Genomic DNA, 57,671 nt, shown 5'->3' on the forward strand with positions numbered 1-57,671 from the left:
AACGGCCTGCCGCCGATCGTCTGATATCACCGGTCGCACCTATCAACGCTGATCGAGTCGCAGTGCGACCCACGACTACCACGTCACGCGGGTGAGCTGGTCAGAGATTCGCCACAGACGCTTGGCCTCGGTCTGCTCTTCGGGCAGCTGCAGCCCCGTCACCCGGACTGGATAGCCTGAGTGATCGGCAGCGACTGCAGGTGCGAACAGCTCGCCGCCATTGCCATGATCGTCGATGACCAGCTGGGCAGCCGCCTCGCCGGCGATCTGGTCGAGCGATGGACCGAAGCGGCGCAGCGGATGCGTCAGTCGGTTCGCGAGCAACGGCTCACGCTGCAGCGCCACCGACCGAACCCCATGCGGATACTGTCGCGCGCGAGTGCTGCGGCATCGACGATCAAGCTCACGGGCGAAGAGCAGTTGTGCTCGCTTGCTCTGCGCGAAGGCTCGCGAACCCTTGTAGCCGTTGTCGAAGCGCAGATCATGGAAGCGGATGCTGGTCGAACGGTAGCGTGCCGACGTGAGTGAGACGACCTTGGCCTGCTGAGCCGCTCCGGGCAGCAGCAGACCGGTCAGAGCGAAATGGCCGAGGAAGTTCACGCCGAAGTTCCATTCGAAGCCGTCTTCGGTCAGCACGCGCCGGCCAATTCCGGAGACCTCGGCGAGATTCAGCAGTGCGCTCCAGGGGTCGTGGCTGACCAGATACTCTGCGGCCGCCTCTTTGATCTCGCTGATCGAGGCCAGATCGAACTCGAGCACATCGATTTGGGCGTTGGGCTTCTGCTCGCGGATCTCGTCGGCGACGCGGTCTAGTCGTGTCTTCGACCGGCCCGCGAGGGTCACCGCGAGGCCTGCTTCGGCGAGTGCCGCTGCAGCGCTGCGCCCCACGCCTGCGTCAGCACCGGTGATGAGTGCTGTGGCAGGCTGGGCGGTCTTCGAGGTCACGTCGTCGATTGTACCCACGACCTGCGACGCGACGCCCCGATCGCACCCCGGTTTCGAATCACGAAAGCATCACGATTCTCTTCGAGCGGCCCGACCTTCAGTCGGGAATAGCGGCACTGGGCGCAATGTTGTACACAATCGGCGGGGATACATGCCTGCTGGCCAACCCGTGTGATAATGGGTTGTTCGAGTGCGCGTTGATCAGGAAGGTTCGAAGCCAGTGGCTGAGAAGAAGAGTGCGTCCACGGCCCCAGCGGCCGACGAGAAACAGACGACGGCCAAGAAGGCCGCTGCCAGAAAGACGAGCACTGCTTCAGCGTCTGCGGCCACCGGAGCGAAACGCTCCACAGCGAAGAAGACGACACGGGCGAAGGCCTCCACGACGAAGGCTGCGACAGCCAAGACCGGCAGCAGCAAGTCCCGCAGCACGAAGGCCGAGGCCAGCCGAGCGTCGGCCGCCAAGACCGGCACCGCGAAGACGACGGCGAAGAAGACCACCGCAAAGGCTGCCGCGACAGAGCCCGCAGCAAAGACCTCCGCACGACAGACGGCGGCCAAGAAGAAGGCCCCAAGCAGGGCCAAGGCCGATGCGGCCAAGGCGACCGCAGCATCCGCCGACGCTGTGACGACGGCCGGGCAGACGAGCGTCGACGCGAAGCCTGCGGCCGGCGGCGTCGCAGCCGATCACGAGGCAGCCCCAGCCAAGTCGAAGCCCTCGAACCTGCCGAGCGGGGGCTACGTGCTCTCGATGAAAGAAGAGGAAGAAGTCCCCTCGATCTCGACCGCGATCACCGGCGCGACCGTCGACCCGGTCAAGGACTACCTCAAGCAGATCGGCAAAGTCGCGCTGCTCAACGCCGTGCAAGAGGTTCAACTGGCCAAGCGCATTGAGGCTGGCCTCTACGCACAGGAGCTTCTGCGCCGCGACGAGGCCGGCGAGCTCAAGAAGCACTACACCCCGGCAGAACGCCGCGAGCTCAAATGGGTGTCACGCGATGGCACCAAGGCGAAGAACCACCTGTTGGGCGCCAACCTGCGCCTGGTCGTCAGCCTCGCAAAACGCTACACCGGGCGCGGCATGCAGTTCCTCGATCTCATCCAGGAGGGCAACCTCGGCCTGATCCGCGCCGTCGAGAAGTTCGACTTCACCAAGGGCTTCAAGTTCTCGACCTACGCCACTTGGTGGATTCGTCAGGCCATCACTCGCGCCATGGCCGACCAGGCACGAACGATCCGCATTCCCGTGCACATGGTCGAGGTCATCAACAAGCTCGCCCGCGTGCAGCGCCAGATGCTGCAGGATCTCGGCCGCGAGCCCACGCCCGAAGAGCTCGCCGAAGAGCTCGACATGACGCCTGAGAAGGTGGTCGAGGTACAGAAGTACGGCCGTGAGCCCATCTCGCTGCACACCCCCCTGGGCGAAGACGGCGACTCTGAGTTTGGCGACCTGATCGAAGACACCGACGCCGTCGTGCCGGCTGACGCCGTGGGCTTCACAATGCTGCAACAGCAGCTCGAGAGCCTGCTCGACTCGCTGAGCGAGCGCGAGGCGGGCGTCATCCGCATGCGCTTCGGCCTGGGCGACGGGATGCCCAAGACTCTCGACCAGATCGGCGACACCTTCGGCGTCACCCGCGAGCGCATTCGCCAGATCGAGTCGAAGACCATGGCCAAGCTGCGCCACCCGTCGCGTTCGCAGGCCCTGCGCGACTACTTGGAGTAAAGCGGTGGCGGCGGCAGACTACTCGGCCAGTCAGCTCTCAGTTCTCGAAGGTCTCGAGGCCGTGCGCAAGCGGCCCGGCATGTACATCGGCTCGACCGATTCACGCGGGCTCATGCACTGCCTCTGGGAGATCATCGACAATTCGGTCGACGAGGCGCTCGGCGGGTTCGGCGAGTCGATCGAGATCGTCGTCCACGACGACGAGAGCATCGAGGTTCGCGACCACGGTCGCGGCATCCCAGTCGACATCGAGCCCAAGACCGGGCTCAGCGGCGTCGAGGTCGTGCTCACGAAGCTGCATGCCGGCGGCAAGTTCGGCGGTGGGTCATACGCCAGCTCCGGGGGGCTGCATGGCGTGGGAGCCTCGGTGGTCAACGCGCTGAGCGAACGTCTCGATGTGCAGGTCGATCGCGACGGCAAGACCTGGCAGCTCTCGTTTCATCGGGGCACGCCCGGCTTCTTCGACGATGCTCAGGGCATCGGCCCGAAGTCGCCGTTCACGCCGTTGGCGGATGCCGCATCGGCTGATCGGCTGCGTGTCGTCGGCAAGGTGCGCAAGGCCGTCACCGGCACGCGAATTCGGTATTGGGCAGACCCGCAGATCTTCACGAAGGGGTCGCGATTCAGTCTCGCAGACCTCGAGGATCGGGCCCGGCAGACGGCGTTTCTGGTGCCCGGACTCGAACTGGCGCTGAACGACGAACGCAGTGAGGAGGTCGCCGAGGAGCGCTTCCGCTTCGACGGCGGCATCAGCGAGTTCGTCGACTACCTCGGTGCCGACACGGCGGTGACCGACACCTGGCGCATCGAGGGCGACGGCGACTTCACCGAAACGGTTCCTGTGCTCGGCGACGGCGGAGAGATGATCGACACCGAAGTCGAGCGCACCTGTCACGTCGATGTGGCTCTGCGGTGGGGAACCGGCTACGACACGACGGTCAAGTCGTTCGTGAACATCATCGCGACGCCCAAGGGGGGCACCCACCAGACCGGCTTCGAGCAGGCGCTGCTGAAGACGCTGCGCGCACAGGTCGCCACGAACTCGCGCCGTCTCAAAGCGGGCACTGACAAGGTCGAGAAAGACGACGTACTCGCGGGGCTGACCGCAGTGGTGACCGTGCGGGTTCCGGAGCCTCAGTTCGAGGGTCAGACCAAAGAGGTGCTGGGCACTCCTGCCGTACGCCAGATCGTCAGCCGCATCGTCTCGAAGGGGCTGACCGAGCGGTTCACCTCGAAGAAGCGTGATGACAAGGCGCAGTCCTACCTGCTGCTCGAAAAGGTCGTCGCAGAGATGAAGTCGCGCGTCTCGGCGCGCACCCACAAAGAGACGCTGCGCCGCAAGAACGCGTTGGAGTCGTCGAGTCTGCCGGCCAAGCTGGTCGACTGCCGATCGAACGAGTCGAATCAGACCGAGCTCTTCATCGTCGAGGGCGACTCGGCGCTGGGCACTGCGAAGATGGCACGCAACAGCGAGTTCCAGGCACTGCTGCCGATCAGAGGCAAGATCCTGAACGTGCAGAAGGCCAGCGTCGCCGAGATGCTGAACAACGCCGAGTGCGCCAACATCATCCAGGTGGTCGGCGCAGGTTCCGGACGCACCTTCGACCCGCAGCAGGCTCGCTACGAACGCATCATCATGATGAGCGACGCCGACGTGGACGGCGCACACATCCGCACCCTGCTGCTCACGCTCTTCTTCCGCTACATGCGCCCGATGGTCGAAGCGGGACGCGTCTTCGCCGCGGTGCCGCCTCTGCATCGCCTCGTGGTGCCGCGCAGGGGTAAGCGACCGGCCGAGACGATCTACACATATTCCGAAGACGAGCTGCACGAGAAGATCGCGATGCTGCGCAAGCAGGGTCGCACCTACAAAGAGCCCATTCAGCGGTACAAAGGCCTGGGCGAGATGGACGCCGATCAGCTCGCCGAGACGACGATGGACCCACAGCATCGCCTGCTGCGGCGCGTCAAGCTGAGCGACCTGCATGCCGCCGAGGGCGTCTTCAACGTGCTGATGGGCTCAGAGGTGAATCCTCGCCGCGAATTCATCATGGATGCCAGCGGCGAGATCGATCGCGCGAGCATCGACGCCTGAGTCGGCACCGGTCAGCAGTGCCCGCCGACGGTGAGCACCGGAGCGGTCAGCACTTCGCCCGACGCATCTCTGCGAACGAGAGTGAGGGGCAGCTCGACGGCGGCACCTTTCGCACCTGAGGCCAGAGGAACGCCGGCCCCCACCCAGGCACGTGCGAGCTGGTCTTCGCCTTTGAGCATCCGCTGTGCCCGCACCCCGCCGGTGCCACGCCCTTTGGCCGGGAACTCGCTGAACGGCGAGATCTTGGCCGACCCGGGCACGATGTCGGCGAATGCGGTCGAATCGTTGGCGATGGTCAGCACAGTGGCCTGCCCGGCAGTGATCACCGCCTTCGGAACGACGCCGAACCACAGAATCTCATCGTCGGCGCCCAGTCGCATGCCGGCCATTCCCTGTGCACTGCGCCCCTGAGGGCGCACGCTGCTCGCGACGAAGTGCAGCAGCTGAGCCTGACGCGAGACGAAGACGAGTTCGTCATCGTCAGCGGCCGGTGCCGCACCGACGATGCGGTCGCCCTTCTTGAGTGCGATGACCTCCCAGTCGGGTTTGTCAGGCACGTCTCGTTGCACACGCTTGACCACACCGGAGGCGGTGCCGACGGCCAGCGGGCGCGGATCGTCGAGAGACACCACCGTCACGACGCGTTCGCCCTTCTCGAGGGTCACGAGCGTCTCTGGGCGCACACCGCCGGAGAACTGCACGAGGCCAGGAGCACCGGCGGGGATGCCCAGCACCGACGCTCGAAGCATGCGGCCTCGGTCGGTGACGACGCCGAGCTCGGATCGTGTGGTGGTCTCAAGTCGTGCCGCCAGGCCGTCTGATCTGCGCCGGCTGCCGCCGTCGAGCTGGTCTCCGACCTGGAGTGCGGGCTCGGCCACGATCTCGGGCTCAGCCGTCGTCTGAGTCTCGGCAGCAGCGTCGTCGCCTTGCTCGTCTGCGAGCGCTTGGCGCACCAGCTTGCCATTCGCGCCCAGCAGCACCGCACAGGGCTCGTCAGGAATCTCAAGAGGCACGTCGGCAGCCACTGTGCGGGCGTCTTCGGTCAGCAGCACGGTGCGGCGCGGCTGGGCGAGCACCTTGGCGACCTCGTCGAGTTCCCGAGCCACTTGGTCGCGCAGACGACGTTCGCTGCCCAGCAGCTCGCTGAGCTTCTCGATGCGTCGCAGCAGGTCGTCTCGCTCGGCCTCGAGCTCGATCTGGCTGAACTTCGTCAGGCGGCGCAGCCGCAGTTCGAGGATGTAATCGGCCTGAGGCTGGCTGAGGTCGAAGACGCTCATCAGTCGGGCTCGGGCCGTCTCGGTATCGTCACTGGAGCGGATCAGCGCGATGACCTCGTCGATGTCGACGATCGCGATCAGCAGGCCTTCGACGAGATGCAGACGTTCCTGCGCCCGGTCGAGACGATGCTGGCTGCGCCGTCGCACGACCTCGATGCGGTGCGCGTTGTAGACGCCGAGCATCTCGACGAGCCCGACGGTGCGTGGTCGACCGTCGATCAGCACGACGTTGTTGATGCCGAAGTTCGTCTCAAGCGGCGTGTGCCGGTAGAGCGACGAGAGCACGGCCTCGGGGGAGAACCCGGTCTTGACGTCGATGATCAGACGCAGGCCGTTGTTGCGATCGGTGAGATCGTGCACGTTCGAGATGCCCTGCAGCTTCTTCGCCGTCACACCGTCTTTGATCTTCTGAATGACCGACTCGGGGCCGACCATGTATGGCAGCTCGGTGATGACGATGCCCTGCCGACGCGCACTCACCCGCTCGATCGACGCCTTGGCGCGCATGGTGAAGATGCCGCGGCCGCGTTCGTATGCGTCGTGCACGCCGTCGAGGCCGACGATGCTGCCGCCGCTGGGCAGATCGGGGCCGGGCAGCAGACGCATGAGGTCGTCGACGGTGGCATGCGGATGCCGAAGCAGGTGCACAGCCGCCGCGATCGCCTCACGGGGGTTGTGCGGTGCCATATTCGTCGCCATGCCGACTGCGATGCCGCTCGTGCCGTTGATCAGCAGGTTCGGGAAGGGCGCAGGGAGCACACTCGGCTGCTGCAGCTGGTTGTCGTAGTTGGGTACGAAGTCGACGACGTTCTCGTCGAGGCTGTCGGTCATCAGCATCGCGGCGGCCGTCAGGCGCGCCTCGGTGTAGCGTGACGCCGCAGGGCCGTCGTCCAACGAGCCGAAGTTGCCGTGACCGTCGACCAGCGGCACCTCCATCGCGAAGTCACGCGAGAGTCGCACGAGCGCGTCGTAGATCGCAGAGTCGCCGTGAGGATGCAGCTTGCCCATCACCTCACCGACCACACGAGCCGACTTCACATGGCCTTTGTCGGGGGAGAGCCCCATCTCGCGCATCATGTAGAGGATGCGTCGTTGCACGGGCTTCAACCCGTCGCGAGCATCTGGCAGTGCACGCGAGTGAATCACCGACATCGCGTACTCGACGTAGCTGCGCTGCATCTCGGTCGTGACGTCGATGTCTTCGATGCGCTGCTTCGGCTGATCGGTCGCGGTGCTGCTCATGGTCTCCAGTCTGCCTGCTCGGTCTGCACCGGCCTGGGGTCGTGCGCCTGCTGTGCGAGACTGTACCGGTGAATCGGATTCTACCCGCACCCACCGACAACACCGCGTTCATCGAAGACGTGGCGCGAGAAGGCCTCGAGGCCGTCTCGGGTCGGCACACCCGCTCGACGCTCGACCTGCCCGCCTGTGATCACTTCGCCGTCGTGCTCGTCGACGGGTTGGGCAGCCACAACCTTCACGCCCGCTCCGGGTACGCGCGCCACCTGCTGCAGGCCGACCGTCAGCATCCCCATCGCCCGCTCAGCGCCCGGCTGCCCACCACGACAGCTGCGTCGCTCACCTCGTTGGCGACCGGCCTCGCCCCGGCGCAGCACGGCATCGTCGGCTACAGCGTCTACGATCGCGACGCCAGGACCGTGCGCAATCAGCTGAACGGCTGGGGCCCTGAGATGCCTCCCGAGAGCTGGCAGCCGCACTCGACTCTGTTCGAGCAGGCAAGCGGCGTCGACGTCGAGGCCTTCGCCATCGGCCCAGCCGACTATGAGCACAGCGGCTTCAGCGCAGCGACCCTGCGTGGCGCGCGTTACGTCGCGGCCGACGATCTCGAAGACCGGTTCGCTGCCCTCGCCGACATTCGCCGACATGCGAAGCGGTCGCTCGTCCAGGTCTACGTGCCAGAGCTCGACAAGATCGGCCACCGCAGGGGCTGGGGGTCACCTCGTTGGTCAGAGATGCTCGAGCAGATCGACGCGGTGACGGCAGACGCCCGTCTCGAGCGCCGCGGCTGGAGCACCGTGCTCACCGGCGACCACGGAATGCTCGACATCGACGGGGCCGACCACGTGCTGCTCACCGAATGGTCGGGATCCGAATCCATTCTGGCGACGGCAGGGGAGCCGCGCTGCGTGCAGCTGGTGCTGACGGACGAAGCGGACCATCCCGCCGCAGCGCTCGACCTGCAGCGCCATCTGGACGACGTGGCCGGCACCGGAGAGTTCGTCACGTGCACGCGTGCCGAACTGTGCGACAGCGGGCTGCTCGGCCCGTCGGTGGATGCGACGGCTCGGCACCGACTCGGAGACGTCGCAGCGATCGCGCTGGGAGACCACGCGGCGATCTATCGTGGGCTGCCGGCCGATGAGGCGTCACGGCGCATGGTCGGCCAGCACGGCGGCTTCAGCAGGTGGGAGCGCGAGGTGCCTCTGATCCGCTGGTGAGCGAAGCGACGCGTCTGCGGCGCCCGAGACTACTTCTCGTCGTGCGGCTTGGTGCCGAACACGATCTCGTCCCAGCTCGGCAGACTCGGCCGGCCCTTGCGCGGGGCGCCTGCGTCGGGAGCGGCAGCGGTGTGATCAGCCTGATCGTCGGACGACGCGGAGGGCTCGGGCAACTGCTCTGGAACGACGTGCAGACGCGTCTGCGACGACGGACGCAGCCCAGCCGTCTCTTCGGCCTCGGGCTTCTTGTCGGCGTCGTGGCGACGCCGCAGCGCCTGCAGCAGGTCTTCGGTCTCACTGTGCACTTTCGGGCGTTCGCCGCGAAGTCCGTCAGCAGCATTACGCCCGACGTGATCCGTCGGTGCCACACGCTCCGACCGACCAAGTCGATCACTGCGTCCCTCTCGGCCGAGTCGAGCCTGCGCGTCGCTCGTGGAGTCATGCGCAGACGCTGAGTCGTCTGCCTCGGAGCGATCTTCATGCTGACCGTGGCGGTTGCGTATGGCGTTCTCCCACAGTCGAGCTCCGTCAGCTCGTGCCGTGGTCGGGTCAGGGATCTGAGCCGATGCAGGCGCCGCAGCGGCGGCGTCCTCCTCATCGGCGCTCTCGAGCGGAAAGGTGTCGACAGTCGTCGCCGCATCGACCAGGCGCAGCCGCACCGGTTTCACCGGCTCGAGATCCTGTGCGCTTGAGAGCTGGTCGGCCTCTTCGTTCGCCGGGGTCAGCTGGCGACGGCGAGGATCGAAGAACCAGCGTGCGGCTCGATCGGCGTCGTCAGCGGTGTACGCGACCTGAACGGTCCATCGGCCGTCGTCTTCGCGCCAGCTCGACCACATGGTGTGCTCTGCACCGCGGTTGACCAATCGGTGGGCGATGATGTGGCCGAAGGTCGACGTCTCTGCGCCCTCTTCGTTGAAGTGCAGCGGAACCTCTTGAGCCATGTCGACCATGTGTTCCAGCTCGGCGATCACAGGAGCCTCGAACTTGGCGATGTACTCTGCCTCGACGCCGAAGTGATCGGCGACCTGCTCACTGGTGAGCCCGGAGCGCAGCAGCTGCTGCACATCTCGAGGCGCCGGCAGCGCGCTGCGTGGCGCCGCAGAGGGAAGGGCGCGTCGCACCCGAATCGCCTGTCTCAGCTCGGGCGTCACCGGCACGGCGAACTGCTCGCCCTGGGGATCGACCAGCAGCAGCCGATCGTCCTCGGTTCCGACGAATTTCAGCTCGCGCACCATGGCCTCCTCGCGGTCTCTCATCACTGTCCCTGACATCTTGCCACCTGCGCAGGCCGGAGGTCTGCAGGCTTGCCGTGTTTTCTGCGGCGTCGTGCCGGAGCCAAATCGAATCGCACGGTTTGCGAAACGTCAGACAATGATGCATGCTATCTGCGCCACAGCAAGCAGAACGGACACAGACATGGCCACAGACTACGACGCGCCTCGGCGCCAAGAGGACGAATCCGACTCGCTCGACGCGCTGAAGCAGAGCATCCCGTCGAAGCCGAAGACGACTGCCGATGACGAGAACGACACCAGCGAGTACGCGCTTGCCGACGGACCCGATCTGTCAGACGCCGAGCTCGACGTCGTCGTGCTGCCTCCTCAGGAGAACGAGTTCACGTGTGTGGAGTGCTTTCTGGTGAAGCACCGCACGCAGTTCGATCACGAGAGCTCGCTCGGGCCGGTCTGCAAGGACTGCGCGGCCTGAGCCAGTCGGATCTCGGCGGCCAGCTCATCCGCATGCCGTGATCCGATCAGCCAGTACGGTGTCGGATCCTCGGGGTCGATCACTGGAATCCGGATGAGGTCCACCCCGCCTCTGAAGGCTACGAACGCGCGCATGTCGAGCTGCCCGCGAATCTGTTCGAGGGCTGCGTCGCCTCTGCGGTAGACCACGGGATCGCCCAGAGCCGCGACCGGGATGCTCGCGCGACCGACCGTCAGGCGGTCGGAGGCCAGCGTGATCAGGGGAGAGGCCAGCCAGCTGATGGCGGCGAAGAGCACGAAGAGCACCGGGCCGACGATGAACCCGGTCACGGGGCTCACCTTGTAGAAGACCGTCGCGAAGGCGGGGATTATCAGCAGCAGCGCGATATAGGCCCCACCATGAGGTCGCAGACGTTCTCGATAAATCATCAGTCACCGGTTCTTCATACGCTGACCCACACGCACACGGGCATGTAGGCTGGACACCGTGAATTCTAACGTCCAGGTGCTCTTCGCCGGAGCAGCCGCGCCCGTTTACGCACGTCCCGGAGACGCAGGAGCAGACCTCTGCGCCAACGAATCGGCGACCGTGCCGGCCAGACAGAGGGCAGTCATCGGCACCGGCCTGTCGATCGCCCTGCCCGAGGGCTGCGTCGGGCTGGTGCATCCCCGCAGCGGCCTCGCCCTGCACAGCGGAATCACAGTGCTCAACGCACCAGGCACCATCGATGCGGGCTATCGTGGCGAGATCAAAGTCATTCTGCTCAACACGTCAGACCAGGACTTCGACGTCAGACCGGGTGATCGCATCGCTCAGCTCGTCGTGCAGCGTTTCGAGCGTGTGGAGTTCGTCGAGGTCGAGCGTCTGCCCGGCAGCGCGAGAGCCTCACAGGGTTTCGGCTCGACCGGGGTCTGAGCACCCGTTTCACCTCGTAGGCCATTTGAACTGAAAGGATCCGAACGTGTTCGGAAGAAAGTCACGTGCCGATCGGCACGACGACCAGCAGAACGCAGACGCAGTCGACACAGAGGATGCCGTGCGTGAGTCTGATGAAGACCAGAGCGCGGATGTGGCCGACGAGTCGTCAGACGTGTCAGACGCTGACGAGCTCGCCGAACCGAAAGAGCTGCTCGAAGGTCGTGACGAGCAGGGTCCGTTCGACTTCGGCGAGTTCACCGCGTCTCAGCCGCTGATCGACTTCGGATCGATTCTGCTGCCGCCCAGACCAGGACTCACCATCCGCGTCGAGGTGGAAGAGCCCTCCAAGCGACCGGTGGCCGTCACATTCGAAGACGAGGGCACCCAGCTGCAGGTGCAGGCGTTCGCCGCGCCGCGCAGCGAAGGTCTGTGGCACGAAGTGCGCGAGCAGATCACCCAGCAGCTCGGTGCGCAGAAGGCCGCCCACCGTGAGTTCCAGGGAGAGCTCGGCCTCGAGGTGCACGCCGCGGTGCAGACGCCGGAGGGCACTCAGGTCGTGCGTTTTCTCGGCGTCGACGGTCCGCGCTGGTTCCTGCGCGGCGTCGTCTCCGGCACAGGTCTCGACAACGAAGAGACCGCCGAACGCGTGAACGCGCTCTTCCGCTCCATCGTGGTGCGCCGCGGCTCCGAACCTCGTGCACCGCGCGAGCTGCTGCCGCTGAGTCTGCCGCAGCAGAACGCCGCAGACTCCGTGCCTGCGAATGCGTGAGCTGCTCGATCAGGACACACTCGACGCGAAGACCGTTTGGGCGTCGCTCGGCGGCGTGCGTGGCCTGGCCGAGTCGGTGCTGCCCGGCGTCGTCTTCATCCTGATTCAGACGATCACCCGACAGCTGGCCTGGGCGGTCGGCGCCAGCCTCGTGCTGGTGGCGGTCTTCGTGATCTGGCGCCTGGCCCGCCACGAGTCGCTGCAGTCGGCGCTCTCCGGTCTCTTCGGCGTGGCGCTGGGGGCGGTGTTCGCTCTGGTCACCGGCCGCGCCTCAGAGAACTATCTTCCCGGGCTGATCATCAATGCGGTCAGCGCGTTGGCCCTGCTCGTCTCGCTGTTGGTGCGCCGGCCGCTGGTCGGTCTCGCCGTCGGTGCGCTGCGCGGGGATGTTTCGCTGGCGCACGAGAATCGGCTGCTGCTGCGAGCGGGCGCGCTGGCGACCGGCGTCTGGGCCGCCATCGCCGTGCTGCGTCTTGCCGTTCAGCTGCCGCTCTATCTGCAGTCGCGCGCCGACGACGACATCGTCGCGCTGGGCGTCGTGAAGCTCGCCATGGGGCTGCCACTGCTCGCGGTCGGAGCACTGCTGACCTGGCTGCTGCTGCGGCCGGTCATCGTCGCCCTCGACGAGATCGCGGATGGCGATGGCGCGCCTGTCAACACGAATTCCGACGCACAACAGTGATCATCGACAATAAGTGAGGGCATCCTTACTGGAATTCGCACTGTGAATCGGATCATTCTAAAGAAGAATTTCAATGATGAGAGGGGCAGCATGTCCGTAAACAGTTTCGGTGCTCGCGACACACTGACCGTCGGCGGCCAGGACTACGAGATTTACCGGTTGGACACAGTCCCCGGCCATGAGGTGCTGCCGTACAGCCTGAAGGTGTTGCTCGAAAACCTGCTGCGCACCGAAGACGGTGCCAACATCACTGCCGAACACATCAAGGCGCTCGGCAGCTGGGATCCCAATGCTCAGCCTGACACCGAGATCCAGTTCACCCCGGCTCGCGTGGTCATGCAGGACTTCACCGGTGTTCCCTGCATCGTCGATCTGACGACGATGCGTGAGGCCATGAAGAACCTGGGCGGCGATCCGACCAAGATCAACCCGCTTGCTCCCGCAGAGCTCGTGATCGACCACTCCGTCATCGTCGACGTCTTCGGTCAGTCAGACGCCGTGCAGCGCAACGTCGAGATCGAGTACGAGCGCAACGGCGAACGCTATCAGTTCCTGCGCTGGGGGCAGCAGGCATTCGACAACTTCAAGGTGGTTCCGCCGGGCACCGGCATCATCCACCAGGTGAACATCGAGTACCTCGCCCGCGTGGTCTTCGACAAGCATCTCGAAGACGGCACTGTTCAGGCCTACCCTGACACCTGCGTCGGCACCGACTCGCACACCACCATGGTGAACGGCATCGGCGTGCTGGGCTGGGGCGTCGGCGGCATCGAAGCCGAGGCGGCCATGCTGGGGCAGCCGGTCTCCATGCTCATTCCGCGCGTGGTCGGCTTCAAGCTGAGCGGCGAGATCCCCGCCGGCGTGACGGCGACCGACGTCGTGCTCACCATCACTGAGATGCTCCGCGAACACGGTGTGGTCGGCAAGTTCGTCGAATTCTACGGCGAGGGAGTGGCCAGTGTGCCGCTCGCGAACCGCGCCACCATCGGCAACATGAGCCCCGAGTTCGGCTCGACTGCGGCGATCTTCCCGATCGACGACGTGACGCTCGACTATCTGCGCCTGACCGGTCGCAGCGATGAGCGCGTCGCCCTCGTCGAGGCCTACGCCAAAGAGCAGGGCCTCTGGCATGATCCGAAGCACGAGCCGCACTTCTCGGAGTACATGGAGCTCGACCTGTCGACCGTCGTGCCCTCGATCGCCGGCCCGAAGCGCCCTCAGGACCGCATCAAGCTGAGCGAGTCGAAGCAGTCGTTCGAGAAGACGCTGCCGACCTACGCTGGCGAGACGAGCGAGGCTCCGGTCGAGTACGCGGGTCAGAACTTCGATCTGAAGAACGGCGCCGTCGCGGTCGCCGCCATCACTTCGTGCACGAACACTTCGAACCCCTCGGTCATGATCGCCGCAGGCCTGGTCGCCAAGAAGGCGGTGGAGAAGGGCCTCGAGCAGAAGCCCTGGGTCAAGACCTCTCTGGCCCCCGGCTCGAAGGTCGTCACCGACTACTACGACAAGTCGGGTCTCACCCCGTACCTCGAGGGCGTCGGCTTCTACACCACCGGATATGGCTGCACGGTCTGCATCGGCAACACCGGCCCGCTGCCCGAACCGATCAGCGAGGCGATCAACGAGAACGATCTGGCTGTGACCGCCGTGCTCTCAGGCAACCGCAACTTCGAGGGCCGCATCAGCCCCGACGTCAAGATGAACTACCTCGCCAGCCCGCCGCTGGTGATCGCCTACGCACTGGCCGGCACGATGGACTTCGACTTCGAGACACAGCCGCTCGGCCAGGACGCCGACGGCAACGATGTGTACCTCAAAGACATCTGGCCGACGGCCGAAGAGGTGCAGCAGACGATCGATTCGTCGATCGACCGCGACATGTTCACATCGAAGTACGCTTCGGTCTTCGAGGGCGACGAGAAGTGGCGCGGTCTGCCCACTCCCGAAGGAAAGCTCTTCGAGTGGGACGACGACTCGACCTATGTGCGCAACCCTCCGTACTTCGACGGCATGTCGAAAGACCCGGAGCCGGTGGCGGACATCACGGGTGCTCGTGTGCTGGCGAAGCTCGGTGACTCGGTCACCACCGACCACATCTCGCCCGCAGGTTCGATCAAGGCAGACACCCCGGCCGGCAAGTACCTGCTGAGCAAGGGCGTCGACCGCCGCAGCTTCAACTCGCTGGGCTCGCGTCGAGGCAACCACGAGGTGATGATCCGCGGCACGTTCGCGAACATCCGTCTCAAGAACCTGCTGCTCGACGGAGTCGAGGGTGGGTACACTCGCGACTTCACGCAGGAGGGCGGCCCGCAGTCGTTCATCTACGATGCCGCAGAGAACTATCAGAAGGCCCAGACCCCGCTGGTCGTGCTTGCCGGCAAGGAGTACGGCACGGGCTCCAGCCGTGACTGGGCTGCGAAGGGCACGCGCCTGCTGGGCGTCAAGGCGGTCATCGCTGAGAGCTTCGAACGCATCCACCGTTCGAACCTGATCGGCATGGGCGTCATCCCGCTGCAGTTCCCGGCAGGGGAGTCGTACGAGTCACTCGGCATCGACGGCACTGAGATCTTCTCTTTCTCGGGCATCGAACGCCTCAACGACGGTGAGACGCCGGCGACGGTCACGGTGACAGCGGCTCCCAGCGAGTTCTCTGCTGCGGGCAAAGAACCGGTGACATTCGAGGCCGTCGTTCGCATCGACACCCCCGGTGAGGCGAACTACTACCGCAACGGAGGCATCCTGCAGTACGTGCTGCGTCAGCTCGCTGCGTAGCCTGAACTGCCACTGAGGCCCTGAACGTCACCGTCGAGGTGACACAGAGGGCTGCGGAGATTCCGACGAAAGGGCTCGCGCCACTCCAACCGAGTGGCGCGAGCCCTTTCGCACAGTCGCAGCACGTAGCATGAGTCAAAGCACTGAGAGGTCACCATCGGCATGGCAGAGCACAGCGACATCGAACGATCATCCTCGACCCCGGCTCACGAGGCGGGGCCGGACGCCTCCGCCGGTCTGCTCGCCGGCATCCACGGGCCGAGCGACCTCGACCGGCTGTCGGCCGCACAGCTGCGCGATCTCGCCGACGAGATCCGTGCGTTTCTGATCACTTCCGTCGCACGCACCGGAGGTCATCTCGGGCCGAACCTCGGCGTCGTCGAGATCACCATCGCGCTGCACCGGGTCTTCGACTCGCCGCATGATCCCATCGTCTTCGACACCGGACATCAGTCGTATGTGCACAAACTCCTCACCGGTCGCCACGACTTCGCCCATCTTCGCCAACGGGGCGGTCTCGCGGGCTACCCGCAGCGTTCCGAGAGCCCGCACGACATCGTGGAGAGCTCGCACGCTTCGTCATCGCTGTCATGGGCAGACGGCATCTCACGCGCGCTCACGCTGCGCGGCGAGACGGATCGCACCGTGGTGGCAGTGATCGGCGACGGCGCTCTGACCGGCGGCATGGTCTGGGAGGCCATCAACAACATCTCAGATCAGAACGACCGCCATCTGGTGATCGTGGTCAACGACAACGGACGTTCGTATGCTCCGACGATCGGCGGCATGGCTCGCTACATGAACGAGCTGCGCACACATGGCGGCTACGACCGCGCCTACAAGGCCAGCCGTCGGTTCTTCTATCGCCTCGGACGCCCCGGCCGTTTTCTCTTCAACAGCGTGCGCGGCGGTCTCTACGGCCTGTTGCGGGCGCAGAGCGGCGAGGACTACGCCCTCTTCTCGAACCTGGACATCAAGTACATCGGCCCGGTCGACGGTCACGACATCGAGGCGATGGAGGTCGCCCTGCGTCAGGCGAAGCGCTTCGGCCACCCGGTGATCGTGCATGCGGTCACACAGAAGGGGCACGGCTACGAGCCTGCACGCGCTGACAAGGCCGACCAGTTCCATGCGGTCGGTCGCATCGACCCCGACACCGGTCAGCCGATCTCGACGGTGAAGTCGATCACCTGGACGGCCGTCTTCTCGGACGAGATGCTCGAGCAGGCGCGCCGACGTCCCGAGGTCGTGGGCATCACCGCAGCGATGCGGCTGCCGGTCGGTCTCGACGCGATGTCGCAGGCCTTCCCCGATCGGGTCATCGACGTGGGCATCGCCGAAGAGCACGCGGTGGCCTCAGCCGCCGGCCTGGCGTTCGGCGGCGCGCACCCGGTCGTCGCGCTCTACGCGACCTTCCTCAATCGCGCCTTCGATCAGGTGCTCATGGACGTCGCACTGCACCGCGCCGGCGTCACCTTCGTCCTCGACCGGGCAGGCGTGACCGGCCCCGACGGCGCCAGCCACAACGGGCAGTGGGATCTCTCGACGCTGCAGCTGGTGCCCGGCATCCGCATCGCCGCGCCTCGCGACGCCGCGACGCTGCGCGAAGAGCTCGGAGAGGCCCTCGACGTCTCAGACGCTCCGACTGTGCTGCGATACCCGAAGGGCACTGTGAACGAACCGCTGCCCGCTCTCAGCCGCTCGACAGACGGCGTCGACGTGCTCTTTCGATCGACGAGCCGCGATGTGCTCATCGTCTCGATCGGCGCGATGGCACCCGTCGCCCTCGACGTCGCGCGTCGGCTGCACGAACAGGGCATCGGCACGACCGTGATCGATCCTCGGTGGGTCGTGCCGGTGCCGCACACGGTGCTCACGCGGGCGGCCAGACACCGACTGGTCGTCACCATCGAAGACGGCCTGCGCACCGGAGGCATCGGCACCCGCATCCGTCAGGACATGCGTGATGCCGGCATCGACACGGGACTCACTGAGTTCGGCCTGCCTGATGAGTTCTTCCCGCACGCGACCCGCGACCAGCTGCTGCACGACTCGGGGCTCGACGCGGCGGCTATCACCGAGCAGGTCATCCAGATGGTGCTCGGCACGCGTGTGCCCAACGCTCGCGGAGCCCGCCATGACGGCTTTCCAGATGCCACCGACTTCGACGTCACCGATCACCGTGCGGCCTCCGACGGGCTCTGAGCCCGACTGAGGCGATGTCGCGGCTACGCTGAGGCGGCCTCGCGGAAAGCCTCTGCGATCGGTGCCGCGGTGAGCTCGGTCTGCCAGGGCCGGGCACCGAGTTCTGCAAGCCGTGCGGCGACTTCGGCAGCGTCGATCGGCTCCGAGGTCTCCCAAGCGAGTTCACGAAGCACTCGGGGCTGCAGCAGGTTCTCGACCGGCAGATCGTGAGCCTGGGCGATCTCGATCAGGGCCGACCTGGCTGTGCGCAGACGCTGATCGGCCTCCGGGTGCTGCCGACCCCAGGAGCGATGATGGGGCACGCCCTCATGCGGCACGCGCACGCTGATGGGCTCTTGGCTGGCTCGCGCGCGCTGCACGGCCGCCCACCAGTGTCTCAGCTCGGAATGGGCGCCGCGCCCGTTGAACTCGCGCAGAGCCAGCAGCTCATGCTCGTTGCGCACTGCGTTGGTCGCCGCGGCCATGATGGCGCGATCGGGGATGAGCCGGTGCGGCGAGAGATCGCGCTGCCGAGCCAGCGCATCGCGTTCGTTCCAGAGCTCGCGCACGATGCGCAGCTGCCGCGGCGTGCGCGCAGCTGTGATCCCGCTGGTGCGACGCCAGGGCTCGCCCGGCTTCTGCCGCGGTTCGAAGTCCATCTCGGCGGCGAATTCCTGCCGAGCGATCTCGAGCTTGCCCTGATCGGTCAGAAGACGTTCGACCTCGTCTCTCAGCTCGACGAGATACTCGACGTCGAGGGCGGCGTAGGCGAGCCATTCCTCAGGCAGTGGGCGTCGTGACCAGTCGGCTGCCGAGTGCTCCTTCTTCAGATGGATGCCGAAGAGGTCGTCGAGCAGACCGCCGAGTCCGACATGCGGCAGATTCAGCAGTCTCGCACCCAGCTCGGTGTCGAAGAGCGCGGCGGGAGAGAGCCCGAGCTCATGCAGCGAAGGCAGGTCTTGGGTCGCCGCGTGCAGCACCCACTCCTGTCGCCCGATGACGCTCTGCAGCTCGGCCATGGCCTCGCCGTCGAAGGCGACCGGGTCGAGCAGCACCGCGGGCTCGTCGCCGCGACGCATCTGCACCAGATAGGCGTTGTCGTGATAGCGGAAGCCGCTCGCGCGTTCGGTGTCGAGTGCAAGCGGACCGTCAGCTCCCTCGAGTCGGCGCATCGCCTGCTCAAGCCCTCTGGGCGTCGCCACAACCGGTGGAATGCCGTCTGCCGGCTGCACGACGAGATGTGAGGGATGGTCTTCGACGTTCACAGTGTGGAAAAGCCTTTCGCCTACGAGTGCGTGTCAGTGAGAGTGGGAAGAAGCACCGAGATCTCGCCCGGCACCGGAGGCAGGCTCGCCGCTTCGCTGATCAGATCGATCCAGGCGAGCAGGTGGGGAGTCACCGGCTGATCGACCTCAGCCGACCATGAGGCCCGCAGTTCGATCTCTGTTCCGTCGGTCTCGGTGCTCAGCGCGCCGAAACCGGAGTTGATCGTCTTGGTAACCGTGCCCGAGATGCTGTGATAGCGCGCCTGCTGCTGATGGAGTCCGTCTTCGAGCCAGGACCAGACCACGCCCGCAACGAACGGATCGAGGCCGAGATCGGCCTCGAGCGGCGCCTTGAGATAGGAGATCACGCGCAGTGTCGACCCCCAGCCCTCTGGCGGCTCTGGGTTGTGCAGCAGCACGAAGCGTGCGCTGGCGCGCGAGTGCACGAAGGTCGACTTGGCGTCGACCTCGACGGCGAAGGCGACGGCCTCGGGTGCGATGTGCGACGGAGCGTCGATGCGTTCGAGCACGATGTCAGAGCGGTGGCGCACAGCCGAGAGCTCGCGCAGGAGGTTTGCGAACTCCGGGCTCATCTCATCGTCTCTGCGCACTTCGGTCACGCAAGCAGACTAAAATGACCGAAGGCAGACTGGCGTCAGACTCGCCGCGCTGGAGAGGATCACATGCCCGAGCACAGAGACAACCGTTCAGAGGCCCCGCAGCGCTCCGGCAGGGGGCTCTCGCTGCTGGGTGTGGTGGCCGGTGTGACCGGTGCGGCGGCAGCCGTGATGGCTGCCGGAGCCGCCGCGAGCGCGCATGTCGCCCGCGAAGTGGTGATGCCGCCGAGGCGTCGCACCGAAGACGTCAGCGTCCAAGCGGTCTGGTCGGATGCGGACGGTCTCTTGATCACCCTCAAGTCGACTCGGGACTCCAGGCTGGCCGGCGTGCCGGGCGAGTACAGCTTCTGGTTCGACGAAGGTCGCGGGCATGCCGTCATCGGCGAGATCGTCGATCAGACGTGGGACAGCATCACGCGGCGCGTGCTGCGCGTCGACTTCGGTGTGCTCGACGGTCGCGTGCGTCGCGGACGTGTCAACGGGTGGGTCTGGCTGACGCCGGAGTCGGCCGGTTTCGATGCCCAGAACGTGCTCATCGACGGCCCACTCGGCCCGAACCCCGCCTGGCTGGTCTCGCATGAGCCCAGCGGCCGCCCGGTCTACGCCGTCGACCGGCCTGACGACGTCGACGAAGCTGCATCGGCACATCCGGCCGAAGCGAGCGAACCGCCGACGGAGACCGCCGAATCCGGTGCCGACCGATCACAGACATGGGTCATCCATGTGCACGGGCGTGCCTCGGCTCGACCAGAGGTCGTCCGCGGTCTCGGCGCGGTGCAGCAGCTCGGCCTGACGTCGCTGGTCGTGAGCTATCGCAACGACGGCGAGGCGACGCCCAGCGCAGACAACCGCTATGCCCTCGGCGAGACTGAGTGGGAGGACGTCGAGGCGGCGATCGACTATGCGCTCTCGCACGGTGCGAAGAAGGTCTTTCTCTTCGGCTGGTCGATGGGAGGAGCCATCGTGCTCCAGACTCTGGCCAGAACCCGGCACGCCCGACGCATCGGGGGAGTGCTCCTCGACTCACCGGTCGTCGACTGGGGCGACGCCCTGGCATATCAGGCGGATGCGTCCAGCGTGCCGGCCCCGGTGCGCGAGTTCGCACTGACCCTTTTGGGCCGACGCTGGGCCACGCCTGCGACAGGGCTGCAGAGCCCCATCGACCTCGACGCGCTGAACTGGGTCGCACGGGCGGGAGAGCTGCGCAAACCGGTGCTGCTCATGCACAGCGACGACGACGGGTTCGTGCCGAGCGGCCCGTCACGGGAGCTGGCCGCAGCACGCCCAGATCTGGTGACCTTCGTGCCGTTCAAGACGGCTCGACACTGCAAACTGTGGAACCACGATCGCGAACTGTGGGAGACCAGCGTGACGGACTGGCTGACCGAGCGTCTGGCCCCGACCGCGGCTGGCACGCCGCGTGCCCGGCGCCGCTGAGCGTCGTCAGGCGTCTCGCTCAGCGATCCGGCGCCGAACCTGGGCCTTGATGCGCTCAAGGATTCCGGTCATGCCGCGCAGACGCAGCGGTGACACCGCTCGAGCGAGACCGAGTTCGAACGGGTAGTCGCTGGGTACGTCGAGTACCTGCTGCACGCTCTCACCGTCGAGGCCGTGGACCAGAATCGAGGCGAATCCGCGGGTGGTCGGTGCCTCGCGTGGAGCCGTGACGTGTGGGTGCACCGTGTCTCCGTCGACGTCGACCTTCAGAAAGACGGGAGACTGGCACTCGGGCACGGGCTCAAGCAGATCAGGATCGTCGCGGTAGCGTTCGGGCAGCTCGGGCAGCTCGTCGGCAAACTCCAGCAGCAGCTGCAGCCGGTCTCGCTCACCGAGGGCGTTGAAATCCTCGGCCGTCTCGATGAGCCGGGGCGGCAGATGCTGCGCATCGAGCTCATGGGGTGCGTCAAACAGGTGTGACGAGGGGGAGTCGGAGGTGCTCATGGACGACGAGTCTACGCTGCGGCGGGCGTCGTGCCCCGGGCCGGAGGATCTGCCGCAGCCCATGACCGACTCTCTGCTCTGCAGACGGTTCAGCGGCTGACGGGAGCGGTGCCGGGTTCTGCTCCGGTCACCACCGGCACGCGCACCGCTGAGCCCCATTCAGTCCACGAGCCGTCGTAGTTGCGCACGTTCTCGAAGCCGAGCAGATACTTCAGCACGAACCAGGTGTGGCTCGACCGTTCGCCGATGCGGCAGTACACGATCACGTCATCGCCCTCGTGCAGACCGGCGCCACCCGTCTCGTAGATTGCACGCAGCTCGTCGGCAGTCTTGAAGGTGCCGTCATCGTCGACGGCCTTCGCCCAGGGCACGCTCTGCGCGGTGGGAATGTGGCCGGCCCGAAGCGCCCCTTCTTCGGGGTAGTCCGGAGCTGTGGTGCGCTCACCGAGGTATTCGGGTGTCGAGCGCACGTCGATCAGGTGCTCGACGCCGATCGCGGCAAGCACGTCGTCACGATACGCACGGATTGGCGCATCTTCCCGTGGGACCACCGGATAGGCGGTCGGGGTGCGCGGGCGAACCTCGCGAGTCAGATCGCGTCCCTCGGCGATCCATTTCGAGCGGCTGCCGTTGAGCAGACGCACATCTTCGTGGCCGAAGAGCGTGAACACCCAGAGTGCATAGGCCGCCCACCAGTTGTTCTTGTCACCGTAGATCACGACCGTGTCATCGCGGTCGATGCCCTTCTCGCTGAGCAGCTTCGCGAAGCCCTCGCCGTCGACGTAGTCGCGCACGACCGGGTCGTTGAGATCGGTGTGCCAGTCGATCTTGACCGCACCGGGGATGTGCCCGGTCTCGTAGAGCAGCACGTCTTCGTCGCTCTCGACGACGACGAGTCCCGGTTCGCCCAGATGTTCGGCGAGCCACTCGGTGGTGACCAGGCGCTCAGGATGCGCGTAGCCTGCGGTCTTCGGATCTGACGAGTCGACGGCGACAGTCATGATGTTCTCCTTCGTTGCCTCGACTCGTTCGAGTCTCGGTGATGTCGATCACGATACTGCACCCGACTCGCCTGCGGCAGCGTTCCGCAACAGCAGGTCATGTGGCGGCAAGTGCACACCGTCGTCGCTCATGTCTGCACGAGCCGCCCCACGAACCCGCTACAGTGAACAGGGTGCCGCGCTGGATCTCATGCACGCGCATCCGCATCACGACGCTCACTCGGAATTGACCCGGGTCGCCGCGATTCGGCCACCGCCACACACGCGTGCACTGCCGCCGCCAGAGAGGAACGCATGATCTCGCATATCGTCGATGTGCACCCGAATCTCGATCCCGACGAGCTCGTCGCGAACCTCGTGCCGCCACCGCTCTTCCAGACCGCGTCGTTCGAGAGCTACCAGCCCAGTGCCGACTATCCGTCGCAGCTGGAGGCCGTCGAGGCCCTTCGCGCGTTCTCCGATCGTTGGGGTGCGGTGAAGCGCCGCAGCCTCTTCGGCAGGAGCAAGAAGGCGGCGAAGCAGGCCAGCGGCATCTATCTCGACGGCGGCTTCGGCGTCGGCAAGTCCCACCTGCTGGCAGCACTGTGGAACACCGCTCCCCAGCCCAAGGCCTATGGCACCTTCTTGGAGTACACGTCGCTGGTCGGCGCACTCGGATTCGAGAACGCCGTCGCCAAGCTACGCGGCTACTCTCTGCTGTGCATCGACGAGTTCGAACTCGACGACCCCGGCGACACGATGATCATGACCCGGCTGCTGAAAGAGCTCGCGGCGACCGGCACCTCGATCGTGGCCACATCGAACACGCCGCCGAACGCCCTCGGCGAGGGCAGATTCGCCGCCTCAGACTTCATGCGCGAGATACAGTCGCTCGCCTCGATCTTCCAGGCGCTGCGCATCGACGGTCAGGACTACCGACGGCGCGACGTGAACAGCGAGGCCATCCCGTGGGAGCCCGCACAGATCGATCAGCTCGTCGCCCAGCATCAGTCCGACGACCTGCGCGTGTCGCAGGATGCCTTCGCCGACGTCATCGATCACATCTCGACGCTGCATCCAGTGCAGTACTTCGCCCTTGCGCGCTCTGCCGACGCATTCGTCTGGTCGGGAGTCGGACGTCTCACGAGACAGGACGACGCGCTGCGTCTCGTGGCGCTGATCGACCGTCTGTACGACGCACAGAAGCCGATCGTGGCAGCAGGCCTGCCGCTGACCGAGGTCTTCAGCCAGGAGATGATCGACGGCGGATACCGCAAGAAGTATCTGCGCTGCGTCTCGCGACTCGACGCGCTCACCACACTCGCTCACGAGACCTACGACGTGGCCAAGGCCTGACTCTTCTCGAAACACTGCCGTAACAGCGACCTCCGACGCGTAACAGCGCCGTAACCCTTGCGCATATCATGCGAAATCTCTGCACCCGAGACTGAACTCAGTTCGTGAAAGTCGTCGCATTATGATGCGCGGTCGCGATCCCATGATCAGTTCGAGAGAGGTTTCACCATGACAGAGACAGTCACGACCGGCACCATATGGTTGCTGGTGTCGACCGCGCTGGTGTTGTTCATGACGCCCGGCGTCGCCTTCTTCTATGGCGGCCTTGTACGGGCGAAGTCCGTCGTCAGCATGCTCATGCTCAGCTTCGGGTCCATGGGACTCATCGGGCTGCTCTGGGTGCTCTACGGGGCGAACATGACGAGCATCGCCGAAGACGCCAGCCCGTGGTCGTTCGCCGGCAACCCGTTCTCGGCCTTCGGGCTCAGCGGAGTCAGCGGCGAGGATCTCGTCTCGACCGTCTACGGATCGACCTTCGCCATCATCACCGTGGCACTGATCTCAGGAGCCATCGCCGATCGCGCGAAGTTCGGCTCGTGGATGATCTTCGCCGCACTCTGGGCGACTCTCTCGTACTTTCCGGTCGCGGCCTGGGTCTGGGGCGGCGGCTGGATCGGCACCGTGGTGCCTGAGTGGTTCGGCGTCGACGGCGTGCTCGACTTCGCCGGCGGCACGGTCGTGCACATCAACTCCGGTGCCGCGGCTCTGGCCCTCGCCATCGTTCTCGGCCGCCGCATTGGCTTCGACAAGGGCATCGCGAAGCCGCACAACGTGCCGCTGGTTCTGATCGGTGCATCAGTGCTGTGGTTCGGCTGGTTCGGCTTCAACGGAGGCGCAGCGACAGATGACGCGACCGCCGGTCTCATCTACCTGAACACCATGGTGACGCCTGCAGCTGCGATTCTGGCCTGGCTCGTCGTCGAGAAGCTGAAGACGGGCAAGGCGACCGCGGTCGGTGCCGGCACGGGTGCCGTGGCAGGTCTGGTCGGCATCACCCCGGCGTGCGATCAGCTCACTCCTGGTGCGGCCATCCTGCTCGGCCTCATCGTCGGCGGCGTCTGCGCACTCGCCGTCAACGCGAAATGGGTGCTCGGCTACGACGACTCGCTCGACGTGGTCGGCGTGCACCTCGTCGGCGGACTCATCGGCTGCGTGTACCTGGGCTTCTTCGCCAACGACTCGGGACTCTTCTACGGGTACGGCTGGGGACAGCTCGGCGCTCAGATCGTCGGTTCGGTGCCAGTGGCGATCTACTCGTTCATCGTCGCCTTCATCATCGGCAAGGTCATCGACAAGACCATCGGCTTCCGCGTCAAGAACGAAGACGAAGTGGCCGGCATCGACCTGCGCGTGCATGGCGAGTCGGGATACGCTCTGCAGAACTGAGGTTCCGTACTGAAGGCCGCACCTGAGCGGCCCGAATGACCGAAGCAGCGCTTCATACGTGAAGAGGGCGCGGCAGCCGTCACAGGCTCCGTACCCTCTTCACGTATGCGCCCCAGCAACGACCCTGTGTGCCGTGGCACGGGCTGCAGTGATCGACAGGAATCTGACTTGAGGACACCTGGTCCGCAGTCGCCTGCCTGATGCCTGAAGCGCCGTTCTTGGCCCTGGTGCGACCTGGGTGGAGGCTGAGAGTCAGGCAGCAGACGTGCGACACGCCCGCGTTGCCAGGTTCGATTCACCTCGATTTTGCATTCGGGCAGAGTTACGGTACATTATTCAAGTCGCCGGAACACGGGGACAACGTTGAGAAGCTTCAAGCTGATCAACATGCGGATGTGGCTCAGTTGGTAGAGCACCACCTTGCCATGGTGGGGGTCGCGAGTTCGAATCTCGTCATCCGCTCGGAGGGTTCTTTCACTTGTGAAAGACCTGCCACAGGCTCCGCTTCACAGGGGCCGCTTCACAGGTACTGCTTCGTTGAGAACCTGTGCGGTCTGGCATGGTGGAGTGGCCGAGTGGCGAGGCAGCGGCCTGCAAAGCCGTATACGCGGGTTCGACTCCCGTCTCCACCTCCAACCGGCTTCGGCCGGAGTCGACGCAAGTCGGCATACGCACTCGACGGTTCGAGTACGGGCGATTGGCGCAGTCTGGTAGCGCGCTTCCCTGACACGGAAGAGGTCAGCAGTTCAAGTCTGCTATCGCCCACCACGGGATAGGCCCGGAATCACGCGGAGGACGCGGGGTTCCGGGCCTTCTTTCATTTGACCTGGCATTGCGCCGGTCGGGCCGTCTGGCGGGGGAGGGCTGTCCGGCTGGGGAGGGCTGTCTGGCTGGTGAGGTCTCTCTGGCGGGGGAGGCAGTGCGGCCGAACGACCGCACGAAGCAGCTCTGAGGCACGAGACACGTCTTCAAGGGGTGCGCGTGGTCAAGATCGCAGTGTGTGCTATCACTGAGGCTGTAACCCCCATTGCCTATTGTGAATCGAGTACCCGAATGACCACACTTGCGCTCGCACTGTCCGACCTCCTCAACGACCACCAAACAGCTCTCGATGAGCTGTTGGACCGTCACTTCAATGCCGACTACCGCCAGCGCACCAACGGCGACTGGAGCACGCGTGAACAGTTCGCTGAGCACATCGCACACCTTCGCGCCATCACCAGTGCCGCCGAGGTCAAAGTGCTGGATGAACTCACCGATGGTAGCCACTATGCAGAGAGACACCGCGTCGTGGTGACAAAACGAGACCGGACCACAGTCGAACAAGAGGTATACGTGTTCGCACAGCTGGACTCTGACGGGAAGTTCCTCTCGCTCGAGGAAGTGACTCTCATGGTGGAAGGAGCTGAACAGGATCGAAATATCGGCAGTGCACGTTGACGAGATCGTGTGCTGGACGCAGAGCCGGCTTGTGACCTGAGGATCCATTGTGCTCAGCCTGCGCCTGAAGCGTACGCCTCATGGCATATGCGATCACCCCGCACGTGTAGGCACCGGCAGTGCTGGTTCGGCTCGATCAACCGCACGAATGACTCTGACGCTGAGTGCTTGCCCACAAGGCGTCACAGGCGCAGATGAGGGGCTCCCGCCGCCCCCTCCGCGGCAGGAACCCCTCGTGTGAGCACTTGCATCGCTGCTGTCGTCCACCTCTATAGATTAGATGACCCCGCTGACATGCCTCAACGGTGATAGCTCAGGACGCCATCGGTGCATTGGGCCCAGCACGTTCCGGCCGGCGTATGAGCTCCCTGCGAAGCGTCAGTCGGTGAGCACCTGGCCCATATGCTCGTCGAGCAGCAGGGCCGACAGCGCCGCAAGCACGAAGGCCACACCGAAGATGCTGAAGAGCACTCCAGTGCCGCCCCAGGCCGCAGCGAGCACGACGGGCACTAACAGCGGAGCGATGATGGACGCCACACGACCGAACCCCGCCGACCAACCAGTGCCGGTGCCACGCAGCGCGGTCGGAAAGACTTCGGGGGAGATGGCGTAGAGCGCGCCCCATGCGCCCAGATTGAAGAAGCTCAGCAGACATCCGCTGACCAGAATCGCCGTCACCGACCCGGCTGTGCCGAAGAACACTGCCGAGACGGCTGAGCCGATCAGGAACGACGCCAGCGTCCAGCGACGCCCCCAATGCTCGATCAGCCACGCGGCGACCGCATAGCCGGGCAGCTGCGCCAACGTGATGATCAAGGTGTACCCGAAGCTCTTCACCAGATCGTGTCCCTGTGCTGCGAGAATCGAGGGAATCCAGATGAAGGCCCCGTAGTAGGAGAAGTTCACTAGGAACCAGACCACACTCAGCGCGACGGTGTTGCGAACCTGCCCAGGCCGCCAGAGCCCGCCGAACCCACTGGTGGCAGTTCTGCTCTCGGCTGAGTCTGCGCCTTCAGCGGAGGTCGAGGGGCGTGTGGCCGCCGCACCCGCGGCCTGCACCCGGAACATCACTGGCGACTTCTCGAAGCGGCGCACGATCTGCTCAGCCTCATCATGGCGGCCGTGCGCCTCGAGAAAGCGGATCGACTCCGGCAGCCCGAACCGGACGAACGCCGCGTAGAGCGCCGGCACCGCCCCGATCAGCATGGCGATGCGCCAGCCCCAATCGCCATGTGGCACCAGCAGGTAGCCGAGCAGCGCTGCAAGCAGCCAGCCGATGGCCCAGAAGGCCTCAAGCACGACGATGATGCGACCGCGGATGCTCGGGGGTGCGAACTCGCTCACGTATGTGCTGGCGACAGGCAGCTCAGCGCCCAGCCCCAGACCCACTATGAAGCGCATGACGAGGAAGAACGCGAGGACCGGTGCGAACGCGCTCAGCGCTGCGCCAAGGCCGAAGATCAGCAGAGTCAGCGCGAACACCGTGCGCCGCCCGAAACGATCGGCGAGCCTGCCACCCAGCATCGCTCCCAGTGCCATGCCGATGAACCCGAGCGAGACGATCCAGCTCTGCTCGGTCGAAGAGAGGCTCCATTCGCTCTTCAACACCACGATCACGTACGAGATGAGCGCCACGTCGAGTGCATCGAGCGCCCAGCCGATCCCCGAAGAGGTGACCACGTGGGCATGAGCCCGAGTGAAGGCGAGTCTGTCCAGACGCTGGGTCAGCGTCGAAGCCGCTGCGGAGGCCGCCGACGGCGGCACGTCACTGTTGGTTGTGTCTGTCATAGAAGACAGTATTGCACAGGTCTGAACAGGTATGGTCAGTTGTGGGAAGAGACTCGGTGTGCTCGTCTGCAGACCTCTGGCGGGGGAGTCGGCGGCTGACGGCGCAGAGGGACGGATACTGCCCAGCCCCGTACCACCTACGCCCATGGAGACGCGAAAAGGGCCTCGCCACAATGGCGAGGCCCTTTTCGACTGTTCAGCAGACCGGGAAGGTGCGCCGAACACGAGTGCAGAGCATCAGTGGTGCTCGTGCTGTGCCGCAGCAAGCTCTTCTGGAGTGACCGGCTTGACCCGGCTCTCGAAGAAGAAGCGGCTGAACCACGAACGACGACGATCCTTGTTGTAGATCTTGCCGTCGGAGCGAGGGCGAACCGGCACCGGAACGTTCTCATCGAACGAGACGAGACGCCAGCGCTCGTACTCGTCGAGCGGACGGTGCAGCTCCTGGAACTCCCCATGCGGATACCGGATGACATGACCGGTCTCGACACCGTGCAGAACCAGATCGCGATCCTTTCGCTGCAGTGCGAAGGCAACGCGGCGAGTGATGATGAAGGCGATGATCGGCCCAAGGATCAGCGATGCCTGCAGCACGTGAGTGACCAGGAAGACATTCCAGTGGAAGAACACGCTCATCACGTCAGACGAAGCCGCCGCCCACATGGTGGCGTAGAAGGCGATGCCTGCAGCGCCGATCGCCGTGCGGGTCGGCGCGTTGCGCGGGCGATCCAGAACGTTGTGGTTGCGGTCGTCTCCGGTGATCCACTTCTCGATGAAGGGGTAGGCCACCAGCACGGCGATGAAGCCGCCGAGCAGCACCACAGGAGCCATGATGTTCCACGAGAACGTGAAGCCGAAGATCACCGATTCCCAGTGCGGCGGGATCAATCGCAGTGCGCCGTCTGCCCAGCCGATGTACCAGTCGGGCTGCGTACCTGCCGAGACCGGCGACGGGTCGTACGGCCCGTAGTTCCAGATCGGGTTGATCGTGAACGTAGCAGCAATCACCGTGAGCAGACCGTAGACGATGAAGAAGAAGCCGCCGGCCTTGGCTGCGTACACGGGGAGCACCGGGTAGCCGACGACGTTCGTCTCACGGGCACCGGGGTTCGGGTAATGCGTGTGCTTGTGCAGAACCACCATCAGCAGATGCACGGCGATCAACAGGATGATCAGTGCAGGGATCAACATGATGTGCAGCATGTACAGACGGTTGATCAGGTCGGTGCCGGGGAACTCGTTGCCGAAGAACAGGAACGAGAGCCAGGTGCCGATGAGGGGGAGCCCCTTCATCAAACCGTCGATGATGCGCAGACCGTTGCCCGAAAGCAGATCGTCAGGAAGTGAGTAGCCCGTGAACCCGGCTCCCATGCCGAGCACCCAGAGCAGCACACCGACGATCCAGTTCAGTTCACGCGGCTTGCGGAACGCACCCGTGAAGAAGATGCGAGCCATGTGCAGTGTAGCTGCCGCGACGAACATCAGTGCCGACCAGTGGTGCAGCTGACGCATGAGCAGCCCGCCGCGGATGTCGAACGAGAGATCCAGAGTCGAGGCATAGGCCGCCGACATGTGGATGCCCTTGAGCGGGATGTAGGAGCCGTCGTACGTGGTCTCGACCATTGACGCCTGGAAGAACAGAGTCAGAAAGGTTCCGGAGATCAGCAGTGCGACGAAGCTGTACAGCGCCACCTCGCCGAGCATGAACGACCAGTGGTCGGGAAAGATCTTGCGCCCGAACTCTTTGACGACCCCTGCGACGCCGAGGCGTTCGTCGAGATAGTCAGCGGTACGACCCGCCTTGGTCGTGGGTTTTGTCGTCACTGTCGTGGTCACTTTTCAATCTCCCAGAAGCTCGGTCCGACTGGTGCGCGGAAGTCACCCTTCGACACCAGATAGCCTTCGCTGTCAACCGTGATAGGCAGCTGGGGCAGCGGACGGTTCGCCGGGCCGAAGACGACCTTGGCGCCGTCTGCGATGTCGAACGTCGACTGGTGGCACGGGCAGAGCAGATGATGCGTGTGCTGCTCGACCAGAGCGACAGGGCATCCCACGTGCGTGCAGATCTTTGAGTATGCGAGGATGCCGTGATATCCGTCTTCGGCGCCCGACTTGATCTCGTTCTCGGGCAGACGGACGAGCAGCACGGCCGCCTTGGCCTTTTCGATGATGCGCTGCGAATGATTCTCGATTTCGAGCAGGTTCTCGGGGATCACGTGGAAGGCCGAGCCGAGCTGAACATCTGAGGCCTTGATCGGGCGACCGTTCGGATCCCGAACGAGCTTCAGGCTGTCCTGATCGCCCCAGATGGTGTGGCGCAGTTTCTCAGCCGGATTGACCAGCCCCTGGCTGACCGGAGCGAGGTCACGCAGCATGACGATGCCCGGCAGGGGAGCGACGACCGCCGCACCGATCAGTGAGCGACGAAGCACCGTACGACGGCTGATTCCGCTCTCTTTGTCTGCCGTCTGCAGAATCTCGATGGCTTCAGCACGAGTCTCGTCCGAGGAGCGAAGCGTGTGCCGCTCCTCTTCCATCTCGTGCGCCGGCATGAGCTGCTTCGCGAAGTGCACGGCACCGATGCCGATCGCCAGGAATGCGAAGCCGATCGACAGACCGAGCCACAGGTTGTTCGGATGGACCGTCGACATGTCGTCGGCCTTGATCGGCACGGCGATGTAGACGATGATCGCGATGACGCTCGCCACCGCCGAGGCGATGAACCACGCGGTGACCTGACGCTCGGCGCGCTTGGCGGCCTTCGGGTCGCGGTCAGTGACGCGCTCTGGTGAGTGGGGCTCGATGCCCGGGTTCTCGAACCCATGTTCGAGCACTACCGTCGTGCTCTGTGGCTCGTGTTCTGACACAGGAGTCTCTTCCTTGTTCTTTGCCATAGTGTTCTCTCCGCTCAGTCAGCCCGTGCACCAAGCCAGATGGTGAATGCGACAATCGCACCGATGCCGAAGATCCAGATGAACAGCCCCTCAGACACCGGACCGAGCGATCCGAGATCGACGCCACCGGGAGACTGATTCTTCTCGACGTACTTCAGGTACGAGATGATCCCGGCCTTCTCTTCAGGCGAGAGGTTGGTGTCGTTGAACACCGGCATGTTCTGCGGGCCGGTGATCATGGCTTCGTAGATGTGCGTCTCAGAGACCCCCATCAGCGAGGGTGCGTACTTGCCCTCGGTCAGCGCACCGCCGGCGCCGGCGACGTTATGGCACATCGCGCAGTTAATGCGGAAGAGCTCGGCACCCGATGCGACCTTCTCGGAGTCAGTCGTGTCGACCTGCTTCGCGATGTCACTCGGGATGGCCGGGCCGGAGCCGACCGATGCCACGTAGGCCGCGAGAGCCTTGATCTGTTCGTCGGTGAACTGCGGAGCTTTGACCTGCGCCTGCGGGCCCTGCATCTGCATCGGCATACGGCCGGTGCCGACCTGGAAGTCGACCGATGCGGCCCCGACGCCGACCAGCGACGGGCCGGCGTCCGAACCCTGAAGATTGAGTCCGTGGCACGTGGCGCAGTTTGCCTGGAAGAGCTTCTGGCCCTCGTCGACCTGCTCCTGGGTGTTGGCCACCTTCTCGATGTCGGTCGACGACGAGCTGGCCTGTGCCACAGCAGCGTAGCCTCCACCGGTCACAGCGAGACCGATGGCGAGCAGACCGATGGTGGCGAGCGGTCCGCGACGCTTGGAGCGGCGGCTCACCTTGGACTTATGGTTCTTGCGAATCTTCATTCCTGCTAACTCCAGTCTCAACCGATGAGCGGAAGGATGTAGACGGCCGTGAACAGAATCAGCCAGACGACATCGACAAAGTGCCAGTAGTACGACACCACGATGGCGCTCTGCGCCTCACGGTGGCCGAACTTGCGCGACGCGTACGTGCGGCCGATGATCACGAGGAACGCGATCAGGCCACCGATGACGTGCAGCGCGTGGAACCCGGTGCCGACGAAGAACGCAGACCAGAAGGTGTCGGTCGACATGGCCACACCCTCGTGGTACAGCGTCGCGTACTCGAACACCTGACCGGTCACGAAGATGGCACCCAGAGCGAAGCTCAGGAAGAACCACTCGGCGACGCCCCAGTTCTTGATGCCCTTGCCGGTCTTGCGCGGCTGCAGACGCTCTGCCGCGAAGACGCCGAACTGACACGTGACTGACGAAAGCACCAGGATCACGGTGTTGACCGCAGCGAAGGGAATGTTCAGAACGGCGATGCCGTCTTGCCATTGACCCGTCGAGGTCGTCCACAAGGTGAAGTAGACGGCGAAGATGGCCGCAAAGAACATGACCTCGCTGGCAAGCCAGACGATGGTACCTACGGCTGTGGCGCTCGGCCTGTTGACACTCGCCTGCGCAGACTTATTCGTTAATGCTGTACTGGACACGTTTCTATTATGACCTATGAATCACCCATGTCTTGACCAAACGGAGCGGTTCGAGAGAATTCCCTCATCTAGAGTCGGAGTGCGTCCGGTGTGTTCCCACCGGAATCCAGCACAGTGTCGGTCGGGCCAATGGTCTTGCGGAGTACAATCTTGAGTCATGTCATCCCAAATCTCATGGCCGATCCTGCTCACCAGACTCATCGACGACCTCGACCTCGAAACGGTGCAGGCCAGGTGGGCCATGGACCAGATCATGACCGGGACGGCAGACCCCGCTGCGATCGGAGGCTTCCTCATCGCGCTGAAGCAGAAGGGGGAGTCTCTCGAAGAGGTCTCTGCCTTCGTCTCCTCGATCCTGACGCACGCGGTTCCGCTGGACATCTCGCGAGACGCGCTCGACATCGTCGGCACCGGGGGAGACCGCTCGGGAACAGTCAACATCTCGTCGATGGCCGCCCTCGTGATCGCCGGAGCCGGCGTTCCGGTGATCAAACACGGCAACCGTGCGGTCAGCTCTCGCTCCGGATCCTCCGACTTCTTCGAGGCCTTGGGGGTGAACATCAGCGCGACCCCAGAGGAGACCGCATCGGCCTTCGCGCAGGCGGGCATCGGCTTCGCCTTCGCGCAGAGATACCATCAGGGCTTCCGGCACGCCGGTCCTGTTCGCAAAGCCCTCGGCGTACCCACGGTGTTCAACTTTCTCGGCCCACTGTGCAACCCGGCGCGCCCGCGAATCAATGCTCTTGGTGTCGCCGATCGCGGTCGGGTCGATCTCGTCGCCGCACTGCTGAGCTCTCGTGGTGACGTCGGTCTCGTGTTTCGCGGCGAGGACGGCCTTGACGAGCTGACCACGACGGGCCCGAGTCGCATCTGCCAGGTCGACGAACAAGGCGGAATCACAGAATTCGCGCTCGACCCGGCACAGCTCGGCATCAGGCCAGCCGTGCTCGAAGACTTGGTCGGGGGAGACGCCGAAGAGAATGCCGAGATCGGCCGGGCTCTGCTCGCCGGCGAGACCGGTTCGGTGCGCGACATCGTGCTGCTCAACGCAGCAGCCGGTCTGGTCGCCGCAGATCTGCTCTTTCACCCTGCGACGGCGAAGACGTCGATGCTCGAACGCTTCTCGGCAAAGCTCGAAGTCGCGACCGAGTCGATCGAATCGGGTGCGGCAGCACGGGTTCTGGATCACTGGATCGAGGCACTGCCAGCACACGAAGCTCAGTCGAAGAACTGATCGGGCGCGAAGTAGTCATCTACCGTCGGCGGATCGCCGATCGTCGTCAGATCGTCTGGCAGCTGCGGTTCGACGCGCCCGGCGGCAGTCGGCCCGATCCCGACACGGATGCGCGGCGGCGGCCCGTCGCGCATCTGGCGGCGTGCAGCTGAGCTGAGCTCAGGAGCGATGCGCGCCTGATCTGGCTCAAGCGGCCGGTCGTCATTCGTTTTGATGCGCGGGGGCGGAATCGCTCGGCGGTTCGGAGTCGTCACTCTGGTCTGTCTCATCTGGCCAGACTGGCATGCGACCGAAGAATCTTCACCGCCGACATGAAGCCAGTGCATGACATCAATGTGTTGGCTGCGCTGTGCAGAAAGCACGACAGTGTCATTCGCCGGCTCGGAAGAGGAGAACCCCTCTCCGAGAATCCACGATATATGACATAACATACATTATCGGATTACCGGAGAGGGGTCACCATCACGTCTCTCGACGCCCGAGACGAGCGTCGAGGTTCACACTCACTTGCCGGTGAAGAACGAGATGTCTCCGACGTACTTCGTGTTATCCACCGGGATCGGCTCGAGCACGGCGTCGCGAATCTGCTCGGCGAACTCCTCGACGGTGTACAGCTTGCCGACCTGCTCGGTGCGCTCGTCAAGCACACCCGGGTTGATGCGGTTCAGCAGCGTTGCGGTGATCGTGCCGACGATCATGTCGCCTGAGACCACCACGAAGCCGACACCGCGTTTCGCGAGCTCCGGGATGCGCTCACGCAGCGCATCCTCACCGGCGCGCTTCGACTCGGCGACCGGACGGTACTCCGGCAGCGTCGGCGTGGTGCGGATGAAGTGCGCCTGATGGCTGGTGATGAAGACGACGCGCGAGCCCTCTTTCAGCAGCGGCTCGGCCAGCGTCAGCGCACGCACCTGCGCGTCACGGTTGAGCTGCAGCGCGTAGTCGTCGGCCATGTTCTTCTCCATGCCTCCCGAGGCATTGAGAATCAGCACGTCTATGCGGCCGAAGGCCTCGCCGACGCGGTCGAACAGCGCCGTCACCGATGCCTCGTCCGTGAGATCGCCCTGGACGACCAGAGCGTCTCCGCCGGCGGCACGCACCTTGTCAGCCACCTGCTCGGCTCGACGAACCTTCGATCGGTAGTTGATCACCACGGTCGCACCCAGCGCGCCGAGAAGTTCGGCCGTCGCCGCACCGATGCCGCGCGACGAACCGGTGATCAGCGCAACTTTGCCTGCAAGTGGCTTCTGCTGATCGCCCGTCGTCTGTTCCGTCGTCTGATCGCTCACGTGCTCACCTTTCGATCGAATGGCACGTCGCGCGACGTGCTCACAGCAGGCAAAACTGTATCAGTCCAGAACGCTTCGACGACCGCTGCCCCGCCGTCGGGAACAAATCTCGGCCCACAGCCGTTGTGCTGATCGGCTACAATGAACGGTCGGCGTATCTTCTGCCGGCAGACGAGACGAAGGCATCGAATGGCAACCAAAGCAACTTCTTCGAAGACCACAGCGAAGACCGCTTCGAAGTCGACGACGAAGACCGCGTCCAAGTCGAAGGCCAAGACCAAGACCACGGGCAAGAAGAAGGGCGAGCCCGCCTCACAGCGCACCCCATGGGACATGCTCCTGGAGCGCCGCAGCGAGACGGAGCTCAAAGAGATTCTCGACGAGCGTCTCGACTACCTGCACGATCGCCGCAAGCGCGCGCTTGAGCTCTCTCGTATCAAATCAGACCCGAACGAGCAGTGACCTGCTGACGCAGCCGCCGGTCTCGGCGGCGCGTCACCATCTCGCCGGCCGACAGCAGCACGGTGGCGGCGACACTCCCCCATGTGATCACCGGCCCGGCGAAGAAGCTCGGCGCCAGTGAGCGCTGCAGCGGAACGTTCTGCACCATGGCGCCCGCTTCGAAGTCGGGCAGCCGATCCAGGAATCGTCCGTCCGGCCCGATCACCGCACTCGACGAGACGGTCGAGATGTTCACCAGCGAGCGCGCGGATGCGACGGCGTTGGCTCTCGCGATCGCCATCTGCTGCGCCGACTCCGGGGTGCGGCCGAAATCCGCGTTGTTCGTCGGTGCCAGAAGCAGCTGCGCTCCCCCAGCGACGGCCGAGTGAATCAGGTCGGTGTCGCCGGTCTCGAAGCAGATCAGCACCCCGGCGTTGATGGCGTCCTCACCCGTCGGGATCTGGAAGTTGCCGGTGCGCTGCCCGAACGTGTATCCGCGTGGCACCAGGTCAACGAGATCTGGGGCGATCGGATGGAACAGCCAGCGATCGGGCATGTACTCCGCGAACGGCACCGGATGCTTCTTGTCGTAGATCTGCACCGGCCCGCCTGACGTCGTGGTCGGGTCGACACCGGGCACCACCGAGTCGGCAGCCGTGTCGACTCCCCCATCCGTCAGGCCCGTCGGCGCCGACATGCCCTTCGGCAGCCAGAGCACGACACTGTTGAAGAAGTCGTCGCCGCGCTTCGTCACGCTGCCAAACACGAGCGGGCGGCCCATCTCATTGACGAAGGCCTCGATCTCGGCGTGGGCCTGACGACTGCGCAGCACGTCGAGGTCGACCGCGTTCTCAGGCCAGACCATCACATCGAAGTCGTCGTGCATGATCTCTCTGGCGGCTGCGAGATGGTTCGCCAGTATCTCACCAGGCTGCGCGTTCGAGAAGAGACCGGCATTCGCATTGCCCTGAACGGCTGCTATGCGCACTGATCCCTGCGACGGCACGATCGCTCCCCAAGCCGGCACCAGCATCCCCAGCACCAGCAGAGCCATGCCGACGACCAGCGGCCGACGCACCGGCCGACGCGAGAGCATCCACGTCACGGGCAGCGTCGAGACGAAGACCAGCGCGAGGCTCAGGCCGGCCAGACCGATCCACGACGAGAGTCCGATCGTCGGCGCGTTCGACTGGCTGTGCGCCGCCTCTCCCCATGCGAACCCGCCATACGGCATCCGCGAGAACACCGCTTCGCGCGCCGTCCAGACGACCGCCCAGATCAGAGCGATCAGCGCCGGATGCGTCTGCCGCACCAGTCGACGCCGGGTCAGGTATGCTCCGACCGCACAGCCGAATGCGCAGAAGAACGTCATAGCGCCGCTCAGAGCGATCCAGGGCACCGCCCCCAGGTATTCGGTCAGCCACATGATGTGGCCCGACCAGAACCCTGCGCCGAACAATGCCCCGCACAGTGCCCCGAACCAGAATCCGCGACCGAGCACAGCCCAGGCGACCAGCGCCATCGCAGGCAGCGTCAGCGGCCAGATCAGATACGGGGCGAACGCGTACTGGTAAAGCAGACCCGCAGCAAGGGCGACGACTGCCCGAACGATCGCATCTGCGCGGTGCTGGTGCCGCATCACCCGACGCTCGAGTACTCGACGATGCCGCGCAGCAGCAGATCCTTGGCGCTGCGAGCCACAGCCCCGACACCGTCTGGCTGCGCGGCGCCGATCTGGTCGAGCAGGTCGATGACCATCTTCATGAGACGGACGAAGTCGCCTGCGGGCAGCTCTGCCTCTTCGAGCACGTGATCGAGCGTGGCGCCCCGGCTCCATCGCAGCACCGCCGTGCACACCAGAGCGTTCGGCTCGGGGAACCGCGGCAGATCGCGGCGCTGCTCTTGGTCGTCGATCTCATGCCAGACTGACAGCGTGTCGGCATAGGCCTTCTGCAGGGCGCCTCGAGGCAGCCACACCTCTTCGTCGCCGCGGTCACGCCGCGGCTCGTAGACCAAAGCCGTGACGATCGCGGCGAGCTGATCCGGTTCGAGCCCCTTCCACACCTCTCGGCGCAGACACTCGGCGACGACCAGATCGCGTTCTCCATAGATCTTGTCGAGGAGCCCGGCCTGATCGGTGACCGCGACCTCGGCCAGATCTGCATCGGCAGAGAGATAGCCGAAGTGCACCAGCACCCGCACGACGCGTTCGAAGGTCAGCGCGATATTGCTCACTCTGTGCTCGATCTCGCGTTGGAGGTCTTCTGTCTGACGCTGCAGACGCCACCAGCGCTCGGCCCACCGGGCCCGATCCTCGACATCGTCGATGCGAGCGGCAGGATGCTGCCGCAGCTGGGCCTTCAGGTCACGAGCGTGAGCGATGAGGTCTTCGCGTCGACTGCCGCTGCGGCGCTCTTTCTTCGAGATGTGCTGGATGCTGCGGTCGGTCTCTGAGAGTTCGTGACGCAGGTCGAAGAAGTCGCGCAGCAGCGGATCGTCCAGCCCGGCCGCCTCGGCGTAGCCGTCGAGCGAGGTGCGCTGCTCTTTGAGCTTTCGAGCCAGGCCGACGACCGACCGGTCGGCCTGGAACTGGGCGAACGACGACTCCAGGATCTCTCTCGTCGCGCTGAGGCCGAACTGCCCGATCAGGTTCACCGCCATGTTGTAGGTGGGGCGGAACGCCGACTTCAGCGGGTAGGTGCGGCGGCTGGCCAGCGAAGCGACCCGTTCGAGGTCGACACCGGGCTGCCACACCACGACCGAATGCCCCTGGTCGTCGATGCCACGACGGCCCGCACGCCCGGTCAGCTGGGTGTACTCCCCCGCTGTGATCGGCACACGAGCGACGCCGTTGTACTTCTCAAGGCTCTCGATGACCACCGTACGCGCCGGCATGTTGATGCCGAGCGCCAGCGTCTCGGTCGCGAAGACCGCCCGAACGAGTCGACGCTGATAGAGCTCTTCGACGGTCTCTTTGAATGCGGGCAGCAGCCCGGCGTGGTGCGCGCCGACACCGCGCAGCAGGGCGCCCTTCCAGTGTTTGAAACCGAGCACTTCGCGATCCTGGTACGGGATGTCACGGCAGTGGCGGTCGATGATCCGTTTGATCTGGTCGCGCTCCTGCTTGGTCGTCAGCGAGATGCCGGCCAGCATGCACTGGCGCACCGCGGCATCGCAGCCGACGCGGCTGAAGATGAAGCCGATCATCGGCAGCAGGTCGGCACGCTCGAGCGTCTTCACCAGCGCTGCCCGGTCGACGCGCTGCTGTCGGTGATGACCTCCGCGCCGTCGTTCCCGGTTCGATCGCGGCCCGTCAAGACCAGAGAGCCGGTGCAGGTGCCGGTTGAGCTGGCCGGGACGGCCGGGTTCGAAGAGGTCGTCGAGATCACCGCGCACCAGCACATGCTGGTTGAGCGGCACTGGACGAAACTCCGAGACGATGACGTCGGTGTGTCCGCGCACCTCCTGCAGCCACGCTCCGAACTCCTCGGCGTTCGAGACCGTCGCACTCAGCGAGATGAGTCGAACGTGCTCGGGCAGCTGGATGATGACCTCTTCCCAGACCGGCCCGCGCATGCGGTCGGCGAGATAGTGCACTTCGTCCATCACCACGAAAGAGAGCGAGCCCAGCAGATCGCTGCGCTCGTAAATCATGTTGCGCAGCACCTCGGTGGTCATGACCACGATCGGCGCGGTCGCGTTGATGTTGTTGTCACCGGTCAGCAGACCGACGTTCGACTCGCCGTAGCGCTCCTGCAGCTCGTGGAACTTCTGATTGCTCAGCGCCTTGATCGGGGTCGTGTAGAAGATCTTCTCATCGGCCGCCGACTCCATCGTCAGGTAGACGGCGAAGTCGGCGACGATCGTCTTGCCTGCGCCGGTCGGTGCGGCGACGAGCACTCCCCGACCATGCACGATGCTGCGCGCGGCCTGCACCTGAAAGTCGTCGAGCGCGAATCCGACCGTGCGCTGAAAGGCCACCACTTCGTCGGGCAGTGGGGTGTGCTCCGTCTGCTCCGTCTTCACGGTCTCAGCAGAGTCGTCGCTCGGCATCGCGTTCTCAGTCGTCATCGCTTCTCAATCGTCGTCATTGCGTCCGGAGCGTGCGCTCCGGGTCACTTCGTCGTCCCGCCCGCATCGGATGCACCGGAGGTCTCGGACAGGTCTGCGGTGCCGAGGATGTCCGGGTCGGGCAGTGCGTCGTCTTCGAACAGCTCCTGTGCCCGTTTCGCCGCGCGTCGGTCGTGCAGCCAGGAGATGAGGCAGGCGATCAGGTAGAGCCCGAGCATGGGACTGGAGAGCAGGAACATGCTGAGGATGTCGGTCGGCGGGGTGATGAACGCCGCGAAGATCAGTGCCACCACGATGGCCACGCGCCAGCCCTTGATGATGGTCTTCGCGCTCATCACGCCGACGAAGTTCAGCAGCACGAGCAGCAGCGGCAGCACGAATCCGAGCCCCATGAAGAGCATCAGGTTCATCACGAATCGCAGGTAGGTGTCTGCGCTGATCAGCTGCACGTCGTCTGCCGACGCGAAGCTCGACATGAACGACACCAAATTCGGAAAAGCCCACCAGCCGAACAGGCAGCCGCCGAGAAACAGCGGGATGGCTGTGCCGACGAACCCGACGGCGGTGAGCTTCTCTTTGCGCAGCATGCCCGGTGCGAGAAACCGCCAGAGCTCATACAGCCAGATCGGAGCCGCGATGATGATGCCGAGCACCATCGTGATGTGCATGCGCACATTGAGCGGACTCGATACATCCGAGTAGTTGATCTGGGTCTGTCGACCGGTCTTCTGCATGACCGTCAGCAGAGGCTCTCGCAGTGCATCGAGCACGAATGGCGCGATGAACCACGCACCGATCGCGGCGGCCACGATCGCGATCGCGCAGATGATGATGCGCTTCTGCAGCTCCACCAAGTGCTGCGCGATCGACATCGTGCCGTCGCGGCTCTTCTTCGTCTGAGACACCGCCGTGCCGGTTTTAGGAGTTCTTCTGCGCGTCGCCCTCAGCAGGCTGTGTGGGCGCCGGCTGAACCGGCTGCTGCTGCACGGGGGCTGGCTGCTGCACGGGGGTCTGCGCCGGTGCCTGACCTGACGTCATTGGCGACGACTGCTCACCCTGTTGGTTCGGCCGAGTCCATTCCTGATCGGCGGCCTTGTCTGCTTCGAGCCCCTTCACCTCTTTGCGGAAGATGCGCATTGACTGCCCCAGGCTCTTCGCCAGAGCGGGCAGCTTCGGCGCGCCGAAGAGCAGCAGGATGACGAGGACGATGATGATGATCTGCCAAGGTTTCATTGCGGTCGCTCCAAGAGTGTGGGGAATCGTGATCAGTATAGCGGTGCGTATGGTGTCAACGAGCGCATGCCGTTGGCTGTGCGAGTGTCAGGATCGAGTACGTCGCACACGACGGTACTTCGCCCGAGCCGCACGCGCAGCCATGACTCGACGTCGCTGTGCCTCTTCGATCTCACTCGACGTCAGAGCGAGGCTCTCGTCGTCAAGGCTGATGCTGGTGCCAGGGCGCAGCCGCTGCTGAAGGAGGCCGATCTGAGCGGTCAGCGGGCCCAGCGACTTCGGAATCTCGTCGACGGAGGCCATCAGCTGACGTGCCGACCGACGATACCGCGGTACGCAGACGCAGACCACGACGGCCAGCGCCAAAAGCGCCAGCACGACCACGCCCAGAGAGATCCAGAAGAACATGATCACGATCCTACTCGGCAGGTGACTCGTCAGAGGATGCATTCTCGGCATCCGCAGAGACCGCCAGCGCGCGACGAGCGTGGTCGGCCACAGCCTCGCGCACCGATGCCGGAGCGAGGATGCGAACGCGCCCGGGCAGCGAACTCACGTGTCTGACGAGTGCAGGCACCGAGGCGACTCGCACCAGGCGGCGCACCGGCCAGCTCACATCGTCGGTCAGACGCTCTCCGAACGCCATGAGCACGCCGGCGGCCTCGGCCTGCACCTCGAGGGTGACGGTGATGGGCTCGGCCTCGTCGTCTCCGCTCACGGTGGCGACGGATGCCGGGGTCGCCTGGTCGTGTTCGGCTGCGATCGGCGATCGTTCGCTGCGGGCGACCGCCGCCATGCGATCGAGCCGGAAGGTGCGTCGGCGCGGCAGGCCCGCGCCGTCGACGCCGTCGACTCCCGAGAGGTACCAGATGCCCTGGGTCATGCGCACGCGTTCGACAGTGACCGTGCGGTGCGATCGGTGCCCGGAGGCCGAGGTGTAGTCGAACTCCACCGCGCCCCGGTCGGCGCCGCAGGCCCGCAGCAGCGCAATCGTCTCGGCGAAGCGTCCCTCGCTGCGAGCCGTGACCGTACCGCCGCCCAGTCGAGCGGCGAGTCGGGTGGCCGCAGCGCGTGGCTCGTCGGGCAGCAGTGCGGCCAGATAGTTCAGCGCCGCAGAGAGCCCTGCGAGCTCGGCTGTCGAGAAGCGCTGCACATGGTTCAGACCCACGGAGTTCGTGATCGTCACCCGGTCGTTGAGCTCGAAGTCGTCATAGTCGATGTCGAAGAGGTTGCCGGGGTCATAGGCGGCTGAGTCACCGGGCACACCCACAAGGGGCAGCATGCGCACGGTGTCTCGTACCTGCTCGGCGGGTACGCCGAACCATTCGGCGATCGATTCGACGGTCGCTCCGGGGTTGGCCACCACCCACGGCACCAGCACCAAGGCGAATCCGAGGCGCTGCATGGCTGCGTTCGACTGGTCGCTCATCGCTCGCCCTCTCCGGTGTGGTCGGCCAGCAGACGGCGCAGCTTGGCCTCGACACGGGTGCGCAGACTCTCAGGTGAGATCACTGTCACTTCGTCGCCGTACCCGGTGATCTCGTCGGCGAGCAGGTCGTAGTCCGTCGTCAGCACGTCGAACGTCGTCTCCGACGTCGCCGCACCGCTGACGGCATGCAGTCGATCGCCGAGGCGCACCGCAGCCTCGCTGCCTGGTCGCACCTGCAGCCGGGCGCTCTGTTCCTGGCGCAGTCGCTCGAGATCGGCGACGACCGACCCTGCCCACTCCTCGCGGCTGCGCTCGGCGGCGATCGTCTGCGCGTCGCGCACCCGGCCGCTCTGCAGCTCGCGCTCCTCGACGGATCGGACGACTCCGCGGATGCGCTGCAGCAGAAAGGTGCGCCGCAGCTGGGGGTCGTCAAGTCGCTCCGCACGCGTCGGCAGACGGTCGAGGTCGACGCCGTGCACATGCCAGCGGCCGTCGACCAGCACGACCGCCAATGGCAGCAGCGTGCGCCGGGTGGTGCACTGATGATCCTGCGTGTGGTAGTCGAAGCGCACGATGCGGCCTTCGAGCACAGCAGACTGGAGCGGCCGCAGGTTCGGTTCGTAGACCATGAGATCGAGCAGTCCGCCGACCACCAGCTCAGGCGAACGCTCCTGCGCAGCGTCGGGCGCACCATCTCGGTCAGCTGCGTCGTCGTGCGGCGCGCCAAGGGCCCTGGCTCGTTCTGCGACCCTTCGGCCTTCCGGTGCGTCAAGCCGCGAGAGCAGCAGAGCCGCAGCGGTGAGCAGACCGAGATCGGCGCCGCTGAGCTCGAGGTCTTCTGGCAGCGCATACGCCTGCTCGTCGATGTGATACCGAGTGAGCTGGTTGTCACCGGGCGTCCAGACATCGTCGGCGGCGACGACGTCGATGCCGAGGGCACGCAGCGCGGCTTTGTCTCGTTCGAACCGTCGTTCGAGCGCCGACATCGAGACTCCGGCCGCCAAGTCGTCGCTGTAGCCCGACACCTCGCTCAGGATCTGTCGCTTCGTCAGGCCGAAGCGCGTGTGCTGGAGGGCCAGCACGAGATTGAGCATCCGCTCCTGTGCGGTCACCCGATCGGCCATGGTCTCACTCAGCAGCCGGAGTGCGTGCCAGCACGTCGATCACCAGCAGATCGCCGACCTGCGACTGATAGCTGGTCGGCACGTGCACGATCACCTGCGAACCGATCGGCACCGACGTGAGGGTACGCTCCATCAGCCCTAAGAACGCGTCGTCCGAATCGTCCAGCTTCAGCTGAGTGAGCTGTCCGTCATCCCACGTCGACTGCAGCACCTTGGCGCTGCGGGTCTTCGCCGAGGTGTCGAACATCGTCATCTGCAGCTGCACGGTGTCGCCTGCCTGAGCGGTCTCGTTCGAATCGCCTTTGACCAGCACAGCCGACTCGGGGGCTCCGGCGGAAGAGTATTCGTCGCCCAGCACCAGCCCGGGTCGGCCTGTCGTGTCGCGCACCACCTGCGGGAATCCGTTGACCGGCGCCTGTTCCGCGCCGTGGGCCCGAGCCTGGAAGCTGTCTCGCACGGTGCCGATCACGACGACGTCGCCGGCACCGCTGCCGTCCGTCGAACTGGGATCTGCTCCGTCGACGTTGGGCACCACCAGGGTGAAGACGTCACCCACGCGCTGACCTTTGAGCGCATCTGCGATCGCCCCGTAGACAGGAGAGTTCAGACCGCGCAGGAATGACACCGACACAGCGGGGAGATCCGCGGCCTGGCCGAGCGCCTTGCCGGTCTTCAGATTGAACATGCTCACGCCCAGCAGCACTGCGTCCTGATCGACGTCGACGAAGCGGCCGTCGCCGGCGCTGCCGATGCTCAGCTGTGTTCCGTCGACCTGCAGATCCGGCTTCGGATCGATGCCCGACCGCGAGAGGTCGAAGTCCGAGGCGACCACCGCATCCGACGCGTCGCCGGATGCGACTGCACGATCGGGCTGCGACGAGCACCCCGCAAGCAGCGCACCGACCAGTGCGAGCACACCCACACCGGCGCCGATGGTCGATCTCATGGCCTTCTGTGAACGCATGTGTTCTCCAATCCGTGTGACAGCCTACTCGGCTGCCCGCTGCTCGCGCTGACGCTGCGCCGTGCGCACCGACTTGCGCAGCTTCTTCTCAGACGTGTTCCGCGCACCGACCGAGCCCGGCGTCCAGACGGCCAGGTCGTCCGGGTCGAAGGCGTCTTTGGCCGGTCGGCGAGAGATCTCAGGGAGGTCGACCCCATCGGCCAGCCTGCGAGCCGACGTGAGAAAGCCGGTGTGACCGATCATCCGGTGCTCGGGGCGCACGGCGAGTCCCTCGACGTGCCACTCGCGTTCCATCGTCTCAGTGGCCTGCGGCACTGTGAAGCAGCCGCGATCGCGAATCGTCTCGGACACGCGCGACAGCTGCGTGACAGTCGCGACGTAGACCACGAGCACACCGCCGGGTCGCAGAGCCGCCGCCGCCGCGTCGATCGTCTCCCACGGCGCGAGCATGTCGAGGATGACTGCATCGGCCGAGCCGTCGGCGACCACCGCAGGCAGCTCCTGCTGCAGATCGCCGACCCTCACCGTCCAGTTCTCGGGGTGACGGCCGAAGTGTCCGCTGACGTTCGCATCCGCGATCTCGGCGAATTCCTCACGTCGCTCGAACGAGAACAGTCTGCCGGAATCGCCCAGGCTGCGCAGCAGCCACATGCTCAGCGCACCTGACCCGACACCCGCCTCGACCACCCGCGCCCCGGGGTGCACGTCGGCCAGCGCCAGAATCTGCACGGCGTCTTTCGGATAGATGATCGCGGCGCCGCGTGGCATCGACAGCACCTCGTCACGCAGCAGCGGGCGCAGCGCCAGGTAGCGCACGCCCTGTGTCGACTCGATCACGCTGCCGTCGGGAGCACCGATGAGGTCGTCATGACGAATCGCGCCCTTGTTGGTGTGAAACTCGGCGCCGCGCTGCAGAATCAGCGTGTGCATCCGGGCCTTTGGGCCGGTCAGCTGCACTTTGTCGCCGACGCGAAGGGCGCCGTGCTGCATCTCGCCTCCTGCGCTCGACGAGTCATGGGCGGTGGCCTCGTGCTGCGGTGCGGCTGGGGTGTGGTCAGTCATCTCGTCTGTCTCGTTCATGCGTTGTGCATCTGCTCTGCGACCGTCTGACGCAGCAGTGCGACGTCGACTCCCTGCAGTGTCTCCCACAGCAGATAGTCGCTCGATTCGGGCAGCGGAAGCACGCAGGGCACCGCGATGGTCAACAGACCTGCGGCGGATGCGCTGCTCACGCCCGTCTGGGAGTCTTCGAAGGCGATCGTCCCGGCGGCACTCGTGCCCAAGTGCTCGAGCGCGGTGAGGTACGGATCGGGGTGAGGCTTGCCGCGTGCGACCTGATCGCCGGTGATCACGTGCTGGAACACGCCTGCGGGGGCCGCCTCGGCAATCGTGGTCGCTGTGTCTGCATGCGACATCGTGACGATCGACTGCGGGACGCCTGCGTCACGCAGCTCCTGCAGCAGGTCGAGCACGCCCGGCCGCCAGGGAATGCCCAGCGAGGCGTAGCGGTCAGCCACGCCAGCGCTCACTGTGCGGATGACCTCTTCGACCGGCAGATCGACCCCCGCAGCGATCACGAGTCGGGCCATGACGTCGAGCGCCGCTCCCACGCTGGCCTTGGCATCCTGCTCGGTCCAGACGCCGCCGTGTTCGCCGACCAGGTCGACCTCAGACTCTATCCAATAACGCTCGGAGTCGATCAGCGTGCCGTCCATATCCCAGCAGACGGCTTCGAGTTCACCGGCACTCATGCGACATCGGCCTTTCTGGTCAGATCGATGCCAAGCAGCGCCTGCGCGGCGTCCGCGATGAGCTCCGGCGCCTCAGGGCTGTCGGCCCAGGCGTCGAGCACGCTGAGTGCGCGCGGCGCGTCGAGGTCGTTGGCCAGGGCCTGGCGAAGATTCGCCAGCACCGGGTTGTCGGCCTCACGACGGTGGTCGCTGCCCTGCATGGCCACCTGATAGGCGCTGCGCCACTCAGCCAGACGCTCCTGTGCCTTGGCCACGTCGGCGTCGTGCCACTCCCAGTCGGAACGGTAGTGATGTGCGAAGACGGCAGCCCGGACGGCATCCGGTTCGATGCCGGCGTCGCGCAGACGGTGTACGAACACGAGATTGCCCAGCGACTTGCTCATCTTGCGGCCTCGGTATGCGACCATGCCCACATGGCTGTAGATGCGGGCCAAGGGCAGCTCGTTGATCGCCGTGGCGTGGCCTGACGACATCTCATGGTGTGGGAAGATCAGGTCTGACCCGCCGCCCTGCACGTCGAAGTTCGGCCCGAGACAGCGTTCGGCGATGACCGAGCACTCGATGTGCCAGCCGGGACGACCGACCGGCAGCCCGATCACCTGCCAGGAGGGCTCGCCCTGTCGTTCGGCTCTCCACAGCAGTGGGTCGAGACGATCACGTTTGCCGGGGCGCTTGGGGTCTCCCCCGCGCTCCGCGAAGAAGCGCACCATCTGTTCGAGCGAGTAGCGCGACTCTTCGCCGAGCGTCCACGCGGCCAGCGCCGCGTCTGCGGCGCGCACGTCGAAGTAGATGTCCTCTTCGGCGTCTGGGCTCTCGACGCGATAGGCGAAGCCGCGTTCGATCAGTTCGAGAACCGCCTGACCGATCTCATCGATGACTTCGGTGACGCCCACGAGATGCGCAGGCGAGAGCGCCGACAGCCAGGCCATGTCGGTGCGGTAGAGCTCGATCTGTTGGGCAGCCAGGGCCTCCCAGTCGGCGCCGGTCTGCTCCGCGCGCTCCAGCAGCGGGTCATCGACGTCGGTGACGTTCTGCGCATACTGCACTGCGACTCCGCTGTCGACCAGGGCCCGGTTCAGCAGATCGTAGGCGAGATAGGTGGTGGCATGGCCGATGTGCGTGGCATCGTACGGGGTGATGCCGCAGACGTACAGACGTGCGGTGCGGCCGTCTTCGGACGCCGGCTGCAGCGCGTCGCTCGCGTGGTCGTAGATGCGCACCGGGCGTGGGGCGGCCGCAGGGGGCAGATGGGGCGGTGCAGGTGTCGACCAACTCTTCACAGTACGAGCCTAACGTTCTCAGGCGGCGATGACGCCGGTGCTCAGCAGAATGATCAGCGTGATGCCGAGCACCACTCGGTAGATCACGAACGGCGCGAACGAACCGCGCTGCAGGTATTTCATCAGACGGTCGATGACGAACCAGCCCACGACGAACGACACGATGGTCGCCACCAGGGTCGGGAGGAACTCAGGAACATCATGGGTCTCTCCGCGAACCGACTCGATCAGCTGGAAGAATCCAGAGATCACCACGGCTGGTACGGCGAGATAGAAGGAGTACTTCGCCGCTGTCGGGCGATCGTAGGAGAGCCCGCGGCCGACGGTGGTCGTACCACCTGACCGAGAGACGCCGGGGATCAGCGCGAGCGCCTGACCCAGCCCCATGAACAGACCGTCTCGCAGGGTCAAGTCGCCGAGGTTCTTACGCTTCGGCGCCCAGCGGTCGACCACACCGAGAACGATGCCGAAGACGATGAGCATGATGGCCACGATCCAGAGACTGCGCAGCGTGGTCTCGATCTGGTCTTTGAAGAGCAGCCCCAAGACTCCGATCGGAATGGTGCCGATGATGATGACCCACCCCATGCGCGCATCAGGATCGTTGCGAGGAATGCGGCCGAACAGCGCTGCAAACCAGGCTCTGACGATTCGGACGAAGTCCTTCCAGAAGTAGACGATCACGGCTGCTTCGGTGCCCAGCTGGATGATGGCTGTGAACGCCGCCCCAGGGTCTTCTGCTCCCGGCAGGAACTCGCCGACGATGCGCAGATGCGCGCTCGATGAGATGGGCAGGAACTCAGTGAGCCCCTGCACCAGTCCGAGGATGAGGGCGTCGAGGATGGACAACAGCACACCTTTCCGGTGATCAGCACTTGGTGATGTCAGGCACGGACGCGAAGAGCGCGCCACGGCAGGCCCGTCGACTTCGCACGGGTGCCGCACACCAGACTAGACCACCGACGGCGGCATCCGCCGAACCGGGCGTCACGGGTTCGGTCAGTACCGTTCGAGCAGATCGCCGAGCACCTGCTCGCCGAACAGCAGCGCCGAGAGCGGAATGCGCTCGTCGACCGCGTGATACGAACCCGGAAAGTCGAAGTCGTCTGGCACTCGGGTCGGCACGAACCCGTATCCGGTGATGCCCAACCGAGTGAGACTCACGTTGTCGGTGCCGGCGTTCAGCAGATATGGAAGCACGACCGCCTCGGGATCGTGCTGGGCGATCGACTGCTGGATCGCCTGAACGAAGTCGCCGTCGAACGGCGATTCGTATCCGATGCCCTGTTCGATGATCTCGATGGCGACGTCGGGGCCGACAGCCTCACGAACCCGCGCGAGCACCGGTTCCTCCTGTCCGGGCAGTGGGCGCACATCCACGAGTGCCTCGGCCGACGCCGGAATGACGTTCTGCATGTACCCGGCGTTGATGACAGTGGGGGTCGTGGTGTTGCGCAGCGTGGCGCTCAAAAACGGCTTCGCGAAGCCTGCGGCGGCGACCATGTCTTCGGGCGGTGTCGAGGCGGGCAGTCCGGCCAGATCGCGGATGCCCTCGACCAGCGCTCGCGTCGTCTCGGTGAGCTCGATCGGCCATTCGATCGCCCCGATCGCAGAGACCGCTCGCGCGATCGCGGTGACCGGATTGTCGTTGTTCACCGCCGAGGCGTGACCCGCCGTGCCGCGTGCTCGCAGCCTCAGCCAGGTATGCCCCTTCTCTCCTGTCTGCAGAAGATACGCCCGTCGGCCACCGACGGTGATCGTATACCCGCCGACCTCGCTCAGAGCCACTCGGGCCTCGGCGAAAAGCTCTGGATGCTGGAGCACCAGCCAGGCGGCACCGGCCGAACCACCGGCTTCCTCGTCGGCGAAGAACGCCAGGATGACGTCGCGTCGCGGTCGTCTGCCCTGCTCGGTGAAGTGCTGCACGTTCGCCAGGATCAGACCGAGCATGTTCTTCATGTCGACGCTGCCCCGCCCCCACAGGCAGCCGTCGCGAATGACTCCGGCGAACGGATCCACGCTCCAGTCGCTCGCGTCGGCCGGCACCACATCGGTGTGTCCGTGCAGCACCAGCGGAGGCAGCGTGCTGTCCTGCCCTGGCCAGCGGGCGACGACGCTGGGACGCGCCGGAGCATCCGGCGTCGCCTCGGGACCGACGATCACGGGTTCGAGCCCCTGCGAGCGAAGGAATTCTGCGATGTAGGCCGCCGCCGGTCCCTCTCCTCTGGCATTGCCGCCGCCGTAGTTCGTCGTGTCGAAGCGCACCAGGTCACGGACGATGCGCACCACATCCGGCAGATCGGCGTGATTGTCGCCATGACGCGCAGCGCCGACGTGTGAATCTGAGGGAACGCCTGCAGCGTCGTCATGAGTGACCATGACGAAATCGTATCCTGTCGCACGCCGGTGACTGCTCCTGGTCGACCACGAGCGTCATCTGACCGGCTTGAGACATGCCCGGGATGCACGGGTCGCGGTCACCTCGGATGCCCGGTCTCAGGCCGATGCGCCGCGACGCACCCCGTCGGTTTTCTCACTTCGGGGCAAACGTGCTACTGTCATCTGGTGCCCTGCGGGGCACAGCACCAGCCCGGGTGGCGGAATAGGTAGACGCGCTAGCTTGAGGTGCTAGTCCACAAATTATCGTGGGTAGGGGTTCAAGTCCCCTCTCGGGCACAGAACGAAGCCCCTCGGAATCATCGGTTCCGAGGGGCTTTTCGCATTCTGCCTGGGGTCTGGGCATTATTTCTTGAGTCTGGGCGTGACTCGCTGGGCCGGCCCGACGGTCTGGGCACGGCGGCCGGCCCGATGTCAGCGACGTGCTGAATCGCCGACGTAGCCGGGTCGAGTGCCGATGACTGCGAACGGCAGTGAGATCGCGACGCAGGCCAGCAGATAGGCCAACGGCAGCGTCCATCCTCCCGAGAGATCATGCAGCAGACCGAACAGGAACGGCCCTGCGGCGGCGATGAGATACCCGACGCCCTGGACGAACGCGGACAGCTGTGAGGCATGCATCTGCGTACGCGCCCGCAGCGGGATCAGCACCAGGATCATGCAGAACGTCAGTGGGCCGAGACCGAGCGCCGCCACCCAGAGCATTGACAAGTGGCCCGGTGACACCATGAGCCCGATCAGACCGACGGCGAAGCAGACCGTCGACACCGCCAGCAACGGGCGAAGCGTCGCCTGGCGGGAGGTCATCGGAGGTATGACCACCCCGAGCAGAATGCCGAGAGCGGTGAACAGCGACAGTCCGAATGCTGCCGAGGCCGCGTCGACGCCGGCGTCGCGCAGCAGCGCAGGCAGCCACGCGAACATGGCATAGACGACCGTCGACTGGGCTGCCATCATGACCGCGATGCCCCAGCCCTGCCAGGTTCGCCACACCGCCAGACTCTCATCAGGCGCGTCTGCGGCGCTGACCGTGCTGCGGTTGTCGACGTTCGTGCCGCCGGCGGCGGTCTCTCGCATCGCAGCGGGGGCGGGAGCCTCGCCTGGCTCGGACGCGCGCCGGCTGCGACGGCTGGTCAGGATCACGACGCCCCACAGCAGAGCGGCGAGGAAGGCGGGCACGGCCCATGAGGCGAGTCCGATCCGCCAGCCGACCGCATGGGACAGTACGACGATGTAGATGGGCGGCACAGCGGTGCTGAGCCCGAGCGTGATGCTGTAGGCCGAAGTCATCGTGCCCACATGACGTGGAAAGAACAGTTTGATGGTCGGCGGTGCCACGATGTTGCCGACCCCGATCGCCAAGAAGATGAGTCCGGTGCTCAGGCAGAAGGCGAGGTCGCTGTTCGTCGACGCGCGCAGCACCTGGCCCCCGGCCGTCACGACCATGGCGGCGCCGGCGAGCGCCGGAAGCGACATACGTCGGACGAGCAGCGGAGTGATCAGACCGGCGCCGGCGAAGAGCAGCTGCGGGAGTGCACCGATCACTCCCTGCATGACCGTGTCGAGTTCGACGTCTTGGTTCACCAAGTCGACGATCGGCGACAGAATCGTCGCCGCGCCCCGCAGATTGAGCGCAGTGAGCACGATCGCGCAGGCTGCAAGCAGGCGTCGCTGCTGCTGCGCAGGTGGAGCGTCAACCACGCTTCAGGGCCTTTCTCACCATCTGCAGAGCGCTCAGCACCAGCAACACGGCGAAGAGCGCCATAGCCAGGCGCGTGTCGATCACGTGTACGAGCCATCCGCCGAAGATGGTGGTCAGTGACCCTGGAAGTCCGACAGCGGCGGCCAGTCGCAGACTGACGTTGTGGTTGCGCAGGTTGCCGTACGTGCCGCTCACCCCGCTGGGGAGCATCGCGATGAGTGAGGAGCTCTTCGCCAGATTCGGGTCGAGGCCGAGCGTCAGCACGAGAACGGGAACGATGATCAGGCCGCCCCCGATTCCGAGCAGCCCCGCCAACGCACCCACGAGCAGGCCGAAGCAGACCAGCAGAGCCACCGTCAGCGGCTGCGGCGCGAACCCGGTGCCCTCGACCGGCAGATCGACGAAGAGCCGAACCGCCGTCGCGATCATCGCCAACGCGAAGAAGAGCTGCAGCACCTTCGGTTTGACGAGCTGCAGCAGCCAGGTGCCGAGAAACGCCCCGAAGAACGACCCGAAGCCGATGGCGAGACCGGGAACGAGATCGATCGTGCCATGCGACGCATAGGTGATCACCCCGACGATGGCGATGGGAACGGTCGCAGCCAGCGATGTGCCACTGGCCAGACGTTGGCTCAGCCCGAGCATGACCAGCACCGGCACCATGATGATGCCGCCGCCGACGCCGAAGAGCCCGGAGAGCACCCCGGCGAACGCTCCGAGCACAGCGCCCTTGACCATCAGTGATCGCGTAATCTTCACCGAACCAGCCTAGACCAGCCGGAGGCATCTCGGATCACGACGCATGGGTCGCGCTCAGTCGAGCACTGTCTCGCCGACGTAGCCGCCCACGTCGCAGCCCGGAGGAATCGCGAACGTGGCGGAGCCGATCGGCACGGTCCACTGGTTGAGCAGATCCATGTCGGCGAGCGACTGCTGCACCGGAACGAACTGCTGCATGATGTCGGCCTGCCAGGCACCGAACAGCAGCCCGACGTCGGCGACGCCCTCGGCATCCACACCGTCGTCGTAGCTGTAGCCGCGACGCAGGATGCGCACCCGGCCGTCGGCCTGACGGGCGCGACGCATGTGTGCGGCAAGGTCGATGACCGGAAAGCCGACGGAGTTCTTGGCGTCGAAGTCCGGCTCGTCGAACTCATCGGTGCCGGTCAGCGGGGCGCCCGAGCCGAGACGGCGTCCGACGCTGTTCTCTCGGCCGACGGGGTCGACCTCGTCCCAAGTCTCCAGATTCATCCGAATCCGACGAAGAACGAGCGTGGTGCCGTTCTCTGTCCACGGGGCGAATCCTCCCGATGCGCCCCACACCTGCTGCTCGAACGCGTCGGTGTCGGGACGGGGGTTCACCGTGCCGTCTTTCTGCCCGAAGAGGTTGCGCGGCGTGGCCGTCTGCGGCTCGCTGTGCCGGGCTCGTTGAAAGCCCTGCTGGCGCCAGGCCACCGTGGCGAAGAAGCGCATGTTCTTGATCATGACCCGTTCGGTGTGCGAGAGGGTGATCGGATCGTCGCTGCCGATCATCAGCAGAAGGTCTCCGCCGCTGAACTCCGGCCGCAGACGGTCGATCGAGAAGGCGGGCAGGCCGCCCACCCCGGGTGGCGGGGTACGGCCTGCCAGTTCGAACACGCGCGCTCCGAAACCGATCGTCACTGTGAGCCGCGCGGCAGGCGTCGCCAGATCGGGGTCGCTCATCGCCAGCGACGGCACTCCCCGAGTCAGACGAGAGGCGTCGTCGCTGATGATGCGCAGTGCACGCCGCAGCTGCTCGACGCCGGTCTCCGGGCGCAGTGTGAAACCGAGGTAGCCGATGTGCGCCGGGGCCGGGGCCTCTACGGCCGCCTGTCGGCGACCGTAGAAGGCCACCGTCTCGTCCCCGGTGACCACGGCATCCGCCGAGGGCGGCCCGGCCGGCGCGATACGCTCGCGAACCGCCCAGCCGCCCCCGGCGCCCACGACCAGGCCTGCCGCAGTCGCTCCGGCGCCGGTCAGCAGACCGCGCCGGGTGAATCGACCGGCGCCGCCGGAGGAGTGAGTCGCCGAAGCCGACGAGCCGTCAGACCTCGACGGCTCGCTCTCCACGGGGTCGTGGTCAGCCATGGTGGTGCTCCGACATGCCGTCGCCGTTCGTGGCAGTCGGCCCGTCGTCGTCCATCTTCATGTTCGGGTCATCGGTGTAGCTCTCCTTGGCGCCGGTGTACTGACGCACCGGTGCCGCGAACTGTGCTGAAGTCCCGTCTTCGAAGTGCAGAGTGATCGAGACGCTGTCACCAGGCTGCAGAGACTTCTGCAGCGACATGAGCATGATGTGGTTGCCGCCGGGCTGCAGATCGAGCGCACCGTCGGTCGGAATCATGAAGCCGCCCTGTTTCTCGCGCATCGTGGTCGAGCCTCCGTCAGCGACGGTCTCGTGCAGCTGGGTCATGCCAGAGGCATCTGACTCGGCAGAGACCAGATGCAGGCTCTGCCCCGTCGTCGAGTGCAGAGAGGCGAATGCGGCCGTCATCGGATGCGCGTCGCCGTCAGCGTCGACCGCTTTCACCCAGGGATCGCAGATCTGCACCTCGCCCGCGGTCTCGCACTGCTGTGCGGCCGCCGAGTTCGAGGCGCTGTCGGAGGCGCTGTCGGAGGCGTTCGAGCTGTCCGAGCTCGACGAGGCCGCGCAGCCGGAGAGCATGCCGACGGCCAGCGCGAGGCCGCTCGCGGCCACGCCCCACCGCCTGGCGGGGCCGCCGCGATGCAGGGTCTCGGCCGTCTCGATCGCACGCTGATCTGCTGTGATGCGTCGGGTCTGTGCCGACGACTGTAGGTTGTCGTTGTTGTTCATGATGAGTTCTTTCGGGTTCGCGGAATGCGCGAACCGCAGTTCGCCCGTTCCGCTGTGTCTGTTTCTGAGGGAGGTGGAGTCGAGAGTCGCTCGACCCCACACCGTCACTTCTTGGTGCGGCGGCTGCGCCGAACGCCCAGCACGATCGCTGCCACGCCGATCACGACGACGACGCCGGTGATCACCCAGGCGACGATCGCGCCGCTGTGATCGACGTTGTCGCTCTGGTCGTCGGTCTGCGCGTCGGCTGATGCGCTCGGTGCGGCGGATGTGCTGCTCGCGCTCGCGTCGGGTGTCTCGTCGGCCGCTGGGGCGTCTGGCGACGCGAGGTCGAATGTGAACGTTCCTTCGACGGGATGCCCGTCACTCGAGACCACATGCCAGGCCACGGAGTAGGTGCCGTTGGCCGTGATCGTCACCGGCACGGTCACGACCCTTCCCTCGACTGCCGCCAAGCCGTCGCCGGCAACCGAGGCGCCGTCCGGTCCGTGCACCTGAATCTGGTTCGCGACGCCGGTGAGCACATCGTTGTTGAAAGTCAGTGCGACCTGAGTCGGTGCGGTCGTCAGCGCCGCTCCGGCTGCCGGGTCAGACGACACGAGAACGTCATGGGCGTGTGCGCGGCCTGTCGCCCACGGCTGCAGTGTGAGCAGCAGACCGACGAGCAGCGCGATCGCCGCGGTGAGCGTGGTTCGCGTGCGCGCAGGCGCGATGGATTGATTGTGCATTGAGTGGGTCTTTCGTCTGAGTTCTGAGAACCGATGCCGCATCTCACCAGGAAGGAGCGGGCTGACGCGCGAGACGGCGTCAGCGTGCGGCACGATGATGTGCTGGATTCAGAGAAAGACGGGTGGTCCGCGCAGCGTGCGGACACTGCCGAAGCAGCGACGGCGCAGGGTGTGCGCAGCGTCGGCGAACGACGCCTGCAGCAGGCGCGCTGTCGCACCCGCAGGCTGCAGGGCGAGCGTCAGCCAGGCGACGACGCCGCTGAGCAGTCGAGTCACGAGGCGTTCCGTGCTGGGCAGCATGCCGAGCCAGAGCAGACAGAGAACAATGGCAAGACCGTGGGCGACCAGCATGGTGGGACTCATCGCATGAGCTGGCAAGGATGCGATCGAATGCGAGAGTGGCGTGTCCGACATTGACGTCATCACCGCCGAACCGGCACCGTGATGGTGGGCGCCAGCCACGGCGACAGCCGGCGGCAGCCCTCCCCCTGAGAGACTCGAGGCGCTCTGATCGAGGCTGAGCAACACGTGAAGGATGCCCTGTCCGAGAGCGACTGCCAGCACTGCGGAACCCCATTGGCCCACGCACCGCAGAGCGAGCATCAGCACGGGCGCAGTGAGCACGACGGCAATGACCAGGGCGAACGCAGACGGGGCATGATGTTCGACCGCTGTGTGGGCAAGCCACCCCACAGAGACCGAGAACACGGCACTGAGGTAGGCGCGCAGCACTCTGTGCGCGCTCGACTGCCTCTGCCTGTGCATGATGGGCTCAGTCTATCGGTTCTCACGGATGATGTGAGCGGCGCAGACGGAGACAGGGGCGTGAGCCGTACCCGGCGCACGCCCCTGTCGTCCAAGGTGCTGCTGTGCGGATCAGTCCTGCTTCATCGATCCGGTGTCGAGGAAGCGCTGGTGCCAGCTGAGCGCCTCGGGCAGGATGTGCGGCGTCTGGCCCGCGTTCGGCTGTGCGTTGGCACGGTCGAAGTAGTCGCGCAGCTGGTCGCGGTAGTCGGGGTGCGCGATCGCGATCATGGCCTCCGCGCGCTGACGAGGCGTCTTGCCGCGCAGATCGGCGAAGCCGAACTCCGTGACGACCACCATGGTGTCGTGCTCGGTGTGGTCGATGTGCGACGCGAACGGAACGATCGCCGAGATATTGCCGTTCTTCGCCGTCGAGGGGCTCAGGAAGATCGAGATGTAGCCGTTGCGAGCGAAGTCTCCCGAGCCGCCGATGCCGTTCATCATCTTGGTGCCCATGATGTGAGTCGAATTGACGTTGCCGTAGATGTCGGCTTCGAGCATGCCGTTCATCGCGACGACGCCGATGCGACGAATGAGCTCGGGGTTGTTCGAGATCTCTTGAGGCCGCAGCAGAATGTGCTTGTTGTAGAAGTCGATGTTGTCACGGAACTCCTCCACCGCATCGGGGCTCAGTGAGAGCGCCGTCGCAGAGGCGAGCTCGACGGTGCCTGACTTGATGAGGTCGAGCATGCCGTCCTGGATCACCTCGGAGTAGCACTCCAGCCCCTGGTACCCGGCACGCTCCAGCCCCGCGAGCACGGCGTTGGCGACGTTGCCGATGCCCGACTGCAGCGGCAGCAGCCGCCCCTCGGGCAGACGTCCGGCGGCCTCCTCCTGTTTGAAGAACTCGACCACGTTGTCGCCGATGGCCTTCGAGCATTCGTCCAGCGGAGTGAACTTGGTGTTGCGGTCGCCGCCCTCGGTCTCGATGACCGCGACGACTTTGTCAGGGTCGACCCGAAGACGACCGATGCCGATGCGGTCGTGCGCCGTGTTGAGCGGAATCGGCTGACGATTCGGCGGGGTGCCGATCGAGTAGTAGACGTCGTGCACGCCGTCGAGCTGCTCAGGCTGCCACTCGTTGACCTCGAGGATCACCTTGTCGGCCTGCTCGATGTAGGTCTTGTTGTTGCCGAGCGAAGTCGAGGGAATCAGGTCGCCGTTCTCGTCGATGCCCGAGATCTCGATGACCGCGAAGTCCAAGTGGTCGAAGAACCCCTCTTCGACCTGCTGTGCCAGATGTGAGAGATGCGTGTCGATGTAGCCGACCTCGCCCGAGTTGATCTGCTTACGCAGAGCGCCGTCGGTCGAGAAGGGAGTGCGAAACGAGATGGCCTCCTCTTCGGCGAGGATGCCGTCGAGCGCATGGTCGGTCGATGCCCCCGTGTACACCTTGATGCTGAAATCCTGCTCGTTCGCATGCAGTGCATGCGCCCGCTTTGCGAGAGCCTCGGGAACCGCCTTCGGATACCCGGCACCCACGAAGCCGCTGAATCCGACGGCAGCGCCGTCGTGAATCAGGGCCGCAGCGTCGTCGGCCGTAACGATCTTGCTGCGGAAGATCTCGCTACGGATACGGTCTGTGTTCTTAACGTCATTGGTAGCCACGCTTCTCATGCTAGCCCACTGGCATGAGGGTCCCCGACCGCCGCCGATGAATCGTATACAGAGTCTGCGGATACA

The 57,671-nt window shown here is 65.3% G+C and carries 51 protein-coding genes and 4 tRNA genes (1 of these 55 cut by a window edge); 20 read left to right on the plus strand and 35 right to left on the minus strand.

Features of this window, described 5'->3' with window-relative positions:
* Window positions 1-24, plus strand: partial view of a proteasome assembly chaperone family protein gene (locus F8O06_RS05920; RefSeq protein ID WP_158037976.1) — the final stretch only. It extends 924 nt beyond the left edge of the window; 24 of the gene's 948 nt are visible here — the last part of the coding sequence; the start codon falls outside the window, past its left edge; the stop codon is at window positions 22-24.
* A 51-nt stretch (window positions 25-75) separates the two neighbouring features.
* On the opposite strand, the gene F8O06_RS05925 is transcribed toward F8O06_RS05920, so the two are convergent.
* On the minus strand, window positions 76-945 hold the full coding sequence (locus tag F8O06_RS05925) for an SDR family NAD(P)-dependent oxidoreductase (protein WP_192496871.1): 870 nt from the start codon (window positions 943-945) through the stop codon (window positions 76-78).
* 220 nt (window positions 946-1,165) lie between these two features.
* On the opposite strand from F8O06_RS05925, the gene F8O06_RS05930 reads away from it, so the two are divergent.
* Both F8O06_RS05930 and F8O06_RS05935 read left to right on the plus strand, forming a co-directional pair.
* Window positions 1,166-2,668 (plus strand): RNA polymerase sigma factor, encoded by a 1,503-nt coding sequence (locus tag F8O06_RS05930; protein ID WP_158037978.1) that lies wholly within the window; start codon window positions 1,166-1,168, stop codon window positions 2,666-2,668.
* A 4-nt stretch (window positions 2,669-2,672) separates the two neighbouring features.
* Window positions 2,673-4,763: a DNA gyrase/topoisomerase IV subunit B gene (locus F8O06_RS05935; RefSeq protein WP_158037979.1), complete on the plus strand. Its 2,091-nt coding sequence runs from the start codon at window positions 2,673-2,675 to the stop codon at window positions 4,761-4,763.
* Between the two features lie 11 nt (window positions 4,764-4,774).
* Here the strand turns inward: F8O06_RS05935 and F8O06_RS05940 are convergent, their stop codons facing one another.
* Entirely contained in the window at window positions 4,775-7,282 is a 2,508-nt protein-coding gene (locus F8O06_RS05940; protein WP_158037980.1) for a DNA topoisomerase (ATP-hydrolyzing) subunit A, read from the minus strand.
* 68 nt (window positions 7,283-7,350) lie between these two features.
* On the opposite strand from F8O06_RS05940, the gene F8O06_RS05945 reads away from it, so the two are divergent.
* Window positions 7,351-8,499 (plus strand): alkaline phosphatase family protein, encoded by a 1,149-nt coding sequence (locus F8O06_RS05945; RefSeq protein ID WP_192496872.1) that lies wholly within the window; start codon window positions 7,351-7,353, stop codon window positions 8,497-8,499.
* A gap of 29 nt (window positions 8,500-8,528) precedes the next feature.
* Here F8O06_RS05945 and sepH read toward each other — a convergent pair whose 3' ends face one another.
* Complete coding sequence (gene sepH / locus F8O06_RS05950; RefSeq protein ID WP_158037982.1) at window positions 8,529-9,770, minus strand: septation protein SepH; 1,242 nt, start codon at window positions 9,768-9,770, stop codon at window positions 8,529-8,531.
* Window positions 9,771-9,915: 145 nt separating this feature from the next.
* Between sepH and F8O06_RS05955 the strand changes: the two genes are divergently transcribed.
* Window positions 9,916-10,206, plus strand: coding sequence for a DUF4193 family protein (locus tag F8O06_RS05955; protein WP_158031456.1), 291 nt, complete (start codon window positions 9,916-9,918; stop codon window positions 10,204-10,206).
* On the opposite strand, the gene F8O06_RS05960 is transcribed toward F8O06_RS05955, so the two are convergent.
* Complete coding sequence (locus tag F8O06_RS05960) at window positions 10,161-10,634, minus strand: DUF3093 domain-containing protein (protein WP_158037983.1); 474 nt, start codon at window positions 10,632-10,634, stop codon at window positions 10,161-10,163. The genes F8O06_RS05955 and F8O06_RS05960 overlap by 46 nt on opposite strands.
* Before the next feature lie 58 nt (window positions 10,635-10,692).
* On the opposite strand from F8O06_RS05960, the gene dut reads away from it, so the two are divergent.
* The 5 genes from dut to dxs all read left to right on the plus strand — a co-directional run bounded on the left by dut (window position 10,693) and on the right by dxs (window position 17,555).
* Window positions 10,693-11,121 carry a dUTP diphosphatase gene (gene dut / locus F8O06_RS05965; RefSeq protein WP_158037984.1) on the plus strand — a complete coding sequence of 143 codons (429 nt, stop codon included), beginning with the start codon at window positions 10,693-10,695 and terminating at the stop codon, window positions 11,119-11,121.
* Between the two features lie 46 nt (window positions 11,122-11,167).
* Complete coding sequence (locus F8O06_RS05970; RefSeq protein WP_158037985.1) at window positions 11,168-11,893, plus strand: DUF3710 domain-containing protein; 726 nt, start codon at window positions 11,168-11,170, stop codon at window positions 11,891-11,893.
* Window positions 11,886-12,575, plus strand: a complete 690-nt coding sequence (locus tag F8O06_RS05975) for a DUF3159 domain-containing protein (RefSeq protein WP_158037986.1) — start codon at window positions 11,886-11,888, stop codon at window positions 12,573-12,575. The genes F8O06_RS05970 and F8O06_RS05975 overlap by 8 nt, the downstream gene beginning before the upstream one ends.
* A 90-nt stretch (window positions 12,576-12,665) precedes the next feature.
* Window positions 12,666-15,350: an aconitate hydratase AcnA gene (gene acnA, locus F8O06_RS05980; protein ID WP_158037987.1), complete on the plus strand. Its 2,685-nt coding sequence runs from the start codon at window positions 12,666-12,668 to the stop codon at window positions 15,348-15,350.
* Window positions 15,351-15,512: 162 nt separating this feature from the next.
* Complete coding sequence (gene dxs / locus F8O06_RS05985) at window positions 15,513-17,555, plus strand: 1-deoxy-D-xylulose-5-phosphate synthase (RefSeq protein WP_158037988.1); 2,043 nt, start codon at window positions 15,513-15,515, stop codon at window positions 17,553-17,555.
* A gap of 23 nt (window positions 17,556-17,578) precedes the next feature.
* Here the strand turns inward: dxs and F8O06_RS05990 are convergent, their stop codons facing one another.
* Both F8O06_RS05990 and F8O06_RS05995 read right to left on the minus strand, forming a co-directional pair.
* The gene (locus tag F8O06_RS05990; RefSeq protein WP_225733417.1) at window positions 17,579-18,799 is read right to left on the minus strand and encodes an HRDC domain-containing protein; all 1,221 of its coding nucleotides are present in this window, start codon (window positions 18,797-18,799) and stop codon (window positions 17,579-17,581) included.
* A 20-nt stretch (window positions 18,800-18,819) separates the two neighbouring features.
* Complete coding sequence (locus F8O06_RS05995; RefSeq protein ID WP_158037989.1) at window positions 18,820-19,419, minus strand: DUF3000 family protein; 600 nt, start codon at window positions 19,417-19,419, stop codon at window positions 18,820-18,822.
* A 63-nt stretch (window positions 19,420-19,482) separates the two neighbouring features.
* On the opposite strand from F8O06_RS05995, the gene F8O06_RS06000 reads away from it, so the two are divergent.
* A complete protein-coding gene (locus F8O06_RS06000) occupies window positions 19,483-20,853 on the plus strand; it encodes an alpha/beta hydrolase family protein (protein ID WP_158037990.1) in 1,371 nt (456 codons plus the stop codon).
* A 6-nt stretch (window positions 20,854-20,859) separates the two neighbouring features.
* Here the strand turns inward: F8O06_RS06000 and F8O06_RS06005 are convergent, their stop codons facing one another.
* Together F8O06_RS06005 and F8O06_RS06010 are read right to left on the minus strand one after the other, a co-directional pair.
* A complete protein-coding gene (locus F8O06_RS06005; protein WP_158037991.1) occupies window positions 20,860-21,357 on the minus strand; it encodes a SufE family protein in 498 nt (165 codons plus the stop codon).
* Between the two features lie 89 nt (window positions 21,358-21,446).
* On the minus strand, window positions 21,447-22,358 hold the full coding sequence (locus F8O06_RS06010) for a sulfurtransferase (RefSeq protein WP_158037992.1): 912 nt from the start codon (window positions 22,356-22,358) through the stop codon (window positions 21,447-21,449).
* Between the two features lie 294 nt (window positions 22,359-22,652).
* Between F8O06_RS06010 and zapE the strand changes: the two genes are divergently transcribed.
* From zapE to F8O06_RS06040, 6 genes are all read left to right on the plus strand, one after another.
* Window positions 22,653-23,693 carry a cell division protein ZapE gene (zapE, locus tag F8O06_RS06015; RefSeq protein ID WP_158037993.1) on the plus strand — a complete coding sequence of 347 codons (1,041 nt, stop codon included), beginning with the start codon at window positions 22,653-22,655 and terminating at the stop codon, window positions 23,691-23,693.
* A 168-nt stretch (window positions 23,694-23,861) separates the two neighbouring features.
* A complete protein-coding gene (locus F8O06_RS06020) occupies window positions 23,862-25,079 on the plus strand; it encodes an ammonium transporter (RefSeq protein WP_158031468.1) in 1,218 nt (405 codons plus the stop codon).
* 389 nt (window positions 25,080-25,468) lie between these two features.
* Window positions 25,469-25,541 (plus strand) — tRNA-Gly (locus F8O06_RS06025).
* A 99-nt stretch (window positions 25,542-25,640) separates the two neighbouring features.
* Window positions 25,641-25,714, plus strand: a tRNA-Cys gene (locus F8O06_RS06030).
* 56 nt (window positions 25,715-25,770) lie between these two features.
* A tRNA-Val gene (locus F8O06_RS06035) sits at window positions 25,771-25,847 on the plus strand.
* Window positions 25,848-26,132: 285 nt separating this feature from the next.
* The gene (locus tag F8O06_RS06040) at window positions 26,133-26,519 is read left to right on the plus strand and encodes a nuclear transport factor 2 family protein (RefSeq protein WP_158037994.1); all 387 of its coding nucleotides are present in this window, start codon (window positions 26,133-26,135) and stop codon (window positions 26,517-26,519) included.
* A 378-nt stretch (window positions 26,520-26,897) separates the two neighbouring features.
* Here the strand turns inward: F8O06_RS06040 and F8O06_RS06045 are convergent, their stop codons facing one another.
* The 5 genes from F8O06_RS06045 to F8O06_RS06065 all read right to left on the minus strand — a co-directional run bounded on the left by F8O06_RS06045 (window position 26,898) and on the right by F8O06_RS06065 (window position 32,705).
* A complete protein-coding gene (locus tag F8O06_RS06045) occupies window positions 26,898-28,307 on the minus strand; it encodes an MFS transporter (RefSeq protein ID WP_158037995.1) in 1,410 nt (469 codons plus the stop codon).
* Between the two features lie 237 nt (window positions 28,308-28,544).
* Window positions 28,545-30,143 (minus strand): cytochrome b, encoded by a 1,599-nt coding sequence (locus tag F8O06_RS06050; RefSeq protein WP_225733418.1) that lies wholly within the window; start codon window positions 30,141-30,143, stop codon window positions 28,545-28,547.
* Window positions 30,140-31,201, minus strand: coding sequence for a ubiquinol-cytochrome c reductase iron-sulfur subunit (locus F8O06_RS06055; RefSeq protein WP_158031472.1), 1,062 nt, complete (start codon window positions 31,199-31,201; stop codon window positions 30,140-30,142). The genes F8O06_RS06050 and F8O06_RS06055 overlap by 4 nt, the downstream gene beginning before the upstream one ends.
* 14 nt (window positions 31,202-31,215) lie before the next feature.
* Complete coding sequence (locus F8O06_RS06060) at window positions 31,216-32,049, minus strand: cytochrome c (protein ID WP_158031473.1); 834 nt, start codon at window positions 32,047-32,049, stop codon at window positions 31,216-31,218.
* Between the two features lie 17 nt (window positions 32,050-32,066).
* On the minus strand, window positions 32,067-32,705 hold the full coding sequence (locus tag F8O06_RS06065; RefSeq protein WP_158031474.1) for a heme-copper oxidase subunit III: 639 nt from the start codon (window positions 32,703-32,705) through the stop codon (window positions 32,067-32,069).
* Between the two features lie 157 nt (window positions 32,706-32,862).
* Here F8O06_RS06065 and trpD point away from each other — a divergent pair, with 157 nt between their 5' ends.
* Window positions 32,863-33,939: an anthranilate phosphoribosyltransferase gene (gene trpD, locus F8O06_RS06070; RefSeq protein WP_158037996.1), complete on the plus strand. Its 1,077-nt coding sequence runs from the start codon at window positions 32,863-32,865 to the stop codon at window positions 33,937-33,939.
* Here the strand turns inward: trpD and F8O06_RS06075 are convergent.
* Together F8O06_RS06075 and F8O06_RS06080 are read right to left on the minus strand one after the other, a co-directional pair.
* Window positions 33,924-34,208 (minus strand): hypothetical protein, encoded by a 285-nt coding sequence (locus tag F8O06_RS06075; protein ID WP_158037997.1) that lies wholly within the window; start codon window positions 34,206-34,208, stop codon window positions 33,924-33,926. The two genes, trpD and F8O06_RS06075, sit on opposite strands and share 16 nt — an antisense overlap.
* Window positions 34,209-34,442: 234 nt before the next feature.
* Entirely contained in the window at window positions 34,443-35,228 is a 786-nt protein-coding gene (locus F8O06_RS06080) for an SDR family oxidoreductase (RefSeq protein WP_158037998.1), read from the minus strand.
* A gap of 189 nt (window positions 35,229-35,417) precedes the next feature.
* Here F8O06_RS06080 and F8O06_RS06085 point away from each other — a divergent pair, with 189 nt between their 5' ends.
* Entirely contained in the window at window positions 35,418-35,690 is a 273-nt protein-coding gene (locus tag F8O06_RS06085) for an RNA polymerase-binding protein RbpA (protein ID WP_225732802.1), read from the plus strand.
* Here F8O06_RS06085 and lnt read toward each other — a convergent pair.
* The 13 genes from lnt to F8O06_RS06150 form a co-directional block, all read right to left on the minus strand.
* Entirely contained in the window at window positions 35,665-37,308 is a 1,644-nt protein-coding gene (lnt, locus tag F8O06_RS06090) for an apolipoprotein N-acyltransferase (RefSeq protein ID WP_158037999.1), read from the minus strand. The genes F8O06_RS06085 and lnt overlap by 26 nt on opposite strands.
* Window positions 37,308-39,740: a DEAD/DEAH box helicase gene (locus F8O06_RS06095; protein ID WP_225733419.1), complete on the minus strand. Its 2,433-nt coding sequence runs from the start codon at window positions 39,738-39,740 to the stop codon at window positions 37,308-37,310. The genes lnt and F8O06_RS06095 overlap by 1 nt, the downstream gene beginning before the upstream one ends.
* A gap of 44 nt (window positions 39,741-39,784) precedes the next feature.
* The gene (tatC, locus tag F8O06_RS06100; protein WP_225733420.1) at window positions 39,785-40,645 is read right to left on the minus strand and encodes a twin-arginine translocase subunit TatC; all 861 of its coding nucleotides are present in this window, start codon (window positions 40,643-40,645) and stop codon (window positions 39,785-39,787) included.
* A 13-nt stretch (window positions 40,646-40,658) separates the two neighbouring features.
* Window positions 40,659-40,973 (minus strand): Sec-independent protein translocase subunit TatA, encoded by a 315-nt coding sequence (gene tatA, locus F8O06_RS06105; protein ID WP_158038000.1) that lies wholly within the window; start codon window positions 40,971-40,973, stop codon window positions 40,659-40,661.
* An 87-nt stretch (window positions 40,974-41,060) separates the two neighbouring features.
* Window positions 41,061-41,381 carry a hypothetical protein gene (locus F8O06_RS06110; RefSeq protein WP_158038001.1) on the minus strand — a complete coding sequence of 107 codons (321 nt, stop codon included), beginning with the start codon at window positions 41,379-41,381 and terminating at the stop codon, window positions 41,061-41,063.
* Between the two features lie 10 nt (window positions 41,382-41,391).
* Window positions 41,392-42,402 carry a helix-turn-helix transcriptional regulator gene (locus F8O06_RS06115; protein WP_158038002.1) on the minus strand — a complete coding sequence of 337 codons (1,011 nt, stop codon included), beginning with the start codon at window positions 42,400-42,402 and terminating at the stop codon, window positions 41,392-41,394.
* Window positions 42,399-43,526, minus strand: a complete 1,128-nt coding sequence (locus tag F8O06_RS06120) for a helix-turn-helix transcriptional regulator (RefSeq protein ID WP_158038003.1) — start codon at window positions 43,524-43,526, stop codon at window positions 42,399-42,401. Before F8O06_RS06120 ends, F8O06_RS06115 begins: the two co-directional genes overlap by 4 nt.
* Before the next feature lie 4 nt (window positions 43,527-43,530).
* Entirely contained in the window at window positions 43,531-44,490 is a 960-nt protein-coding gene (locus tag F8O06_RS06125; protein WP_158038004.1) for a hypothetical protein, read from the minus strand.
* A gap of 24 nt (window positions 44,491-44,514) precedes the next feature.
* Window positions 44,515-45,480 carry a tRNA (adenine-N1)-methyltransferase gene (locus tag F8O06_RS06130; RefSeq protein ID WP_225733442.1) on the minus strand — a complete coding sequence of 322 codons (966 nt, stop codon included), beginning with the start codon at window positions 45,478-45,480 and terminating at the stop codon, window positions 44,515-44,517.
* Between the two features lie 86 nt (window positions 45,481-45,566).
* Window positions 45,567-46,241 (minus strand): HAD family hydrolase, encoded by a 675-nt coding sequence (locus tag F8O06_RS06135; protein ID WP_158038006.1) that lies wholly within the window; start codon window positions 46,239-46,241, stop codon window positions 45,567-45,569.
* Window positions 46,238-47,521 (minus strand): cysteine--1-D-myo-inosityl 2-amino-2-deoxy-alpha-D-glucopyranoside ligase, encoded by a 1,284-nt coding sequence (gene mshC, locus F8O06_RS06140; protein WP_158038007.1) that lies wholly within the window; start codon window positions 47,519-47,521, stop codon window positions 46,238-46,240. Before mshC ends, F8O06_RS06135 begins: the two co-directional genes overlap by 4 nt.
* An 18-nt stretch (window positions 47,522-47,539) precedes the next feature.
* On the minus strand, window positions 47,540-48,370 hold the full coding sequence (locus F8O06_RS06145) for an undecaprenyl-diphosphate phosphatase (RefSeq protein WP_158038008.1): 831 nt from the start codon (window positions 48,368-48,370) through the stop codon (window positions 47,540-47,542).
* A gap of 150 nt (window positions 48,371-48,520) precedes the next feature.
* On the minus strand, window positions 48,521-49,900 hold the full coding sequence (locus tag F8O06_RS06150) for a M20/M25/M40 family metallo-hydrolase (RefSeq protein ID WP_158038009.1): 1,380 nt from the start codon (window positions 49,898-49,900) through the stop codon (window positions 48,521-48,523).
* A 209-nt stretch (window positions 49,901-50,109) separates the two neighbouring features.
* On the opposite strand from F8O06_RS06150, the gene F8O06_RS06155 reads away from it, so the two are divergent.
* Window positions 50,110-50,197 (plus strand) — tRNA-Leu (locus F8O06_RS06155).
* 135 nt (window positions 50,198-50,332) lie between these two features.
* Here F8O06_RS06155 and F8O06_RS06160 read toward each other — a convergent pair.
* From F8O06_RS06160 to F8O06_RS06190, 7 genes are all read right to left on the minus strand, one after another.
* Window positions 50,333-51,619 carry a CynX/NimT family MFS transporter gene (locus tag F8O06_RS06160; RefSeq protein WP_158038010.1) on the minus strand — a complete coding sequence of 429 codons (1,287 nt, stop codon included), beginning with the start codon at window positions 51,617-51,619 and terminating at the stop codon, window positions 50,333-50,335.
* On the minus strand, window positions 51,612-52,379 hold the full coding sequence (locus F8O06_RS06165; RefSeq protein ID WP_158038011.1) for a sulfite exporter TauE/SafE family protein: 768 nt from the start codon (window positions 52,377-52,379) through the stop codon (window positions 51,612-51,614). The genes F8O06_RS06160 and F8O06_RS06165 overlap by 8 nt, the downstream gene beginning before the upstream one ends.
* Before the next feature lie 54 nt (window positions 52,380-52,433).
* On the minus strand, window positions 52,434-53,729 hold the full coding sequence (locus tag F8O06_RS06170; protein WP_158038012.1) for a Dyp-type peroxidase: 1,296 nt from the start codon (window positions 53,727-53,729) through the stop codon (window positions 52,434-52,436).
* Complete coding sequence (locus tag F8O06_RS06175; protein ID WP_158038013.1) at window positions 53,722-54,456, minus strand: copper chaperone PCu(A)C; 735 nt, start codon at window positions 54,454-54,456, stop codon at window positions 53,722-53,724. Before F8O06_RS06175 ends, F8O06_RS06170 begins: the two co-directional genes overlap by 8 nt.
* Before the next feature lie 104 nt (window positions 54,457-54,560).
* Window positions 54,561-55,184, minus strand: a complete 624-nt coding sequence (locus F8O06_RS06180) for a copper resistance CopC family protein (protein ID WP_192496873.1) — start codon at window positions 55,182-55,184, stop codon at window positions 54,561-54,563.
* 108 nt (window positions 55,185-55,292) lie between these two features.
* Window positions 55,293-55,949 carry a hypothetical protein gene (locus tag F8O06_RS06185; RefSeq protein ID WP_158038015.1) on the minus strand — a complete coding sequence of 219 codons (657 nt, stop codon included), beginning with the start codon at window positions 55,947-55,949 and terminating at the stop codon, window positions 55,293-55,295.
* Window positions 55,950-56,060: 111 nt separating this feature from the next.
* Entirely contained in the window at window positions 56,061-57,596 is a 1,536-nt protein-coding gene (locus F8O06_RS06190; RefSeq protein WP_225733421.1) for an acetyl-CoA hydrolase/transferase family protein, read from the minus strand.
* Between the last annotated feature and the right edge of the window lie 75 nt (window positions 57,597-57,671).

The organism is Pseudoclavibacter sp. CFCC 14310 (genome assembly GCF_008831165.1).
GTDB lineage: Bacteria > Actinomycetota > Actinomycetes > Actinomycetales > Microbacteriaceae > Pseudoclavibacter_A.

Coding starts and splice junctions, on each gene's coding strand:
- F8O06_RS06185 (WP_158038015.1), bottom strand. CDS start 55,949: ATGCACAGGCAGAGGCAGTCGAGCGCGCACAGAGTGCTGCGCGCCTAC.
- F8O06_RS06040 (WP_158037994.1), top strand. CDS start 26,133: ATGACCACACTTGCGCTCGCACTGTCCGACCTCCTCAACGACCACCAA.
- F8O06_RS06045 (WP_158037995.1), bottom strand. CDS start 28,307: ATGACAGACACAACCAACAGTGACGTGCCGCCGTCGGCGGCCTCCGCA.
- tatA (WP_158038000.1), bottom strand. CDS start 40,973: ATGAAACCTTGGCAGATCATCATCATCGTCCTCGTCATCCTGCTGCTC.
- F8O06_RS06110 (WP_158038001.1), bottom strand. CDS start 41,381: ATGTTCTTCTGGATCTCTCTGGGCGTGGTCGTGCTGGCGCTTTTGGCG.
- F8O06_RS06010 (WP_158037992.1), bottom strand. CDS start 22,358: ATGACTGTCGCCGTCGACTCGTCAGATCCGAAGACCGCAGGCTACGCG.
- F8O06_RS06135 (WP_158038006.1), bottom strand. CDS start 46,241: ATGAGTGCCGGTGAACTCGAAGCCGTCTGCTGGGATATGGACGGCACG.
- F8O06_RS06055 (WP_158031472.1), bottom strand. CDS start 31,201: ATGGCAAAGAACAAGGAAGAGACTCCTGTGTCAGAACACGAGCCACAG.
- F8O06_RS06150 (WP_158038009.1), bottom strand. CDS start 49,900: ATGGTCACTCATGACGACGCTGCAGGCGTTCCCTCAGATTCACACGTC.
- F8O06_RS06120 (WP_158038003.1), bottom strand. CDS start 43,526: ATGGCCGATCGGGTGACCGCACAGGAGCGGATGCTCAATCTCGTGCTG.
- F8O06_RS06180 (WP_192496873.1), bottom strand. CDS start 55,184: ATGCACAATCAATCCATCGCGCCTGCGCGCACGCGAACCACGCTCACC.
- F8O06_RS06125 (WP_158038004.1), bottom strand. CDS start 44,490: ATGCGTTCACAGAAGGCCATGAGATCGACCATCGGCGCCGGTGTGGGT.
- dxs (WP_158037988.1), top strand. CDS start 15,513: ATGGCAGAGCACAGCGACATCGAACGATCATCCTCGACCCCGGCTCAC.
- acnA (WP_158037987.1), top strand. CDS start 12,666: ATGTCCGTAAACAGTTTCGGTGCTCGCGACACACTGACCGTCGGCGGC.
- F8O06_RS06130 (WP_225733442.1), bottom strand. CDS start 45,480: ATGCAGCACGGCGCCCTTCGCGTCGGCGACAAAGTGCAGCTGACCGGC.
- F8O06_RS06095 (WP_225733419.1), bottom strand. CDS start 39,740: ATGACGACTGAGAACGCGATGCCGAGCGACGACTCTGCTGAGACCGTG.
- sepH (WP_158037982.1), bottom strand. CDS start 9,770: ATGTCAGGGACAGTGATGAGAGACCGCGAGGAGGCCATGGTGCGCGAG.
- F8O06_RS06005 (WP_158037991.1), bottom strand. CDS start 21,357: ATGAGCACCTCCGACTCCCCCTCGTCACACCTGTTTGACGCACCCCAT.
- F8O06_RS05955 (WP_158031456.1), top strand. CDS start 9,916: ATGGCCACAGACTACGACGCGCCTCGGCGCCAAGAGGACGAATCCGAC.
- F8O06_RS06085 (WP_225732802.1), top strand. CDS start 35,418: ATGGCAACCAAAGCAACTTCTTCGAAGACCACAGCGAAGACCGCTTCG.
- F8O06_RS06170 (WP_158038012.1), bottom strand. CDS start 53,729: ATGGCTGACCACGACCCCGTGGAGAGCGAGCCGTCGAGGTCTGACGGC.
- F8O06_RS06000 (WP_158037990.1), top strand. CDS start 19,483: ATGCCCGAGCACAGAGACAACCGTTCAGAGGCCCCGCAGCGCTCCGGC.
- F8O06_RS05940 (WP_158037980.1), bottom strand. CDS start 7,282: ATGAGCAGCACCGCGACCGATCAGCCGAAGCAGCGCATCGAAGACATC.
- F8O06_RS06075 (WP_158037997.1), bottom strand. CDS start 34,208: ATGAGACAGACCAGAGTGACGACTCCGAACCGCCGAGCGATTCCGCCC.
- trpD (WP_158037996.1), top strand. CDS start 32,863: ATGTCATCCCAAATCTCATGGCCGATCCTGCTCACCAGACTCATCGAC.
- F8O06_RS06115 (WP_158038002.1), bottom strand. CDS start 42,402: ATGAGCGACCAGTCGAACGCAGCCATGCAGCGCCTCGGATTCGCCTTG.
- F8O06_RS06175 (WP_158038013.1), bottom strand. CDS start 54,456: ATGAACAACAACGACAACCTACAGTCGTCGGCACAGACCCGACGCATC.
- F8O06_RS05975 (WP_158037986.1), top strand. CDS start 11,886: ATGCGTGAGCTGCTCGATCAGGACACACTCGACGCGAAGACCGTTTGG.
- zapE (WP_158037993.1), top strand. CDS start 22,653: ATGATCTCGCATATCGTCGATGTGCACCCGAATCTCGATCCCGACGAG.
- lnt (WP_158037999.1), bottom strand. CDS start 37,308: ATGCGGCACCAGCACCGCGCAGATGCGATCGTTCGGGCAGTCGTCGCC.
- F8O06_RS06060 (WP_158031473.1), bottom strand. CDS start 32,049: ATGAAGATTCGCAAGAACCATAAGTCCAAGGTGAGCCGCCGCTCCAAG.
- F8O06_RS05960 (WP_158037983.1), bottom strand. CDS start 10,634: ATGATTTATCGAGAACGTCTGCGACCTCATGGTGGGGCCTATATCGCG.
- F8O06_RS06020 (WP_158031468.1), top strand. CDS start 23,862: ATGACAGAGACAGTCACGACCGGCACCATATGGTTGCTGGTGTCGACC.